Origin of the sequence: Lacticaseibacillus kribbianus (assembly GCF_020180945.1) — a bacterium.
GTDB lineage: Bacteria > Bacillota > Bacilli > Lactobacillales > Lactobacillaceae > Lacticaseibacillus > Lacticaseibacillus kribbianus.
In genome coordinates, this window is the sequence record NZ_JAIPUL010000004.1 from 57672 (window position 1) to 115342 (window position 57671).

At 64.3% G+C, this 57671-nt stretch carries 52 protein-coding genes and 1 pseudogene (2 of these 53 cut by a window edge); 44 read left to right on the forward strand and 9 right to left on the reverse strand.

The features are described 5' to 3' along the window. The 14 genes from LE416_RS11240 to alaS all read left to right on the forward strand — a co-directional run. Nucleotides 1–1318: the 3' portion of a DUF4091 domain-containing protein gene (locus tag LE416_RS11240; RefSeq protein WP_225048876.1), read on the forward strand. The gene continues 299 nt to the left of window position 1, outside the view; 1318 of the gene's 1617 nt are visible here — the last part of the coding sequence; its start codon lies off the left edge, out of view; its stop codon occupies nucleotides 1316–1318. 229 nt (nucleotides 1319–1547) lie between these two features. Continuing rightward, complete coding sequence (locus LE416_RS11245; protein ID WP_225048877.1) at nucleotides 1548–2303, forward strand: nucleoside phosphorylase; 756 nt, start codon at nucleotides 1548–1550, stop codon at nucleotides 2301–2303. A 92-nt stretch (nucleotides 2304–2395) separates the two neighbouring features. Beyond that, entirely contained in the window at nucleotides 2396–2656 is a 261-nt protein-coding gene (locus tag LE416_RS11250) for an IreB family regulatory phosphoprotein (RefSeq protein ID WP_225048878.1), read from the forward strand. Continuing rightward, nucleotides 2657–3082, forward strand: a complete 426-nt coding sequence (gene ruvX, locus LE416_RS11255; protein ID WP_225048879.1) for a Holliday junction resolvase RuvX — start codon at nucleotides 2657–2659, stop codon at nucleotides 3080–3082. A gap of 11 nt (nucleotides 3083–3093) precedes the next feature. Further along, entirely contained in the window at nucleotides 3094–3423 is a 330-nt protein-coding gene (locus LE416_RS11260) for a DUF1292 domain-containing protein (protein WP_225048881.1), read from the forward strand. Between the two features lie 418 nt (nucleotides 3424–3841). Beyond that, entirely contained in the window at nucleotides 3842–4354 is a 513-nt protein-coding gene (locus LE416_RS11265) for a hypothetical protein (RefSeq protein WP_225048883.1), read from the forward strand. Nucleotides 4355–4425: 71 nt separating this feature from the next. After that, nucleotides 4426–5076, forward strand: coding sequence for a metal-dependent transcriptional regulator (locus tag LE416_RS11270; RefSeq protein ID WP_225048884.1), 651 nt, complete (start codon nucleotides 4426–4428; stop codon nucleotides 5074–5076). A 9-nt stretch (nucleotides 5077–5085) separates the two neighbouring features. After that, nucleotides 5086–6561: a glucose-6-phosphate dehydrogenase gene (zwf, locus tag LE416_RS11275; RefSeq protein ID WP_225048885.1), complete on the forward strand. Its 1476-nt coding sequence runs from the start codon at nucleotides 5086–5088 to the stop codon at nucleotides 6559–6561. Between the two features lie 512 nt (nucleotides 6562–7073). Further along, nucleotides 7074–8171, forward strand: a complete 1098-nt coding sequence (dinB, locus tag LE416_RS11280; RefSeq protein WP_225048886.1) for a DNA polymerase IV — start codon at nucleotides 7074–7076, stop codon at nucleotides 8169–8171. Nucleotides 8172–8242: 71 nt separating this feature from the next. Next, the gene (locus tag LE416_RS11285; protein WP_225048887.1) at nucleotides 8243–9565 is read left to right on the forward strand and encodes a DRTGG domain-containing protein; all 1323 of its coding nucleotides are present in this window, start codon (nucleotides 8243–8245) and stop codon (nucleotides 9563–9565) included. Next, entirely contained in the window at nucleotides 9562–10518 is a 957-nt protein-coding gene (locus tag LE416_RS11290; protein ID WP_225048890.1) for a DHH family phosphoesterase, read from the forward strand. Before LE416_RS11285 ends, LE416_RS11290 begins: the two co-directional genes overlap by 4 nt. Further along, nucleotides 10511–11851 carry a DEAD/DEAH box helicase gene (locus LE416_RS11295; RefSeq protein ID WP_225048891.1) on the forward strand — a complete coding sequence of 447 codons (1341 nt, stop codon included), beginning with the start codon at nucleotides 10511–10513 and terminating at the stop codon, nucleotides 11849–11851. Before LE416_RS11290 ends, LE416_RS11295 begins: the two co-directional genes overlap by 8 nt. Before the next feature lie 74 nt (nucleotides 11852–11925). Continuing rightward, entirely contained in the window at nucleotides 11926–12834 is a 909-nt protein-coding gene (locus LE416_RS11300) for a hypothetical protein (protein WP_225048892.1), read from the forward strand. 340 nt (nucleotides 12835–13174) lie between these two features. Further along, complete coding sequence (alaS, locus tag LE416_RS11305; RefSeq protein WP_225048894.1) at nucleotides 13175–15817, forward strand: alanine--tRNA ligase; 2643 nt, start codon at nucleotides 13175–13177, stop codon at nucleotides 15815–15817. Between the two features lie 56 nt (nucleotides 15818–15873). Here the strand turns inward: alaS and LE416_RS11310 are convergent, their stop codons facing one another. Then, nucleotides 15874–16698, reverse strand: coding sequence for an alpha/beta hydrolase (locus tag LE416_RS11310; protein ID WP_225048896.1), 825 nt, complete (start codon nucleotides 16696–16698; stop codon nucleotides 15874–15876). A gap of 176 nt (nucleotides 16699–16874) precedes the next feature. On the opposite strand from LE416_RS11310, the gene LE416_RS11315 reads away from it, so the two are divergent. Further along, nucleotides 16875–17354, forward strand: coding sequence for a DUF2975 domain-containing protein (locus LE416_RS11315; RefSeq protein WP_225048898.1), 480 nt, complete (start codon nucleotides 16875–16877; stop codon nucleotides 17352–17354). A gap of 85 nt (nucleotides 17355–17439) precedes the next feature. Here the strand turns inward: LE416_RS11315 and spxB are convergent, their stop codons facing one another. Then, nucleotides 17440–19263, reverse strand: a complete 1824-nt coding sequence (spxB, locus tag LE416_RS11320) for a pyruvate oxidase (RefSeq protein WP_225048900.1) — start codon at nucleotides 19261–19263, stop codon at nucleotides 17440–17442. Between the two features lie 176 nt (nucleotides 19264–19439). On the opposite strand from spxB, the gene LE416_RS11325 reads away from it, so the two are divergent. From LE416_RS11325 to LE416_RS11350, 6 genes are all read left to right on the forward strand, one after another. Then, nucleotides 19440–20273 (forward strand): YitT family protein, encoded by an 834-nt coding sequence (locus LE416_RS11325; RefSeq protein WP_225048902.1) that lies wholly within the window; start codon nucleotides 19440–19442, stop codon nucleotides 20271–20273. 307 nt (nucleotides 20274–20580) lie between these two features. Beyond that, nucleotides 20581–22446 carry a 1,4-alpha-glucan branching protein GlgB gene (gene glgB / locus LE416_RS11330; protein ID WP_225048904.1) on the forward strand — a complete coding sequence of 622 codons (1866 nt, stop codon included), beginning with the start codon at nucleotides 20581–20583 and terminating at the stop codon, nucleotides 22444–22446. A gap of 972 nt (nucleotides 22447–23418) precedes the next feature. After that, nucleotides 23419–24561: a glucose-1-phosphate adenylyltransferase gene (locus LE416_RS11335; RefSeq protein ID WP_225048906.1), complete on the forward strand. Its 1143-nt coding sequence runs from the start codon at nucleotides 23419–23421 to the stop codon at nucleotides 24559–24561. Continuing rightward, complete coding sequence (gene glgD, locus LE416_RS11340; RefSeq protein ID WP_225048909.1) at nucleotides 24558–25727, forward strand: glucose-1-phosphate adenylyltransferase subunit GlgD; 1170 nt, start codon at nucleotides 24558–24560, stop codon at nucleotides 25725–25727. Before LE416_RS11335 ends, glgD begins: the two co-directional genes overlap by 4 nt. Continuing rightward, entirely contained in the window at nucleotides 25720–27159 is a 1440-nt protein-coding gene (gene glgA / locus LE416_RS11345) for a glycogen synthase GlgA (protein ID WP_225048910.1), read from the forward strand. Before glgD ends, glgA begins: the two co-directional genes overlap by 8 nt. Before the next feature lie 93 nt (nucleotides 27160–27252). Next, complete coding sequence (locus tag LE416_RS11350) at nucleotides 27253–29631, forward strand: glycogen/starch/alpha-glucan phosphorylase (protein ID WP_225048912.1); 2379 nt, start codon at nucleotides 27253–27255, stop codon at nucleotides 29629–29631. 274 nt (nucleotides 29632–29905) lie between these two features. Here LE416_RS11350 and LE416_RS11355 read toward each other — a convergent pair whose 3' ends face one another. Further along, on the reverse strand, nucleotides 29906–30259 hold the full coding sequence (locus LE416_RS11355) for an ArsR/SmtB family transcription factor (protein WP_225048914.1): 354 nt from the start codon (nucleotides 30257–30259) through the stop codon (nucleotides 29906–29908). Nucleotides 30260–30452: 193 nt separating this feature from the next. On the opposite strand from LE416_RS11355, the gene LE416_RS11360 reads away from it, so the two are divergent. Further along, nucleotides 30453–31388, forward strand: coding sequence for an FAD:protein FMN transferase (locus LE416_RS11360; protein WP_225048929.1), 936 nt, complete (start codon nucleotides 30453–30455; stop codon nucleotides 31386–31388). A gap of 99 nt (nucleotides 31389–31487) precedes the next feature. Here the strand turns inward: LE416_RS11360 and LE416_RS11365 are convergent. Together LE416_RS11365 and LE416_RS11370 are read right to left on the reverse strand one after the other, a co-directional pair. Then, nucleotides 31488–32188, reverse strand: a pseudogene (locus LE416_RS11365) (VIT1/CCC1 transporter family protein). 10 nt (nucleotides 32189–32198) lie between these two features. Next, complete coding sequence (locus LE416_RS11370) at nucleotides 32199–32864, reverse strand: VIT1/CCC1 transporter family protein (RefSeq protein ID WP_225048934.1); 666 nt, start codon at nucleotides 32862–32864, stop codon at nucleotides 32199–32201. Between the two features lie 252 nt (nucleotides 32865–33116). On the opposite strand from LE416_RS11370, the gene LE416_RS11375 reads away from it, so the two are divergent. From LE416_RS11375 to LE416_RS11455, 17 genes are all read left to right on the forward strand, one after another. Then, a complete protein-coding gene (locus tag LE416_RS11375; RefSeq protein ID WP_225048935.1) occupies nucleotides 33117–34013 on the forward strand; it encodes an ABC transporter ATP-binding protein in 897 nt (298 codons plus the stop codon). Next, nucleotides 34006–35235 carry an ABC transporter permease gene (locus tag LE416_RS11380; protein WP_225048936.1) on the forward strand — a complete coding sequence of 410 codons (1230 nt, stop codon included), beginning with the start codon at nucleotides 34006–34008 and terminating at the stop codon, nucleotides 35233–35235. The genes LE416_RS11375 and LE416_RS11380 overlap by 8 nt, the downstream gene beginning before the upstream one ends. A gap of 9 nt (nucleotides 35236–35244) precedes the next feature. Then, nucleotides 35245–35631, forward strand: coding sequence for a GntR family transcriptional regulator (locus LE416_RS11385; protein ID WP_225048944.1), 387 nt, complete (start codon nucleotides 35245–35247; stop codon nucleotides 35629–35631). Further along, nucleotides 35624–36493: an ATP-binding cassette domain-containing protein gene (locus LE416_RS11390; RefSeq protein WP_225048945.1), complete on the forward strand. Its 870-nt coding sequence runs from the start codon at nucleotides 35624–35626 to the stop codon at nucleotides 36491–36493. Before LE416_RS11385 ends, LE416_RS11390 begins: the two co-directional genes overlap by 8 nt. Then, nucleotides 36471–37085: a hypothetical protein gene (locus tag LE416_RS11395; protein WP_225048947.1), complete on the forward strand. Its 615-nt coding sequence runs from the start codon at nucleotides 36471–36473 to the stop codon at nucleotides 37083–37085. The genes LE416_RS11390 and LE416_RS11395 overlap by 23 nt, the downstream gene beginning before the upstream one ends. Nucleotides 37086–37364: 279 nt before the next feature. Beyond that, nucleotides 37365–38624, forward strand: a complete 1260-nt coding sequence (tyrS, locus tag LE416_RS11400) for a tyrosine--tRNA ligase (protein ID WP_225048949.1) — start codon at nucleotides 37365–37367, stop codon at nucleotides 38622–38624. A gap of 127 nt (nucleotides 38625–38751) precedes the next feature. Further along, entirely contained in the window at nucleotides 38752–39099 is a 348-nt protein-coding gene (locus LE416_RS11405) for a hypothetical protein (RefSeq protein ID WP_225048954.1), read from the forward strand. Between the two features lie 297 nt (nucleotides 39100–39396). Beyond that, the gene (locus LE416_RS11410; RefSeq protein WP_225048962.1) at nucleotides 39397–40602 is read left to right on the forward strand and encodes a C40 family peptidase; all 1206 of its coding nucleotides are present in this window, start codon (nucleotides 39397–39399) and stop codon (nucleotides 40600–40602) included. 104 nt (nucleotides 40603–40706) lie between these two features. After that, a complete protein-coding gene (locus LE416_RS11415; RefSeq protein ID WP_225048963.1) occupies nucleotides 40707–41285 on the forward strand; it encodes a guanylate kinase in 579 nt (192 codons plus the stop codon). 200 nt (nucleotides 41286–41485) lie between these two features. Next, the gene (locus tag LE416_RS11420) at nucleotides 41486–41920 is read left to right on the forward strand and encodes a Fur family transcriptional regulator (protein ID WP_225048964.1); all 435 of its coding nucleotides are present in this window, start codon (nucleotides 41486–41488) and stop codon (nucleotides 41918–41920) included. A 377-nt stretch (nucleotides 41921–42297) separates the two neighbouring features. After that, entirely contained in the window at nucleotides 42298–44271 is a 1974-nt protein-coding gene (gene nagE, locus LE416_RS11425; RefSeq protein ID WP_225048969.1) for an N-acetylglucosamine-specific PTS transporter subunit IIBC, read from the forward strand. A gap of 166 nt (nucleotides 44272–44437) precedes the next feature. Beyond that, the gene (locus LE416_RS11430) at nucleotides 44438–44980 is read left to right on the forward strand and encodes a hypothetical protein (protein ID WP_225048971.1); all 543 of its coding nucleotides are present in this window, start codon (nucleotides 44438–44440) and stop codon (nucleotides 44978–44980) included. A gap of 487 nt (nucleotides 44981–45467) precedes the next feature. Beyond that, entirely contained in the window at nucleotides 45468–46301 is an 834-nt protein-coding gene (locus tag LE416_RS11435) for a DUF6681 family protein (protein ID WP_225048972.1), read from the forward strand. Between the two features lie 232 nt (nucleotides 46302–46533). Next, nucleotides 46534–47271: an amino acid ABC transporter ATP-binding protein gene (locus LE416_RS11440; protein ID WP_274705069.1), complete on the forward strand. Its 738-nt coding sequence runs from the start codon at nucleotides 46534–46536 to the stop codon at nucleotides 47269–47271. Nucleotides 47272–47282: 11 nt separating this feature from the next. Continuing rightward, nucleotides 47283–48104: a transporter substrate-binding domain-containing protein gene (locus LE416_RS11445; protein WP_225048973.1), complete on the forward strand. Its 822-nt coding sequence runs from the start codon at nucleotides 47283–47285 to the stop codon at nucleotides 48102–48104. Continuing rightward, nucleotides 48104–48748: an amino acid ABC transporter permease gene (locus tag LE416_RS11450; RefSeq protein WP_225048975.1), complete on the forward strand. Its 645-nt coding sequence runs from the start codon at nucleotides 48104–48106 to the stop codon at nucleotides 48746–48748. The genes LE416_RS11445 and LE416_RS11450 overlap by 1 nt, the downstream gene beginning before the upstream one ends. Nucleotides 48749–48764: 16 nt before the next feature. Beyond that, complete coding sequence (locus LE416_RS11455) at nucleotides 48765–49424, forward strand: amino acid ABC transporter permease (protein ID WP_225048976.1); 660 nt, start codon at nucleotides 48765–48767, stop codon at nucleotides 49422–49424. A 93-nt stretch (nucleotides 49425–49517) separates the two neighbouring features. On the opposite strand, the gene LE416_RS11460 is transcribed toward LE416_RS11455, so the two are convergent. Further along, nucleotides 49518–49934, reverse strand: a complete 417-nt coding sequence (locus LE416_RS11460) for a GNAT family N-acetyltransferase (RefSeq protein ID WP_225048978.1) — start codon at nucleotides 49932–49934, stop codon at nucleotides 49518–49520. Beyond that, nucleotides 49931–51211: a GTPase HflX gene (hflX, locus tag LE416_RS11465; RefSeq protein ID WP_225048980.1), complete on the reverse strand. Its 1281-nt coding sequence runs from the start codon at nucleotides 51209–51211 to the stop codon at nucleotides 49931–49933. The genes LE416_RS11460 and hflX overlap by 4 nt, the downstream gene beginning before the upstream one ends. Before the next feature lie 311 nt (nucleotides 51212–51522). Between hflX and LE416_RS11470 the strand changes: the two genes are divergently transcribed. From LE416_RS11470 to LE416_RS11485, 4 genes are read left to right on the forward strand one after another with little or no spacing between them, the layout of a single operon-like run. After that, a complete protein-coding gene (locus LE416_RS11470) occupies nucleotides 51523–51711 on the forward strand; it encodes a hypothetical protein (protein ID WP_225048982.1) in 189 nt (62 codons plus the stop codon). 6 nt (nucleotides 51712–51717) lie between these two features. Further along, a complete protein-coding gene (locus LE416_RS11475; protein ID WP_225048985.1) occupies nucleotides 51718–52893 on the forward strand; it encodes an MATE family efflux transporter in 1176 nt (391 codons plus the stop codon). A 39-nt stretch (nucleotides 52894–52932) separates the two neighbouring features. Further along, nucleotides 52933–54054, forward strand: coding sequence for an AI-2E family transporter (locus tag LE416_RS11480; protein ID WP_225048987.1), 1122 nt, complete (start codon nucleotides 52933–52935; stop codon nucleotides 54052–54054). A 14-nt stretch (nucleotides 54055–54068) separates the two neighbouring features. Beyond that, entirely contained in the window at nucleotides 54069–54803 is a 735-nt protein-coding gene (locus LE416_RS11485) for a hypothetical protein (protein WP_225048990.1), read from the forward strand. A gap of 63 nt (nucleotides 54804–54866) precedes the next feature. Here the strand turns inward: LE416_RS11485 and LE416_RS11490 are convergent, their stop codons facing one another. Then, nucleotides 54867–55628, reverse strand: a complete 762-nt coding sequence (locus LE416_RS11490; RefSeq protein ID WP_225048991.1) for a zinc ribbon domain-containing protein — start codon at nucleotides 55626–55628, stop codon at nucleotides 54867–54869. Between the two features lie 101 nt (nucleotides 55629–55729). Here LE416_RS11490 and LE416_RS11495 point away from each other — a divergent pair, with 101 nt between their 5' ends. Beyond that, entirely contained in the window at nucleotides 55730–55972 is a 243-nt protein-coding gene (locus LE416_RS11495; RefSeq protein ID WP_225048992.1) for a YdeI/OmpD-associated family protein, read from the forward strand. Between the two features lie 147 nt (nucleotides 55973–56119). On the opposite strand, the gene LE416_RS11500 is transcribed toward LE416_RS11495, so the two are convergent. Next, nucleotides 56120–57671: the 3' portion of an APC family permease gene (locus tag LE416_RS11500; protein WP_225048999.1), read on the reverse strand. It continues 98 nt past the right edge of the window; the window shows 1552 of its 1650 coding nt (coding positions 99–1650); its start codon lies off the right edge, out of view — the gene reads right to left on this strand; its stop codon occupies nucleotides 56120–56122.

Sequence of the window (57671 nt, forward strand, 5' to 3'; positions counted from 1 at the left end):
CCAGCTGCGGGCATACCGCGGCCAGTGGCGCGCCGCCTGGCTGCGGCTCGACACCACCTACCTGCCCGCGGGGCAGCACCGGTGGCGCATCGCGGTGCGCACCGAAGACGCCGAGCCGCAGGCGCTGTGCGTGGACCTGACGGTGGTGGCGGCCCAGGCCAAGGCGCCCGTGCTTTGGCACACCGAGTGGTTCCACGTCGACGCGCTGGCCCACTACTACCACCTGACGCCGTACGAGCCGGCGCTGTGGGCGCGCATCCGCGAGTTCGTCGCCTTTGCGGTCGCACGCTGCGGGGTCAACACGCTTTTGACCCCGCTGATCACGCCGCCTTTGGACACGGCCGAGGGCACAAGGCGGCTGAACGTGCAGCTGGTGGCCGTGGCGGAGCCTGCGCCCGGCCGCTTCACCTTCGACTTCGCCGCCCTGCGCCGGTGGTGTGCGCTGTGCCGCGAGCTCGGGGTCGCAAACCTTGAGCTGCCGCCGCTGTTTTCGCAGTGGGGCGCCAAAAGCGCGGCTAACGTTCAGGTTGACGGGCGCTGGCGGTTCGGCTGGGCAACCCCGGCGACGGATCCGGATTACGTCGCGTTTTGGCACCAGCTGCTGCCGGCGGCCCGGGCAGTGTTCGCCGAGTACGGCTACGACAACGCGCATTTGTTCTACCACGTCTCCGACGAGCCCGGGCAGGACGCACGCGCCCAGTACGCCGCGGCGCGCGCCGGCGTGGCCGACCTGTTCACCGGCTGCACGGTGATGGACGCGGTGTCCGACCTCGGCCTGTACCAGGCGGGGTTGGTGCAGCTGCCGGTGGTGGCCGACGACGCGCTTGCGCCGTTTCTGGCCGCCGGGGTGCAGAAGATGTGGACGTACTACTGCTGCGCGCAGGGCGACCGCGTACCCAACCGCTTCTTTGCGCTGCCGAGCTTCCGCAACCGGGTGATGGGCGTGCTGCTTTACGTCACCGGCATCCAGGGCTTCCTGCACTGGGGCTACAACTTCTACAGCGCCGCTTTGAGCACCCACCCGATCGACCCGTACGCCGTCACCGACGCCGACGGGTTCTTCCCGGGCGGCGACCCGTTTCTGGTGTACCCGAGCCAAAACGGGCCGGTGTCGAGCATCCGAAACGAGGTGCAGATGATGGGCCTGGCCGACCTGGCGCTGCTGCAGCAGCTGGAAGCCAAGATCGGCCGCTCAGCGGTGCTGGCGCTGGTCGCGGCGACCGCCGGGGGCGCGCTGAGCTTCACGGACTTTCCGCAAAACGCGGTGTGGCTCGACCGGCTGCACGCGCTGGCGGCGACGCGGCTGGCCGACGCCTGAGCCACACCGTGAGTTGTCCACAGCCGGTCACAACGCGCGCACGGCGGCGGGTTATCCACCTGTGGGTAACCCGCCGTTTTTGCGTGGCTTTCGCCCGCAAGCCGGGGACAAGTGGATAATTGCTGGGGACAAGCGCGGGTTTGGGGGATAACTGGGCCTTAGTGGTGGACAACGCGGCGAAAAGTGGTAGACTTAAGCACAATTCGCACCGAGAAAGGTGGTTATCCACATGTCACTGCCCATCACCGACTACGACGCCGCCGTCGAGGCCGTCATCGCGCCCAACCGCGGCGAGGGCTTCGCCGTGCCGCCGCGGACGCTTTTGGCCTTCGTCAACGACGCCAACTTCGCCGCCTTCCTGGGCGCCCACCCGCACCGGCAGGTCGCCGAGTACGAGACCATCGCCAAGCACTACCGCGTCTACGCGCTGACGATTGAAGACGAAGAGATTGGCCTGTGCCAGGCGCCGCTCGGGGCGCCGGCGGCCGTGCAGCTGCTGGACTTTCTGATCGGCTACGGCGCCCGTACGGTGGTGGCGGTCGGCTCCTGTGGCGTGCTGGTTGACACGCCGGAGAACCAGCTGATGGTCGTGACCGCGGCCCTGCGCGACGAGGGCACGTCCTACCACTACCTGCCGCCGGCCGCAAGCGTCGCGACGGACGCCGCGCTTTCCGCCCACCTGCTGCGGGCGCTTGCCTCCGGGGCCAAGGCCGTTGCGACCTGGACCAACGACGCGTACTACCGCGAGACGCCAGGCAAAATCGCCCGGGCGCTGGCCGCGGGCTGTGAGGTCGTCGAGATGGAGTGCGCGGCCCTTTGCGCCTGTGCCGTTTTCCGCGGCGCGCGCTTCGGGCAGGTGCTCTTCACCGCTGACAGTCTGGCCGAGCTTGCGGCCTACGACGCGCGCGGTTTCGGTGTTGCGGCGCAGCTGCCGGCCCTCACCGCGGCCGGTGCGGCGCTGGTCCAGTGGCCGGCTGCGCGCTAGGCAAGGCGCCAACTGTTGCCGGCCGGCCGTTGTACTTTGGGCCCATTTCAAGTAAAATAGAAGGTGAACTGGACAGAATAGAGGTGTTAGGAATGAGCACATTGGATCAAACCGTCCACTTTGATTTTCCGGACAACAACCCGAAGAACGTCCGTGAGACGTTAGAGACCGTCTATCAGTCACTCGAGGAAAAAGGGTACAACCCGATCAACCAGATTGTGGGGTACCTGATCTCCGGCGACCCGGCGTACATTCCGCGGTACAAGGATGCGCGTGCGCAGATTCGCAAGTACGAGCGCGATGTCATCATCGAGGAGCTTGTTCGTAACGCGCTGGGCAAGGAGAAGGACTAGATGCGCTTAATGGGCTTGGATGTGGGCTCCAGAACCGTCGGCGTCGCCTTGAGCGACCCGTTCGGCTGGACCGCGCAGGGGCTTGAGATCATTCGAATCAACGAGGACAAGCAGAACTTCGGCCTCGATCGCGTCGCCGAGATCGTGGCGGAGTACGAGGTCACCGAGTTCGTCGTCGGCCTGCCCAAAAACATGAACAACACCCTGGGGCCGCGCGCGGAGAAGTCCAAGGCCTACGGGGCGATGCTTGAGGACCGCTTCAAGCTGCCCGTCGCCTTCACCGACGAGCGCCTGACCACGGTTGAGGCCTCGCGGATGCTGATTGAGGAAGCGGACGCGTCACGCAAACGCCAAAAGCAGGTCATCGACAAGCTTGCGGCGCAGATGATTTTGCAAAACTACCTGGACCGCAGAAGCCGGTCCTGACGGAGGATAACATGGCAGAAGAGAACAACGAGCACCTGCACCCGGGCGAAGACGAGCAACTGATCACCCTGATCGACGAGAAGGGCAACGAGGAACTGTACCAGGTCCTCTTCACCTTCGACTCCGAGGACTACGGCAAAAGCTACGTCCTGCTGTACCCGCAAGGCGCAAGCGAGGACGAGGAGCTTGAGATTCAGGCCTTCTCCTTCACGCCGGACGAGAACGGCGACGCCAGCCAGGGCGACCTCTTCCCAATCGAGGACGACGACGAATGGGCGATGGTCGAGGAGGTCCTGAACACCTTCCTGGCCGACGAGGACGAAGACGACACCGAAGACTAACCACAAGGGCCTTGCTCATCGAGCGGGGCCCTTTTTGAGAGAGGGCGGAGCCGCGCGGGTGTCGCGGGCCGCATAGCGTGGCACCGGCGCTTGGAGCGCACTTGGCTTCAAACGCCGGTGCAAGCTAGGCGCGCCCACGGTGCGCGGCGTAGCCCGTTTGGAAGAGAGGGAGGCGCAAGGCGTACTTAGCCGGTCGGCCAGCGTGAGCCTAGCGTTTGGGCCGGGCTTGGGCCCAGGCGCTAGGCTGAGCTGGACGCACCGGCGTTGCCTTGAGGAGCCCGTTTGAGAGAGGGCGGAACCGCGCGGGTTTTGCGGGCCGCTCAGCGTGCGCCGGTGGATGCCGATGAGGACCAGGCGGGAGTCACCGGTGTTGATTTTGACTGGCGTCACTTGGCCCGTCCGCGAAAGGAGTCCCACCATGTTCGACCTGCACCTCACCAATCCGTTTTGGCTTTATCAGGAGGACCCCACCAAGGACCTGTGCGCGCACGGCACGGTTGAGGTCACCATCGGCGACGCGCGAACCACGCAGGAGGCAACGGTGAGCGCCGCGGCGCTTGAGCTGTTGCGCTCGCTGCAGGACGGGCACGATCCGGTCGTGGCCGAGCTGCAGCTCCTGCCGTGCTGCGGCTTTAGCATGTACCCCACGGCCGACGATCAGGACGTGCTGATCATCGGCTGCCCCGAGGGCGTTGACTGGGGCGTCACGCTGGCGGGCGAGCGCGTCCTGCTGACCCCAGCGGACGGGCCGGCGGTGACGCTGCCCTGGACGACCTACGCCCGGGCGGTCTGCAACTTCGCAGATGAGGTGGCCGCATTTTACGCCGCGAGTGCTGAGAAGCGGCCGGCGCCGGACGATGAGGCGGCCTACGCGATTTTTTGGCGGCAGTGGCACCGGCTGCGGGCCGCGGCGTCAGTGCGGCTTGATTAAGGGTGTAATTTTTGTTCAAGTCGGGCATAATAAAGGCAGAGCGTCGACTGAGTTGAGAGGTGAGGAGAACAATGACACCGAATAAAGAAGATTATTTGAAAATGATTTTTGAGCTGGGCGGTGACACGGCCCTGATTTCCAACAAGCAGATTGTGGCGGGGCTGACCGTCAGCGCGGCTTCGGTGAGCGAAATGATCACCAAGCTGGTCGAGCAGCACTACGTCACCCACACGCCTTACCAGGGCATCAAGCTCACGGCCAGCGGCCAGCAGAAGGCCGCGATGCTGGTACGCAACCACCGGCTGTGGGAGGTCTTTCTGGTGTCGTCGCTCGGCTACCCCGTCGACGCGATCCACCAGGAGGCCGAAAAGCTCGAGCACGCGACGACCCCGGACATGGCCGACCGGCTGGCCAAAATGCTGGGCAAGCCGCAGTACTGCCCGCACGGCGGCGTGATTCCCGACGAGGACGGCCACTACCTCGACCAGAGCCGCGTGGCCCTGGCCAGCCTTGACGTCGGCGCGCACGGCCACATCGAGCGCGTGGTCGACGAGGCGGCGTTGATCGATTACATCTTCGCCCTCGGGCTGCACATCGAGGACCACTTCCGCATCGTCGCCAAGGACGCGCGCACCATTACGCTGCACTCGCGTGAAAAGGACGCGGACCTTTCCGTCGACCTTAGGCGGGCCTCGCACATTTTTGTCGAAGTACAGGAGTAGGAGCTAATTATGTCTGAAGAAACATCTGCAGTGATCATTTTGTTCGGGGGGTCAGGGGACCTCGCGCAGCGAAAACTTTACCCCGCGATGTTCGGCTTGTACAAGCGGGGCATCCTGGCCGCCCACTTTGCGGTGATCGGCACCGCGCGGCGGCCGTGGAGCAACGCGCACTACCGCGACATCGTGGTGGCGGCGGTGGCCGGCGACAACGACCACGACCAGGCCGTCGCCTTCTCGGAACATTTTTACTACCAGTCCCACGACGTCACCGACGCCGAGCACTACATCACGCTCAAGGAGCTGGCCGCGACGCTTGACGCCAAGTACCAGGCGGCGGGCAACCGGTTGTACTACATGGCGATGGCGCCGGCGTTTTTCGCCACCATCGCCAGCCACCTGAAGTCCGAGGCGCTGCTGACGACTGACGGGTTCAACCGCCTGGTGATCGAAAAGCCGTTCGGCCACGATTACGCAAGCGCCAAGGAACTGAACGATTCAATCACGGCGACCTTCAAGGAGGCGCAGATCTTCCGCATCGACCACTACCTGGGCAAGGAAATGGCCCAGGCCATCATGGGGCTGCGCTTCGGCAACCCGATCATCAAGGCGCTGTGGAACAAGGACTTCATCCAAGACATCCAGATCACGCTGGCCGAGGCCGTGGGCGTCGAGGAGCGGGCGGGGTACTACGAAACCGCCGGCGCCCTGCGCGACATGGTGCAAAACCACGTGATGCAGCTGGTGGCCTGCCTGACCATGGAGGAGCCGACCGAGCTGTCGGCGGCGGCCGTGCACAAGGTCAAGGCCGAGGCCTTCGCCGCGCTGCACCGCTACACCGAAGAAGAGGCCGCGGCCAACTTCGTGCGCGCCCAGTACACCCAGGCGACCATCGCCGGGTCCGACGTGCCGGGCTACCGTGAGGAGCCGGGCGTCGCTGCCGACTCGCTGACGGACACCTTCGTCGCCGGGCGCATCCTGACCGACCTGCCAGACCTCGCCGGCGTGCCGATCTACGTGCGCACCGGCAAGCGCCTGACCCGCAAGTCCACGCAGGTCACGGTGACCTTCAAGCCTGGCGCGGCGGGGATGTTCGGCGCTCAGCCGGCCGCGCACCTGACCATCTACATCGAGCCGACGCAGGGCATCACGCTTGAGCTCAACGGCAAGCAGCTGGGCGCGACCAACGCCCTGGTGCCGCAGAACCTGGACTTCCGCCACGACAAAAAGGCGGCCCAGGCCGCGCCCGAGGCCTACGAGCGCCTGATCGGCGACGCCCTGCACGGCGATCAGACCAACTTCAACCACTGGGTGGAGCTGGCCGCGACCTGGCGCTACATCGACGTGATCCTGGCCGCCTGGGCCAAGGACGACCAGATGCCGACCTACGCCGCCGGCACGATGGGGCCCAAGGCCGCGTTTGACCTGCTGCAAAGGGACGGCCACGACTGGTTCTGGCAGCCGACCCGCATCCAGATGGCAGACTGAGTCACCGAAAGCGAGACGCCGCGCAGTTGCGCGGGGCCTCGCTTTTTGTCCCAGAGCGGCGTGCGGCGGGTTTAGCCCACCGGCTAGCGTTAGGCCAGTGCTTGGGCCGCACTTTGGCCCGAGTACTGGCCTGAGCTGGACGAGTGGGCGTTGCCGCACGGAGCTCGAGGATGACCAGAACGGCGCAACGCGGACTTAGCCGGTCGGGTAGCGTAAGCCTGGTACTTGGGCCGCACTTTGGCCCGAGTGCCAGGCTTAGCTAGACGAACCGGCGGTGCGTTGCGGAGATCGACGATAACCCGAGCGGAGAACCGCGGGTTTAGCGGGACGGGTAGCCTAGCGGGTGCATTGGGGCGGTCTTGGCCCCGGTGACCGCGCGTAGCTAGCCGCGCCCGCGTTGCGGTTTGCAGCTCGACGAGACCAGAGCGGAGAACCGCGGACTTAGCGGGACGGGTAGCCTAGCTGGACGGGTGCGCCCGCCGCCGTCGTCGCCCCAGCGAAAGGAGGGCACCATGCTTGAACTGCCGATGAGAAACGACACGTCGCGCAAGATCATCCACGTCGACATGGATGCCTTTTATGCGTCCATCGAGGAGCGCGACAACCCGAGCCTCAAAAGCCGCGCGCTGGTGATCGCCCACGACCCGCGCCAAACCGGCGGCAAGGGCGTGGTGACCACCGCCAATTACGTCGCGCGCCAGTTCGGCGTGCACTCGGCGATGCCGGCCAACCAGGCGCTGCGGCTAGTCCCCAAGCGCCTGCTGACGTTCAAGGACCCGGACTTCACGACCTACCGCGCCGTGTCCGACCAGATTCACGGCCTTTTCCACCAAGTCACCGACCTGGTCGAGCCGGTCGCCTTGGACGAGGCGTACCTCGACGTGACCGCCAACCACCAGTTTCGCACCACCATCGCGCTGGGGCTGTGGCTACAAGACCAGATTCGCCGCGAAACCGGGTTGACCAGCTCAATTGGGCTCTCGTACAACAAGTTTTTGGCCAAGGAGGCCTCCGAGTACAACAAGCCGCAGGGGCGCACCATCATCCTGCCCGAGCAGGCGCAGGCGTTCCTGGACCGGCTGCCGATCGCGGCCTTCCGCGGCGTCGGGGCCAAGACGGCGCCGGTGCTTGAGGCGATGGGCATCGTCGACGGCCGCACGCTGCGCACCTTCAGCCAGGAGCAGCTGATCACGCGCTTTGGCAAAATGGGCCTGCTTCTGTACCAGCACGCGCGCGGGGTGGACAACCGCCCGGTGGTGGTCCGAGACGCCAAGTCGATCGGCAAGGAGCGCACCTACCAACCCTTTTTGGCCAGTGAAGACGCAGTTCAGCGCGAACTGGACCGCCTGGCGCAGATGGTCGCGCAATCGTTGGCCAAGCACCAGAAGCACGGCAAAACGGTGGTGCTCAAGGTGCGCGACGCGGACTTCAACACCCTGACCAAGCGCATGACGCAGGACGCCTACTTCAGCGGGGCGGAGGCGATTCTGGCCGCGGCCAAGCAGCTGTGGCAGGGGCTAGACCACCGGCCGGAGCGGGTGCGCCTGCTGGGCATCACGCTGACCGCGCTTGATCCCCAACAATATGAGAACATTGATTTAAAACTGTAGCAATACAGGCAGTGAAATGGCCGTCATCTGTGGTATACTCAAGAAAAGACTGTATAGATGGAGCGGAGACAATGGCGACTAAACATGAACAGATCCTGAATTACATCGCAAGCCTGGGCGTCGGCACCAAGATTTCGGTGCGCACCATCGCCAAGCACCAGAAGGTCAGCGAGGGCACGGCCTACCGGGCCATCAAGGAGGCCGAAAACACCGGGCTGGTGTCCACCATCGAGCGGGTCGGCACGATTCGCATTGAGCAAAAGCCGGTGAACAACATCGACTCCCTGACGTTCCGGGCGCTGCTCACGCTGATCGACGCCAAGGTGCTCGGTGGCTCCGCGGGCTTGGACAAGAAGCTGGATAAGTTCGTGATCGGCGCCATGACGCCCAGCGAGATGACCCGCTACATCACCAAGAACTCGCTGGTGATCCTGGGTAACCGCGAGGACGCCCAGCAGGCGGCCCTGCACAACGGCGCGGCAGTTCTGATCACCGGGGGCTTCATGACCTCAGACGCGGTGATCGCGCAGGCCAACGCGCTGTCTTTGCCGGTGCTTCAGACCAGCTACGACACCTTCACCGTCGCCACGATGCTCAACCGCGCGCTGTCCGACCAGGCGATCAAGCAGGACATCCTGACCGTCGCCGCCATCTACACGCCGCTTGAGGAGACCTGCACCGCCACGGCGCTCGACACGGTCGCCGACTTCACCCGCCTGCGCGCGTCCCGCGCGGACTTCGTGCTGCCGGTGGTCACCAACTCCGGGCGGCTGGTGGGGATGGTTACCCCGAAGCTGGTCGCCGGCAAGAAGGCGACGACGCCGCTTGAGCGCGTGATGGTCAAAAACCCGCAGACCGTGCGGCCGTACCTGAGCGTCACCACGGTCGGGCACACCATGCAGGGCAACGGGCTGAACGTGCTGCCGGTGGTCGACGATGACTGGCAGCTTTTGGGCATCGTCACCCGCGCCAGCGTGTTCGCGAGTCTTGCGGACCTCGGCTCCGACTCGGTGGGCACCACCATCGCCGATTCCGTGGCCGCGCAGCTGGTGGTTGCCAAGGTGCAGCCGGCGGTCGGCGCGCGCTTTGAGCTGCACACCACGCCGATGATGACCAACAAGCTCGGCACCCTGTCCTTCGGGGTGATGAACGAGGCGATCAACGCGGTGGTCACCCATTTTCTCAACGAGAACGGGCGGCGCAACGTGCTGATCGAGCAGCTGTCCCTGCACACGTTCCGGCCGATTCAGCTGGAGTCCACCGTGCAGATCACGCTGCGAACGCTTGAGATGACCCAGCACGAGGGGTCCTTCGACATTGAACTGCAGACGGACGGGCTGCCGGTGGCCAAGGCCATCGTCACCTGCCAGCTGCTGGAAAGGAATTCACGATGATCCAAGACGACATTTTGCAGGCAATCGACGCGGCCGACACCATCATCATCCACCGCCACGTCAACCCGGATCCGGACGCGCTGGGCAGCCAGGGCGGCCTGGCCGCGGCGATTCGCGCCGGCTACCCGGCCAAAAAGGTGCTGCTGGCCGGCGGGCCGGTGGGCAACCTGGCCTGGCTGAGCACCATGGATGAAGTCGAAGACGCCGATTACGCGGGTGCTCTGGTCATCGTGTGCGACACGGCCAACCAGCCGCGCGTCTCCGACCCGCGCTTCGGTGAAGGCGCCAAGCTGATCAAGATCGACCACCACCCCAACGACGACGCGTACGGCGACCTGCAGTGGGTGGTGCCTGAGGCCAGCTCGACCTCCGAGCTGCTCTTCGACCTGATCCAGGCAAGCGACCACCTGGTGCTCGACGCGGCGGCGGCGCGGCTTTTGTACGCCGGCATCGTCGGCGACACTGGGCGCTTCCTGTTCAACAACACCACACCCCACACCCTGGAGGTCGCCGCGGCCCTGATCAAGCAGGACTTCGACCCGACCGCCCTGAACAACCGCATGAACCAGATCACCCTGGCGCAGGCGAAGCTGCAGGGCTACGTCTTCAACCACCTGACCGTCACGCCGGACGGCGCCGCGTGGGTGGTGATTCCGCTCGCCACCGTGCAGGCGCTCGGCCTGACCGCCGACCAGGTGCACGCCGCCGTGGGCACCCCGGGTCGCCTGGACTCGGTCGTCGCCTGGGCGATGTTCGTCGAGCAGGACGACGCCCCGTACCGCGTCAACCTGCGCTCCAAGGGGCCGGTGATCAACGACCTGGCCCGCGCACACAACGGCGGCGGCCACCCGCTGGCCTCCGGCGCCAAGGCCCAAGACCTCGAGGAGGCCGCTCAGATTCAGACCGCGCTGTCCGCACTTGTCACCACCTATAAGGAGACCCTTAATGCCTGATTTTACCCAGTTCAACCTCAAACCCTTCCTGATGGCGGGGCTTGACGCCGCGCAGATCAAGGCGCCGACGCCGATTCAAGAGCAGGTGATTCCTGCCGTCTTGAAGGGCCAAAGCGTGATCGGCCAAAGCCAGACCGGCAGCGGCAAGACCCACGCGTTCCTGCTGCCTTTGCTCAACGGCATCGACACGACCAAGGACGCCGTGCAGGTCGTAATCACCGCCCCGTCGCGCGAGCTTGCGACCCAGCTGTACACCGTCGCCACGGCGCTGGCCGCCGCCAACCCGGAGCTGCGCGTCCAAAACTACGTCGGCGGCACCGACAAGACCCGCCAGATCGACAAGCTGAAAAACCAGCAGCCCCACGTCGCCATCGGCACGCCGGGGCGCCTGCTCGACCTGATCAAAGACGACGCGCTGGTCGCCCGCACCGCCCACGCCTTCGTGGTCGACGAGGCCGACATGACGCTTGACATGGGCTTTTTGGCCAGCGTCGACCAGATCGCCGGCGTGTTCGGCGCGGACCTGCAGATGCTGGTGTTCTCCGCGACCATTCCGGCCAAGCTCCAGCCGTTCTTGAAGAAGTACATGCAAAACCCGACGGTCATCGAGATCAAGCCCAAGACCGTGATCGCCGACACCGTCGAGAACCTGCTGGTGTCGACCAAGGGCCAGGACAAAAACGAGCTGATCTACAAGCTTTTGACCATGGGCGAGCCGTTCCTCGCGCTGGTGTTCGCCAACACCCAGGCCGCGGCCGACGCGATCCACCGCTACCTGGTCAACCAGGGCCTGAAGGTCGCCAAGATCCACGGCGGCATCAAGCCCCGCGAGCGCAAGCGCATCATGAAGGAGGTCGCGGACCTCAAGTTCCAGTTCGTCGTGGCCACCGACCTGGCGGCGCGCGGCATCGACATCGACGGCGTGTCCCTGGTGATCAACGCCGAGATCCCGAACGACTTGGAGTTCTTCATCCACCGCGTCGGGCGCACCGGGCGCAAGGGCCTGCCCGGCACCGCCATCACGCTGTACGCACCGGGCCAAGAGGCGCAGGTCGCCGAGCTCGAGCACATGGGCATCCACTTCACGCCGAAGAGCTTCAAGAACGGCGCTTTGGTCGATTCCTACGATCGCAACCGGCGCGCCGCGCGCAAGCCGAAGACCGAGGAACGCAGCCTCGCAATCCGCGGCCTGGCCAAGAAGGAAGCCAAAAAGAAGATGCCGGGCTACAAGAAGAAGATTCAAAAGGCCGTGGCCGAGGAGCGCCGGCGCAACAACAAGATCAAGAAGCGCGAGGAGCTGCGCGCCACGCGCAAGAAGAACAAGAAGAACTAGCTGTGACGGCGCGGCGAGAAGCCGCGTCGTTTTTGTTTGGGTAGCGGGCGGGGGCCCGCGGATGGGAGGACCACATGGCAGAGCTTGCACTACTGTTCCCGGAGTGGAACGCACTGGACGACAAGGCGCGGCAGTTCGCGGCCGCGCAGCTCGGGCGCTACTTTTTGAGCCCGCTTCTGGCGGTCGACGCGATCGAGCCGGTGACGGTCGCCACCTTCGGCCAGACGCTGCACACCTTCGACTTCCTGATTGCCGGCGAGTGGCTGCGCTTCGTGCCGGGGGCGGCCGGGGTGCCGCTCGGCGTCACCTGGCCCTTGCCCGAGCCGATGCAGGCGGTGGGGCGGGCGCTTGGGCTCAACCAGGCGGCCGCGGAGAACCACCTGAGCCCGGCCGGCCGCTTCGACCTGCCGCCGATGCTGGTCGCCCGCACGCCGATCGAAAGCGCCCTTGAGGTGATCGGGCAGCTGGACTTCATCACCGGCAAGTTTCGCGGCAACCTTTTGGCCTACACCAAGCTCGCCGGCTCGGTCCAGTCGCTGCTCACGCCAGGGCCGGACGGCAGCCTGCCGCCGGTGATCGAGACGGATCAGCTCAGGCTGCGCCAGGCGAGCGCCACGGCCTACCAGGTCGCGCTCAAGCACGACTGGGACCTGCCGCAGCTGCAGCACCGGCTCGGCGGGTTTGGCTTCGCCCTGGCCAACGAGCGCGAGTACGAGTACCTGATGGGCGGCGGCTTCCCGCAGCTTTTCGCCTGGGGCAACCAGCTGCCGGGTGAGCTGAACTTCGTGCCCAATCGCTTCGGGCTGACCGTGCCGTTGCGCCGGCCGGGCAGCGAGCTGATCGCGGAGGGCTGGGCCAAAAGCCGCGCGCTGGCCGGCCAACCGACGGGGCAGGGCCGCCTGGCGCTGTCGCCGTTCTACCGCGCCACGCCCGGGCCCTTCGCCAAGACGATGTACCGCAAAATCGTGCGCATCGCGCTGTGAGGGCCTGGCGGCGGGTGTCCGGCACGAACCGGTCCCGCTTCGGGGCGCCACCGCTGCACGGCGGGTGAGCGTTGACTTAACCCGGGCGCCTGAGGTCTATTGACACGCCCGCCGACACAACGTAGAATTAACGCGTTAGGATATGCGATGTGAGCGGCTTCCCATCCAGAAAATGGGGCAGCGCTGAGAGCCCCGTGGCCCGCTTGTCTCGTGCTCCCTGATAGACAATTTCACAACGTAATTAAGTGGTAAACGATGAACATCGTTGCAAACAAGGTGGTACCGCGCGCAAGCGTCCTTGGATTGCAGCGGTGTCTTTTTATTTACCGGAGGAGGACACATGAAACAACTGAGCAGTGCCGAGATTCGGCAGATGTTCCTGGATTTTTTCAAGGAGAAGGGGCACGACGTTGAGCCAAGCGCCAGCCTGATTCCGGTCGACGATCCCACCCTGCTGTGGATCAACTCCGGCGTCGCGACGCTGAAGAAGTACTTCGACGGCAGCGTGGTGCCGACTAACCCGCGCATCACCAACGCGCAGAAGTCGATTCGCACCAACGACATCGAAAACGTCGGCAAAACGGCGCGGCACCTGACCTTTTTTGAGATGCTCGGCAACTTCTCCGTCGGCGATTACTTCAAGCCCGAGGTGATTCCGTGGGCCTGGGAGTTTTTGACCTCTCCGAAGTGGCTGGCGCTTGACCCGGCCAAGCTGTACGTCACCGTGTACCCGAAGGACCTCGAGGCCAAGCGCATCTGGCACGAGGTCGTCGGCCTGCCGGAAAGCAAGATCTTCGAGGTCGAGGACAACTTCTGGGACATCGGTGAAGGCCCGTCCGGCCCGGACTCCGAGATCTTCTACGACCGCGGCCAGGCCTTCAACAACGTGGCCGAAGACGACCCGGAGAACTACCCGGGCGGCGAAAACGAGCGCTACCTGGAGATCTGGAACATCGTCTTCTCCGAGTTCAACCACCTGCCGGACGGCCGCTTCGTCGAGCAGCCGCACAAGAACATCGATACCGGCATGGGCCTGGAGCGCCTGGTCTCCGTGATTCAAAACACCAAGACCAACTTCGAAACCGATCTGTTCATGCCGATCATCAAGGCGACCGAGAAGATGAGCGCGGGGCGGACTTACGGCGCCGACGCCAAGGACGACGTGTCGTTCAAGATCATCGCCGACCACGCCCGCACGGTCACCTTCGCGATCGGGGACGGCGCGCTGCCGTCCAACGAGGGCCGCGGCTACGTGCTGCGCCGCCTGATTCGCCGCGCCATCGTCAACGGCAAGAAGTTGGGCATCGACCACGCCTTTTTGTTCGAGCTGGTGCCGGTGGTCGGGGAGATCATGAACAGCTACTACCCGGAGATCCTGAAGAACCAGGCCTTCATCCAAAAGGTGATTCACTCCGAGGAGGACCGCTTCCGCGAAACGCTGGACGCCGGGATCGCGCTTCTGGATGCGACCATCGCCGACCTGCGCGCTGCGGGCAAGACGCAGATTCCAGGCGCGACGGCCTTCAAGCTGTTCGACACGTTCGGCTTCCCGGTCGAGATGACCGCCGAGATCGCGACGGACGAGGGCTTTGACGTCGACATGGCAGGCTTCAAGGCGGACATGGAGGCCCAACGTGCCCGCGCCCGGGCGGCCCGCGGCGATGCCCAGTCGATGGGCAGCCAGGACAAGGTGCTGATGGCCATCAAGCTGCCGAGCAAGTTCACCGGCTGGACCGACCTTGAGGACCAGGCGACGCTGTCCGACATCATCGTCGACGACACCGAGGTCAAGCGCATTGAGGCCGGCACCGCGCGGCTGCTGTTCGACCAGACGCCGTTTTACGCCGAGATGGGCGGCCAGGTGGCCGACCACGGTGTCATCGTGGACGAAAACGGCGCGGTCGTCGCCAAGGTCGTCGACGTGCAGCACGCCCCGAACGGCCAGAACCTGCACACCGTGACGGTTGAAAACACGCTGGAGGTCGGCGCGACGTACACCCTGAAGGTCGACGTCGAGCGCCGCAAGAAGGTGTCGATGAACCACACCGCCACCCACCTGCTGGATCAGGCGCTGCGCGAGGTGCTCGGCGAGCACACGCACCAGGCCGGGTCGTTGGTCGAGCCCGACTACCTGCGTTTTGACTTCACCAACTTCGGTCAGGTGACGCCGGAGCAGCTGCGCCAGGTTGAGCTGCGCGTCAACGAGCAGATCTGGCGTCAGCTCCCGATCACCTGGGAGGAGATGCCGATCGAGGAGGCCAAGAAGCAGGGGGCCATCGCGATGTTCGGCGACAAGTACGGGGACGTGGTCCGCGTCGTCACCATCGGCGATTACAACCGCGAGTTCGACGGCGGCACGCACCCGGTCAACACCGCGGCGCTCGGCCTGTTCAAGATCACCGGCGAAACCGGGATCGGCGCCGGCACCCGGCGCATCGAGGCCGTGACCTCCAAGGAGGCCTACGACTTCCTGACCAAGCAGCAGGACCTGCTCGCTTCAACGGCAGCGGACCTGAAGCTCGACCAGGTGACGGCGGTGCCGCACAAGGTTGAGGCCCTTCAGGCCGACCTGAAGGCCAGCCAGAAGGTCGTCGCCGGACTGCAGGCCAAGCTTGCGGCCCAGGCCTCGGCCAACCTGTTCGACACGGCCGAAACCGTCGGCAAGTTCACCCTGATCGCCAAGGCGGTCAAGGTCGCCGGCATGAACGAGCTGCGCCAGCTCGGCGACACCTGGCGCGACAAGGCGGCATCGGACGTGCTGGTCCTGGCCACCGCCAACGACGGCAAGGTCAGCCTGCTGGTCGGTGCCAGCCCTGAGGCGATCAAGGCCGGCGTCAAGGCCGGTAACCTGATCAAGACCATCGCCCCGGCCATCGGTGGCGGCGGCGGCGGTCGTCCGGACATGGCCCAGGCCGGCGGCAAGAAGCCGGCGGGCATCCAAGACGCCCTGACGCTTGCCAAGGACACCCTGAAGGCTTTGTAACCGCAACGCCAAAAGAAGCACCCGCATTTTGCGGGTGCTTCTTTGTTGTTGCGCGTCTAGTGCCACAGGAAGCGGTTGACGGTCTTGGCGACGCGGTGGTTGAGGCGCAGCATGCTGTGCTGTGCGTCCCAGCCGATGAATTCCTGCTCGCGGTAGGAGCGGGCCTGCCTGCCCAGCAGGTAGCCCAGCGAGCGCGAGCTGGCGTTGAGAATCTTGCCGTCGGAGTGGGAGCCGTCGTTCAGGTTGCCGTAAAGGTTCAGGATGTCGACCTGATCTTTAGGAAAAACGTGCCGCAGGTTGATCGCGTCCTGGTACGGCGGGGCGATCCAGTGCGGCCGCCCGTCCGGCAGCAGGTGGTTGGGGTGCTGACCGCGGTGCTGGCCGGGGATGCCGTCGAAGTTGCCGGCGATCGCCGCGTACTTTTGCAGCTGGGGCAGGCGGCGGTCCTGGCCGTAGCGCAGCTCGTAGAACAGGACCGCGGCGTTACCCAGCGAGTGGGCGACGATGTTGAACTTCTGCATCCCGTACTTGCGCTGCAGCGCAACCAGGACGTTGTGCAGCCAGTTGGTGATGCGGTCGTAGCGCAGCGTGCGGTTGTCCTGGAACACGATCTTGACCAGCGGGCGGCGGGTGGCGCGCGGCCAGCGCCCGCTCAGGCTGACGCGTCCGCGGGGTGAAACGGTGGCGGTGATAACGCTGTGCGCCTGGTCCTCGACCTCGGCCTCGTGCATGAGGTAGTCCATCGAGCGCGGGCCGCCGCGGTGGCCGTGCAGGTACAGCGTCGCCGGCGCGCGGTGCTCGGGCACCGCCTCGATTGGGCGGGCCTGACCGAACAGGCCGAAGCTCAGCAGCACACCGATCAGAATGAATTTCCACTTCATTGGTCTACCACCGTCCCTTCACCTTTAATTCTAGCACCGGGCCGGCGCAAACGCGGTGACAGCGGCCTAACAGAGTTGTCACCTGGGGCTTAACCGAAGCTTAAGCAACGCGGGTTCGCCGCCCGGCTATAATGAAGGCAACACCGGCTTCGGTCGGATACGAGGGAGCGATGGGGATGAGGTTCAGAACATTGGTACTGCGCGTGATGCTGGTGGCGGCCGCGGCGGTGGTCGCGCTGTTGGCCTTCGGGCTTTTGACGCGCTATCCGCAGCCGTTGATTGCCGAATTCCATGCGCCGCTGTTCGCCTGGGCCTTCACGTTGGGGCTCTGGGCCGCGGTCTTGGCGTTCGAAACCGCCGCGGTGCTGGCCTGGCGGCTGCTCGACAGCGTGGCCGCCGCCCAGGCGTTCAGCGTCGCGGCGGTGCGCGGGCTGGCGCGGCTGAAGTGGGCGGTCGGCGGCATCTCGGCGGGGCTTGCGCTGACGCTGCCGCAGATTTACCAGGTCGCGGATGCGGCGGACGCGCCGGGGTTAATGCTGATCGGGCTGGCCGTGGTCGCGCTGCCGCTGATGGTGGCGACGTTCCTCGCCGTCCTGGGGCGGCTGTGGACCATGGCCCTGACCTACAAGCAGGCGGCCGGGCGCGCCGCGGCTTAGGCACAGGACACGGCGTGAGGCATAACGCAAATAAGGCGCGGTACCGGCAGCTGATGCCGGTACCGCGCCTTGTTAGTGTCTTGCGTTACAGTTCCACGTTGTACTCCGCGAAGAAGTCAGCCAGCGGCCGCAGCGCCTGGCCGTCGTACTCGGCGAAGAAGGCGGCGAGGTCCTTCGGGCGGCTCAGCGCGTGGTTGGCGTTGTAGTTGGCGCTGACGGTTTCGGTCAGCTTGCCGTCCGCAATGGTCAGCTCGAGCTCCTCCACCGGCAGGCCGCGCTTGTCGGTGATCTTCGCGTCGATCAGGAACGGCTGGCCGGCCGCGGTGGCCTCAAGCGCCGCCTTGAACGCGGCCTCAAGCTCCGAGCTCTTGGTCACGGTGACGCTCTTGACGCCCATGGCGCGGGCGATCGCCGCGAAGTCCTGGTCCTCGATGAAAATTCCGGAGTGAGTGCGCATGTCGATGTCGTCTTGCTCGGACTTGATGAAGTTCAGGCTGGCGTTGCTGGTGACGATGTTGATGATCGGCAGCTGGTACTTTTTCTGCGTGATCAGGTCCTGCATCACCATCGAAAACGCGCCGTCGCCGGAGATGCTGAAGACCTGGCGCTCCGGGAAGCTCAGCTTGCCGGCAATCGCGCCGGGCAGGCCGTAGCCCATGGTGGCGAACAAAGCGGAGATGGTCCACTTGTTCTGCGGGGTGAGGTCCAGAAAGCGGAAGGCGTTGATGATGTTGTCGCCGACGTCGATGGCAAACACCGCGTCCGGGTCCTTGACCTTGTTGATCTCGCGGTAGATCGCCTCGAACTCCAGCGGGTCGCTCGGGCGCTCGCTCAGGGTCTTGAGGTAGGCGCGCCAGTTGTGGTTGGCGGCCACCGCGGCCTTGAAGTACGGGCTCGGGGCGACTTCAGCGCTTCGGTCAAGCGCCTTTTCGACGAAGGTGGTGGCGTCGGACCACACGCCGTAGTCGAGGAAGTGGTGGCGGCCGAACTGCGCCTCGTCGATGTCAATCTGGACGAACTTGAACTCGTGGGTGCGGTACACCAGGTTGGCGAACGGAAAGTCGGCGCCCAGTGCGATCACGAGGTCGGACACGGCGAAAATTTCGTCGGCCGCCTTCATCGCCGCGCGGTTGGCGTAGCCGAGGTTGCCCTCGTAGTCGTCCGGCACCAGCCCCTTGGCCAGCCCGGTCAACACCAGCGGAATCTGCAGCTTGCGGGACAGCTCGACCAGCTTCTCGCCGCCCGCGCCGATGCCGCGCCCGACGTGGATCACCGGCCGCTTGGCGGCCTTGATCAGCTCAAGGACGTGGTCGACCTCCTCGTCCGTGGCGGCCGGGAGCGGCCGCTTCTTGCGGTCGGTCGGCGACACGCTGGAGTACGGGGTGTCTGGAATTGGCTTGTAGCCGAAGTCGTTGGGGATCACCACCACCGCCACGCCCTGGTGCTTGTAGGCCTCGCGGATCGCCTTGTCCACCACGTACGGCAGGCTTTCCGGTGTCATGACCAGCCGGTTGTACACCGCGACGTCCTCGAAAATCGGGTTTTCGGCGAATTCCTGGAAGTAGTTGTAGTTCATGTTGGTGCTCGGCACCTGACCGATCAGGGCCAGCACCGGGGCGTGGTCCTCGCGCGCGTCGTACAGCCCGGTCAGCAGGTTGGTCGCGCCGGGGCCGGCGGAACCAAAGGCGACGGCAACCTTGCCGGTCAGCTTGGCATCGGCGCTGGCGGCCAGGGCGCCGACCTGCTCGTGGCGGATCTGGATGTACTTCAGGCGGTCGCGCTCGGCGTCAAGCGCCGCCATCGTTGAGTTGAACGAGCCGCCGGGGTACCCGTAGACGTGGTCGACGCCCCAGGACTCGATGACACGTAGCATTGCAACGCTTGCGGGAACAGTAGTGGTGGTGGTCATGTGGATTCGCTCCTTTTATGTTGTGGTCAATTAGCACGTCTAAAATGTATCACACAATGAAATCGGTTGCAACACTTTTGATGCAGAATCACGGGAAGCGACGGGCACGGCTGGTACAGTTCGCGCGAAAAGCTATGGTATAATCTAACTATAATGTTAAGGAAAAGGGGTGCCCAATGTCAAAACATCTCACCCGACCGTGGCTGCGCGGTCTGCTGATGCTCGTCGCCCTCGAGCTGATCGCCGTGGCCATCAACCTGTTCTACGCCCCGCACGGCGTCGCCCCCGGCGGCGCGACCGGGATTGCCATCCTGGTGCAGGAGGGCTTCGGCGTCAGCGTCGGCCTCACCACCCTGGCCGTCAACCTGGTGATGCTGGTCCTCGCCTGGTTCCTGCTGGACCGCGCCACCACCCGCCGCATCCTGTTCGGCAGCCTCGCGCTGCCGGCGCTGTTGGCGCTCACCCCGCAGCTGATGGTGGTGAAAGACCGACTGCTGGCCGTGATCATGGGCTCGGTGATCTTCGCCATCGGCGTGGCGATCAACTACCGGCTCGATGCCTCCAGCGGCGGGACCACGGTGCCGCCGATGATCTTTCAGAAATACTTCAAGATGAAGCCGGCGGTCGGCCTGTTTCTGGTCGACATGGTGGTCTGCCTGTTCAACATCCCGGTGTCGGGCTTTGAGGCCTTCGTGCTGGCGACCTTCGCCGTCGGGCTGACAAGCGTGGTGATGAACTACGTCGAAACCGGCTTCGACCGCAAGAAGGCCGTGTACGTGATGAGTAACGTCGCGCTGCCGGCGATTGAATCGGCCCTGGCCGTCAGCGACCACGGCCTGACCATCCACCAGGTGATCGGCGGCCACTCTGGTGAGCCGCGCGAGATGCTGATGGTAGTGGTCGAGCAGGGCGACTACCAGCGCCTGATCGACCGCATCCACGCCCTGGACCCCGCGGCCTTCATCCTGGTCACCGAGGCCACCGAGGTGCACGGCGGCAGCCTGACCTGAGCCACCAACCGAATAGACCTGCAGCGCCACCGCAAACGCGGGGGCGCTTTTTTGCGCGCCGAGCGTCAGGACTGCGCCGCGGGGGCGAATGTGACAAGTCACGAGCTGATTGCTGGCGTTTTTGCCGTGAGGCCCGCACACTGAAAAGGTGGTGTGCGCCGCCACCTAGACACATGGTGACTAGACCGGTGCCACTTTCAGACACGCTGTCATCAAGTTATCGATTACACCAGTTAAAAGATTTAATTTCGCGCGAGCGGTGGTATAATCGCAATGTAAGCGGTAACAATTATGAGGGGTGAGGACATTGGCGGAATCGTTAATCGACTGGGCATACCTATTTGACCGCGGGGAGGATTTTCAAAGCTACCGGCGCTTCGGCGCGCACGAGCAGTCGCCGGGCCGCTGGCATTTTCTCGTGTGGGCCCCCAACGCCGCGGGCGTAGCGATTGTGGGCGATTTTTCCGACTGGGCGCCGCGGGCGCTGGCGCCGCTTGCGGCCACCGGCTGCTGGGAGGGGACGCTTGAGGCGGCGGCCGGGCAGCTGTACAAGGTGCAGGTCACTGGCGCCGACGGGACGGTGACCAACAAGATCGACCCGTTCGGCTTCGCCTTCGAGAAGAAGCCGGGCACCGCGGCCATCCTGACCGACCTGCCCGCCTTTGACTGGCAGGACCAGGCCTGGCAGGCGGCCGCGCGCCGGCACGCCAGCCGCGCCAAACCGGTGAACATCTACGAGCTGCACCTGGGGTCGTTCAAGCGCCATGAGGACGGCGGGTACCTGACCTACCGCGAGGCGATTCGCGAGGTCATCCCCTATGTCCGCCGGATGGGCTACACGCACCTCGAGCTGATGCCCCTGATGGAGCACCCGCTTGACGCGTCCTGGGGCTACCAGCTGATGGGCTACTTCGCGCCGACCAGCCGCTTCGGCACGCCCGCCGACTTTTTGGCTTTCGTCGACGCGGCGCACCGCGCGGGGCTCGGCGTGATCATGGACTGGGTGCCGGGGCATTTTATCCGCAACGCCGACGCGCTGGCGACCTTCGACGGCACGCCGACCTTCGAGTACCAGGACCCGCACCGCGCCGACAACGTGCGCTGGGGCACCTGGAACTTCGACCTGGGTAAAACGCAGGTGCAAAGCTTCCTGATCTCAAGTGCGCTGTTTTGGCTTCAGCACTGCCACCTCGACGGCCTGCGGGTCGACGCGGTGTCCAACATGCTGTACATGGACTACGACGCCGGCAAGGAGCAGGACCGCAACCGCGACGGCGGGCGCGAGAACCTCGAGGGGCGGGCGTTTCTCGAGCGGCTCAACGGCGTGGTCGCCAAAGCTTCGCCCGAGGCCTGGATGATCGCCGAGGAGAGCTCCGCGTACCCCAAGGTGACCGCACCGCTTGAGGACGGCGGCCTCGGCTTTTCGGCCAAGTGGAACATGGGGTGGATGAACGACACGCTGCGCTACTTCGCGATGGATCCCTACGCGCGCCGCGACCACATCAACCTGCTGACGTTTTCCTTCGTCTACATGCACGATGAGCGCTTCATCCTGCCGTTCTCCCACGACGAGGTGGTCCACGGCAAGAAGTCTTTGATGCACAAGATGCCGGGCGACCGCTACAACCAGTTCGCCAACCTGCGCGTGATGTTCGTGTGGCTGATGACGCACCCGGGCAAAAAGCTCCTGTTCATGGGCAGCGAATGGGGCCAGTTCCTCGAGTGGCGCGACTGGAGCGAACTTGAGTGGCGCGACCTCGCCGACCCGCTCAACGCCGCGATGCAGGTGTTCACCCGCACGCTGAATAAGCTGTACGCCAAGACGCCGGCGCTTTGGCTCGACGACAAGACGGATGCCGGCATCACCGTCACCATCGGCGACCGCCAGGATGTGCTGAGCTTCATCCGCCACGGGGCGCGCCCCGAAGACGACGTGATCGTGGTGATGAACCTGCTGCCGGAGGAGCGCCAGCACTTCGCGGTGCCGGTGCCGCGCGCCGGCATCTACACGGTGCTTTTGAACACCGAAAGCCAGCACTTCGGCGGCACCTGGGTCCGCCTGCAGCGCACCCTGCACAGCCGCGACAAACCGGCCAACGGTCAGCCGGCCACGGTCGACGTGGTGCTCCCGGCGATGGGCGCGCTGCTGATCGCGCCGAAGCCCGCGCCGTGAGCGGTGCCCGCGACGCGCATGAATCCGGCGTGAGCTAGCTGACGAGGTCATGGCATTAGCCGTGCATTGGTAAGCTCTAGCGCAGGTCTCGAGAGTCGCCGGCACGAACGGCCATTGGAATCGGGTATGTTCCTCAAGTATCTGTTCTGATGGAAATGAATTATTGATACCTTTGACGCTCATATTTGAAGTATGCAGTCGTGGTCAATGTACCACGGGATAGGGCGGAGGCACGAACGCGCCACTGCTGGAGGCGGAGGGCCGAGGCGAGCCAGCGTGAAATTGCTGTTAGTCGGCTGGTCTTGCCGACTTACAGCAAGGGCGGGTCTGGAGACCGGAACGGGCTCCAGGGAGCCCCACGCGTTCCGCCGCCTCGGCCTGTAGCCGGAAGCAATGGCCCGTTCGCGCCGGAGCCCGGCTTTGAACGCCAAATCTAGCCGTTCCGCAAGCGCGCCTCGGCTCACGCTCTAAACGCGCTCCAAAGCGCAACGCGGGTGCGGCTGGCTACGCTAAGTCACTCGGGCCAAAGTGCGGCCCAAGCGCCTTAGCTAGGCCAACCGACCCGCTAAGCCCGCGCTTTTCCACGCTCTAAACGCGTTTCCCGAGGCGACGCGGGCGCGCTCAGCTAGGCTTGGACACTGGGCCAAGTACGGGCCCAATGCCCAAGCCTACGCTGAACGTCCCGCTAAGCCCGCCTCGGCTCACGCTCTAAACGCGCTCCAAAGCGCAACGCGGGTGCGGCTGGCTACGCTAAGTCACTCGGGCCAAAGTGCGGCCCAAGCGCCTTAGCTAGGCCAGCCGACCCGCTAAGCCCGCGCTTTTCCACGCTCTAAACGCGTTCCCCGAGGCGACGCGGGCGCGCTCAGCTAGGCTTGGACACTGGGCCAAGTACGGGCCCAATGCCCAAGCCTACGCTGAACGTCCCGCTAAGCCCGCCTCGGCTCACGCTCTATTCGAAATGGAGGGACCAACATGGTTACAGAGATGTTAGGGATGATCTTGGCCGGGGGACAGGGAACCCGGTTGGGAAAGTTGACCAAAACCACCGCCAAGCCTTCGGTGCCGTTCGGTGGGCGCTACCGCATCATCGATTTCACCCTGAGCAACCTCAGCAATTCCGGCGTCAACACCGTCGGCGTCATCACCCAGTACCAGCCCCTCGAGCTGAACCGCCACGTGCAAAACGGCGCGGCCTGGGGGCTCAACGAGCGCGGCGCCGGTGTCACGATCCTTCAGCCGTACGCGTCAAGCGAGGGCGAGAAGTTCTTCGAGGGCACGGCCCACGCGATTTACCAGAACATGGCCTACATCGACTCCTACAACCCGCAGTACGTGCTGGTGCTGTCGGGCGACCACATCTACAAGATGGACTACGAGCGCATGCTTCGCGCCCACAAGGCCAAGAAGGCGACGCTGACCGTCGCCGTGATGCCGGTGGCGATGAAGGAGGCCAGCCGCTTTGGCATCATGAACACCGACGACACCAACCGCATCATCGCCTTTGAGGAGAAGCCGGAAGAGCCCAAGTCCAACCTCGCCTCGATGGGCATCTACATCTTCGACTGGGCGCCGCTCAAGAAGTACCTGACGGAAAGCTACGCGACCGACGGCAAGATGGAGGACTTCGGTAAGGACGTGATTCCGGCCTACCTGGCGCACAACGAGCCGACTTACGCCTACGCGTTCCACGGCTACTGGAAGGATGTCGGCACGATCCAGTCGCTGTGGGAGGCCAACATGGAGTTCCTCGCGCCGAACAACGCGCTGAACATCGCCAACCGCAACTGGCGCATCTACTCGCAGACCGAGGCGCTGCCGCCGATGTTTCTGACCAAAACGGCGAAGGTCACCCGGGCGATGATCACCGACGGCTCCTACGTCGCGGGCACGATCGACCACAGCATCCTGAGCCAGAACGTGAAGGTCGGCGAGGGCTCCGTGGTCAAGGACTCGATGGTGATGCCTAACGTCGTGATCGGCAAAAACGTGGTGATCGACCACGCCATCATCGGTGAGAACGCGCTGGTCGGCGACAACGGGGAGATCATCGGCACCAAGGACGACATCGCCGTGGTGGGGTACGGCGAAGTGGTAGGAAGGAAGGAGAAAGCATGAGACAAGGAGAAATGGCCGCCGTCATCGACCTGAACGAGGACGTGCACACGCTGCTGCCGCTGACCGCGCACCGCCCGATCGGCACGCTGCCGTTCGCCGGGCGCTACCGCCTGATTGATTTTCCCTTGTCGGCGATCACCAACGCCGACATCCACAGCGTCGGGCTGTTCATGCCCGAGTCCGAGCGCTCCGTGCAGGACCACATCAGAAGCGGCGCGGCGTGGAACCTGGACCTGATCCAGGGCGGGGTGTTCCTGTTCCCGTACGTCGCGACGCGCGACTACACGGACGTGGCGCTGCGCCGGCGCTACTACGAGAACTACACCCAGTTCCTGCGCCGTTCCGGCTCCCAGTACACGGTGGTGATGGGGGCGGCCAACATCGCCAACATCGACCTCAACGCGATTCTGGCCTACCACAAGGCCGGCGACGCGGAGATCACCGCGGTGTACAAGAACGTGCCCAAGGCGACGGTGACACCCAACGACTGGACGCTGACCTTGTCGGAGCAGGGCATCGCCACCTCGGTGATCCAGGCCTCGGAGCGCCACGACGGGGATGAGGTCAGCACGGTGCCGAGCTTCATGGACATCTACCTGCTGCCGACCATCGACCTGATCGACCTGCTGGACGCCGCGGCCCAGACCACCGAGTTCCGCCGCCTGCCGCAGCTTTTGCGCGAGGCGGTGCTGGCCGGCAACGCCAACGCCTTCGAGTACACCGGCTACCTGGCGCGCATCAACTCGATTCAGCGCTACTTCGACGCCAACATGGACATGCTGACGGAGGCCAACTACCAGTCGCTTTTGTTCTCGAGCATCCCGATCCTGACCAAGAGCAAAAACGAGGTGCCGAGCTTCTTTGCCAAGGACTCCGTGGTGGAAAACGGGGTGCTGGGCACCGGCGCCTACGTGGAGGGGGTCGTGTCCGACTCCGTGGTCTTCCGCAACGTCGTGGTGCACCAGGGCGCGACGGTTGAAAACAGCATCCTGATGCAGGGCAGCAAGATCTCGACGGGCTCCAAGGTCAGCTATGCGATCCTCGACAAGGGTGTCGTGATCGGGCCGAACCTGACCATCGCCGGCACGCCGGACCACCCGATTGTGATCGAGAAGAACCGCACCGTGTTTCGCGCCAGTGAAGTGGAGGAACTCGCCCATGCCTAAAGTCTTATTCGCCGCGGCGGAAGGGGCGCCGTTCTACAAAACCGGGGGGCTGGGCGACGTCGCCTACGCGCTGCCCCAGGCGCTTTCGAAGCTCGGCGTCGACATCCGCGTCGTGCTGCCGTACTACCCCAAGCTTTTTCCCGCCCGCTACCTCAAGGCCCTGCGCCCGCTGACGCAGTTCTCGCTGAACTTCGGCGGCCACGAGAAGTACGTCGGCGTCCGCACCCTGACCCTGGGGGCGGTGACCTACTACCTGATTGACAACGAGGAGTTCTTCGGGCGCGACGGTCTGTACGGCTACTGGGACGACGGCGGCCGCTTCGGGTTCTTCCAGATGGCGATCATCGAGATGATGCAGGTGATCGACTTCATCCCGGACGTCCTGCACGTCAACGACTGGCACACCGCCTTCATTCCGGTGCTGTTGCACGACAAGTACGCCTGGATCACGCCGTACCAGCAGATCCGCACCCAGTTGACCATCCACAACCTGCAGTTCCAGGGGTGGTTCCCGGAAAGCGTGCTGGACACCGTGTTTGGCATCGGCCGCCAGTTCTTCAACGACGACGGTTTTGCCCAGGACGGCCAGGTCAACTTCATGAAGGGCGGCATCAACTTCGCTGACCTCGTGTCCACCGTCAGCCCAAGCTACGCCCAGGAGATCCAGACGCCGGAGTTCGGTGAGCACCTGGACGGGACGCTTCGGCGCCAGGCCCACAAGCTGGTCGGCATCCTCAACGGCATCGACACCACGCTGTACGACCCGGAGACCGATACGCACCTGGCCGCGCCGTTTGACGCGCGCGACCTGAGCGGTAAGGCGCAGGACAAGGCGGCGCTGCAGCAGGCGGTCGGCCTGCCCAAGCGCGCCGTGCCGGTGTTTGGCATCGTCTCGCGCCTGACGCAGCAAAAGGGCATGGGGATGCTGGTGTCCGCGCTTGAGCGCATCCTGCCCGGCGCCGACATCCAGGTTGTGATGCTCGGCACCGGCGACGCCGATTTGGAGGCGGGTTTTGCCCACTTGCACGAGCGCTTCGCCGGCAAGGTCGCCGCGATCACGCGCTTTGACGAGGGGCTGGCGCAGCAGATTTACGGCGGCGCGGATTTCTTCGTCATGCCGAGCGCCTTTGAGCCCAGCGGCCTGGCGCAGATGATGGCGATGCGCTACGGGACCCTGCCGATCGTGCACGAAACCGGCGGCCTGCGCGACTCGGTGCAGCCGTACGACGCGACCACCGGAGCGGGGACCGGCTTCACGTTCTGGGACTTCACCCCGCAGGTGCTCGCCGACACGCTGATGCGCGCGGCGCTGATCGCCCAAAACGAGCCGCAGGTGTACCAGGCGCTGCAGCAGCACGCCATGGCCCAGGACTTCGCCTGGACCAACGCCGCCAAGCGCTACCTCGACGGCTACCAGCGCCTGCACGCGTGACAGCCAAAAGGCGGGGGCGCCCCCGCCTTTTGTGCAGTCGGGTCTGTTGCACAACCGGACTGCGCCAGGCGCGGCCCAGAAGGAGGAAATTGGATGGTCATCACCACTGCCCAATTCATTAAGGATTACCGAACGGAGGCGCTGCGCTGGTTCGCAGACGACCTCGAGAACCTGTCTGCGCTTCAGCAGTACCAGGCGCTGGCCCTGGTCGTGAAGGGCTACGCGGCCCAGAACTGGGCCAAGTCCAAGGCCCACGCGGATGCGACGCAGCAAAAGCAGGTCTATTACTTTTCAATTGAGTTCATGCCCGGGCGGCTTTTGGCCTCGAACCTCCTGAACCTCGGCATCAAGGACGTCGTGGACGCCGGGCTGGCGAAGCTTGGCATCGAATCGGGCCCGGTGTACGCCGCCGAGCGCGACCCGGGGCTTGGCAACGGTGGGCTGGGTCGGCTGGCCTCCGCGTTCCTGGACGCGATGGCCAGCACCGGCATGGCCGGCAACGGCAACGGCATCCGCTACCGCTACGGCCTGTTCGAGCAGCGCTTCGTCGACGGCTACCAGGTCGAGGTCCCGGACGACTGGCTGCGCGACGGCTACCCGTGGGAGACGCGCAAGGAGAACCGCGCCGTGATCGTCAAGTTCGGTGGGCAGGCCGAGCTGGTGCCCGATCAAGGCCGGCTGGCCGTGGTGTACCACGACACCGACGACGTGCTGGCGGTGCCCTACGACACGGCGATGATCGGCTACCACACCGGCACGGTGAACACCATGCGGCTGTGGTCGGCCGAGCCGACCCCGGAGCGCGCGCACAGCCTGGCGGAAACAGCGAGGGCCAACGCGATCACCGAGTTCCTGTACCCCGACGACTCGGACACCAGCGGCCGTGAGCTGCGGCTGCGCCAGGAGTACTTTTTCGTCTCGGCGGGGCTTCAGAGCATCATCACGCACTTCAAGCGCACCCACGGCGACATCCGGCTTCTGCCCGACTTCGTGGCGGTGCACATCAACGACACCCACCCGGCCATGGCGGTGCTCGAGCTGATGCGGCTGTTGCTCGACGAGGAGAGGCTGGCCTGGGAGCAGGCCTGGCAGATCACCGTGGCGACGATGAGCTACACCAACCACACCCTGATGGCCGAGGCGCTTGAGACCTGGCCGCTCGGACTGTTCCAGGACCTGCTGCCGCGCCTCGCGCAGCTGGCCGTGGAGGTCGACCGCCGCTTCCGCGCGCGCTACACGGCGCGCTACGGCTCCGTGACGGTGGACCGCGCCGCGCCCATTCAAAACGGGCAGCTGCACATGGCCAACCTGGCCGTCATCGGCAGCCACGCGGTCAACGGCGTCGCCAAGATCCACTCCGAGCTGCTCAAGACCAGCGTGCTAGCCGATCTCTACCAGATTTTCCCGTCGCGCTTCAGCAACAAGACCAACGGCATCACGCCGCGCCGCTGGGTGCAGCTGGGAGACGTGCCGCTGGCCACGCTGCTCGACGACACGATCGGCGCGACCTGGCGCCGCTCGCCGCAGGCCCTGCTGGCGCTGAACAAGTACAGCCAAGACCCCGACTTCCTGCGCCGGCTGACGGCGGCCAAGCGGGTCAACAAGGTCCGCCTGGCCGGCATCATCAAGGACACGCTGAACCTGACCGTCTCGCCCGACGCGATGTTTGACGTGCAGGTCAAGCGCCTGCACGCCTACAAGCGCCAGCTGCTGCACGTGTTCGGTATCCTCGAGCACTACCTCGCGATCAAAAACGGGGAGAAGCGGCCACCGCGCGTCCACATTTTCGGCGCCAAGGCCGCCCCGAGCTACCGCTACGCCAAGGCGGTGATCCGCCTGATCAACGCGGTCGCGGCTTTGGTGAACGAGGATCCGGACTGCCAGGACCAGCTGGCCGTCGCCTTTTTGCCCAACTACGGCGTCAGCCTGGCCGAGGCGATCATCCCGGCCGCCGACGTCTCCGAGCAGATCTCGTTGGCCGGGACCGAGGCCTCCGGCACCTCCAACATGAAGCTGATGGCCACCGGCGCCCTGACGCTGGCAACGCTCGACGGCGCCAACATCGAGATCCGCGACGCCGCCGGCAAGGACGCGATGGTGGTGTTCGGCCTGACCGAGCAGGAGGCCACGGCGATGCGACCGGAGTACAGCGCCCGCGAGCGCTACGAGCAGGACCCGGTGCTGCACCGCATCGTGGACATGCTGACCGACGGCTCGATTCCCAACATCGAGTCCGAGGGCAAGGAGATTCGCGCCGAGCTGCTGGATTACAACGATACCTACTTCGTGCTGGCCGACTTCGCCGACTACCTGGCTGCCAACCGCCGCCTAGACGCGCTGTGGGCGCACCCTGAGGAATGGGCGCGCCTGGCCTTGGCCAACATCGCCGCCTCGGGCAAGTTCTCCGCCGACCTGACCGTCCAGCGCTACGGCCGCGAAATCTGGCGCGTGCTGCCGGAGCATCCGGTGTAACCTGTCAGTTAGACGGCTCGGGGCCGGATTCCGGCCCGGCGGCGCCACTGCTTCCGCCTTCGAGCCGAGGCGGCGGAACGCGTGCGGCTCCCGCAAGCCCAAAGTGCGGTCTTGCGACCCGCCGGTGCAGTAAACCGGCACAAACCGCCGGTTAACAGCAATCTCACGCTGGCTCGCCTCGGCCCGAAGCCTCCAGCAGGGGCGCGGCCGGGCCTTCGCCCTAGACACAAAATCGCCGCCTGGCATGAGCCAAGCGGCGATTTTGATCATGGGTCTAGTGGAAGGCGGTCAGGGCGACCTCGCGCTGGTGGCGCAGCGCGGCGGTGATCCGCTCCAGGCGGGTGATGGTGTCGTCGAGCGTCAGGTAGTAGTAGACGATGTTACCAACCTGACGCGAGTCGACCATGCCGATCTCGTGCAGGGTCTTGAGGTGATGCGACGTGGCTGGTTGCGACAGGCCAATCGCATCCGCCAGGTCGTTGACCTTGATGCCGTGCTCCGGCGTCACGGTGCTCAAGATCATGATCAGCTTCTGGCGGCTGGCGTTGGCCAGCGCGTTGAGGTGGTTCACATCCGATTTGAACTCCTTCAATGCTTCCGTTTGTGCTTGCGTGTAGGTGGTAGTCACAGTGGGTCCTCCTTGACGGCGTATTCTCAACCGTTAGTTTACTCTTTTTTAAAAATTAATGTGACTATTTTGCGAATTATTTTTTCTTTGCGGCGGCGGTTGTTAACGATTACACTGGAAGTGGGCGAAAGCGCCACCAAAATCCGAACGCGACGCAGTTTTTCCCGTCGCTCGCGAAAAGGAGCAGTTCATTATGACCAATTCAATTGACTTCCACGCCCTGGGCGCGGACAACACCCTGACCATCTTCGGCGGCGGGTCCGCCGACACGTTGACCAAGAGCTCGGCCCTGGTCGACGCGTACGCCAAGCTGCTGTCGTTCTACAAGGCCGACTCCATCATCGGCCAGATCAATCAGGCCGCGGGCCAAGCGCCGGTGCACGTGCCGGTGCGGGCGGTGTTCAACCTGATCGCCCGCGCGGTGGCCTGGAGCAAGCGCAAGATGGGCTACAACGCGCTGATCGGCCCGGCCGTCGCGCTGTGGCGCATCGGCTTTGACGACGCGCGGGTGCCGAGCGCGGCGGAGCAGGCCGAGGTCCTCGCCCTGACGGACCCGGAGCTCGTGTACCTGGACCCCGAGGCCCAGACCGTTTTCCTCCAAAAGGCCGGCATGGCGATTGACCTCGGCGGCATCGCCAAGGGCTTCATCATCGACGAGCTCGCGCGCCTGTGGGAGCAGGAGGGCGTGACCGGCGGGCGCATCGACCTGGCCGGCAACTGCCGCTTGGTCGGCAACAGCGACGCCGGCGTGCCGCTGTGGCAGGTGCCGATCACCGACCCGCGCGAGCCCAACCGCCCGGCCATCGCGACGCTGACCACCGCGCCGTGCGCCGTGGTGACGACCGGCATCTACTTCCGCCACTTCGACCAAAACGGCCACGTCTACCATCACCTGATCGACCCGACCACCGGCGCGCCGGTTGAGTCCAGCATGGCGTCGATCACCGTGGTGGCCGACACCGCGGAAAAGGCCGACGTGCTGTCCTCCATCGGCTTTTACGCCGGGCTGCCGCAGGGCTACGACGAGATCGAGGATAACGGGGCCGAGGCCGTCTTCATCACCAAGGACACCCAGCTGTACAAGACCGCCGGCCTGCGCGAGACGCTGATGCCGACGATGGGGGCCTAGCTCCTGCCCAAAAGCGTGAACTTGACCAAAAAAAACGCGTTGCCCGCCATCGATTCGTCGGTGGTGGGCAACGCGTTTTTCGTAAAAATAAGTTGTGGTTCACATGATCTGACCGATGCCGTAGTGGATGATCATGGTGATGATGCCGATGACGACGTTGCGAATCATCGCGGTCTTGACCAGACCGTCGCCGAGCTTGGCGGACAAAAAGCCGGTCAAGGCGACGCTGGCGATCACGGCCAGGATGGTGCCGGGCCACTGCCAGGCGACCGGCAGGAAGGTCATCGCGACCAGCGGGAAGATGCCGCCGGAGGCCGCGGCGACCAGCGACGAGAACGCGGCGTCCCAGGGGTTCATGTAGTGGCCGGACTGCAGGCTGTACTTGACGGCGATCACGGTGCCCAGCGCGTCGTCTTGCATCAGCTGCGCCGCGATCTTGGCGGCGGTGGCCGGGGTCACGCCGCGGGCAACGTAGTGATCGACCACGGCCTGGACCTCGCCGGCGTAATCCGTTTCAGCAGGGCGGCCTCCGCCTTCACGACGGCCTCCTCGGTGTCTTTTTGCGAGCTGACGCTGGCGTACTCGCCCGACGCCATGGAAAAGGCGCAGGCCAGCAGGTCGGCGAGCCCGGCGATGAAAATGGTGAAGTGGTTGGTGGTGGCGGCGGCGACGGAAAACAGCACGCCGACGACGGTCAGGATGCCGTCGTTGGCGCCCAGCACCCCGGCGCGCAGGGTGTTGGCGCGCTCGGCCATCGTCTGCTTGGCCTTCACCTTGGGTTTCACAGTCAAAGTTTTCATCATGCGCCTCCTAAGCGAACAGCGAGCCGACGAAGTAGGTGACGGCCATGGTCAGGATGCCGGCGACCACGTTGCGCAGCATCGCCCGGTAGCGGTTGGCGTTGCCCAGCGCCGCGGCCGTGTAGCCGGTCATCGACAGCGCGACGATTACGGCGAGAATCGTGCCGAGGATGCGGCCGCTCGCCGGCAGCCAGGAGATCGCGGCCATGGGCAGAAGCGAGCCGGTGGGGAAGGCGATCATGGACGCCATCGCGGCCGCCACGGCGCTGGTTTTCTCGTGGGGGTCAAAGCCGTAGCGCTCGCGCGTCGCGACGTTGATGCGGTCGGTCGCCAGCATCTCGCGGGTCGCCTGGGCGGCCAGGTCCGCCGAGATGCCGGTGGCCTCGTACTTCTGCTGGATGAAGGCGACCTCGCCCGCGTAGTCGGTGTCAAGCGCGCGGCTCTCCTTGATCAGGGCGTTCTTCTCGGCGTCGCGCTGCGCGTTGACCGAGACGTACTCGCCCATGGCCATCGACACGGTGCCGGCCAGCATCCCCGACAGCCCCGCGAGCAGAATCGCGTGCGTCGAGGTGTTGGCGCCCGCCACCCCGATGACGATCCCCGCGACGGACAGGATGCCGTCGTTGGCGCCCATCACACTGGCGCGCATGACATTGATCTTCTCAGCTAAGTTCATATTCGGCCTCCACAATGGAATCGTTCTAAATTCAAAATCAATTGTAACGCGCACTTCCGGCCGCTGCAAGCGAGTCGGCCGTTAAGGCGGCACGAAAAAAGGTCGGCGACACTACGCGGGCACGCGATGCGGCGAATTTGTAAAATTAGCCGCACCTAACATATCGTGACGCCGGCGAAAGGGCTTGCAGAACCGCCCACTGCTGCCTATACTGTGTATGTCAAACATATACAGTAAGGACGGAGGGACACCATGCTCGAACTCACAGACGTCACCAAGCGCTTCGGCCAGGCCACGGCCGTCTCGCACCTCGGCTTCACCGTCGCCCCGGGCGAGATCCTGGGGCTGATCGGCCAAAACGGCGCGGGCAAAACCACCACGTTTCGCATGATCCTGGGTTTTCTACGCCCGACCGCCGGCACCATCACCTGGGCGGGCCGCCCAATCGGGGAGCTGCCACGCACGGCGCTGGGCTACCTGCCCGAGGAGCGCGGCCTGTACCCCAAGCAGACGGTGCAGGAGCAGGTGCTGTTTTTCGCCGCGCTGCACGGGATGCGGCGCGCCGCCGCGATGGCCGAGCTGCGCCGGCTGATGGCCGCCTTTGCGGTCAAGGGGAAGCTGACCGACAAGCTGCAGACGCTGTCCAAGGGCAACCAGCAGAAGGTGCAGCTGATCGCGGCGATCATCCACCGGCCGCGCCTGCTGATTCTCGACGAGCCGTTCTCCGGGCTCGACCCGGTCAACGCCGACCTTTTGATCCAGGGGGTGCGCGCGCTGCAGGCCACGGGGTGCGCGATCATCTTCTCCAGCCACGACATGCACAACGTGACCGCGCTGTCGGACAAGGTGCTGATGCTCCGCAACGGCGCGCAGGTGCTGACCGGCACGCAGGCGGAGATTGAAGCCCAGTTCGGCCGCACCCACCTGACCATCGAGTCGCCGCTGACGCAGCAACAGCTCGCGGCGTTCCCGGGCGTCTTAAAGGTGGTGCCGGACGGCGGTGGGTTCGCCGTCACGCTGGCCGAAGAGGCGGCGGGCAAGGCGATTTTTGAGGCGGCGACCCAGGACGGCTACATCCCGCGCTTTGCGCAGGAGGCGCCGAGCCTCGAGGCGATTTTCAAGCAGAAAGCGGGTGGCGATCATGTCTAGCGCATGGGTGGTACTGAAGCAGACCTACCTCAAGAACGTCAAGAGCGCGGGCTGGCTGAGCCTGGTGCTCGCGCCGCTGGTGGCGGCGCTTGCGGTGGCGGGCATCGCGTACTTTCTGGTCGGCTCAAGCAAGCCGGCCAAAGTCGCCGTGGTCGGCCCGGCCGAGGCGCGGCAGGCCTTCGTTCAGGCGACGACCAAGGATCAGCGCTACGTGGCCGTGGCGTCGGCCGCCGCGGCCGAGCAGGCGACGGCGCGCGGAGACTACGACGGCGTCCTGACGCTTCACGGCGGCCGGGCGACGTTGGTGCAGCGCAAGGGCGGCGAGTCGGTCGACCAGACGCTGGTGGCCGCACAGCTGCGCCAGCTGGCGACCGGTCAGGCCGCCGCGAAGCTGGGACTGTCGGCCAAGCAGGTCGCCACGCTCCTGGCCACCCCGCAGCTGACGGTCAAGACGGCCAAGGCCAAGGGGGCGGCGCTTGAGACCGACGCTGGCGACACCGAGGGCGGCAGCAACGTCTTGGCGATCGGGATGGGCTTTTTGCTCTACCTGTTTTTGATGACCTACGGCAGCATCATCGCCCAGGAGATTGCCACGGAGAAGAGCTCGCGCATCGAGGAGTCGATCCTCTCGGCCATCACCGCCGGCCAGCAGTTCGTGGGCAAAATTCTGGGCATCGCCGCGCTGCTTTTGACGCAGCTGGCGGTCTACGCCGTGGCCGGTGGTGCGGCCTTTGCACTGCACCCCGAGTGGTGGCGGCAGCTCGCACCGTACCTGAACGGCAGCCAGTCGACTTTGACCATCGCCGCTTTGCTCGCCGGGTTCCTGCTCGGGGTGCTTCAGTACAGCCTGCTGGCGGCGGCCACCGGCGCCTTGGTGTCGTCGGTCGAGCAGGCCGGCATGGCGCTGATGCCGGTGATGATGCTCGCGATGGTCGGCTACATGGCCAGCATCATGGTGCCCAACGGCCAGACCACGGCGATGGCGGTCCTGAGCTACGTGCCGTTCACCGCGCCGATGGTGATGCCGGTGCGCGTCGCCGCCGGGCAGGTGGGCCTGACCCAGGCGCTGGTTGCGGGCGGCGTCAACCTGGCGTTTTTGGTCCTGCTTTTCTGGGGGACCATGGCGCTTTACCGCGTGTCCGTTCTGGTGTACGACCAGCGCGGGCTGCGGGCGGCGCTGTCGCGGGCCATCGGGCTGTTGCGCACGTCACGCGCAGAGTAGGAGGCAAGCATGGACATTACGATTTCCAATCAGGCCGGCTCGCCCATTTACGAGCAGATCGAAGACCAGATCAAGGCGGCCATCCTGACCGGCGCGGTGGCGGCGGGCACGCAGCTGCCGTCGATCCGGGCGCTGGCGCGGGACCTGCACATCAGCGTGATCACCACGACCCGCGCCTACCGGGAGCTTGAGGCGGCCGGCTTCATCGATACGGTGCCGGGCAAGGGGGCCTTCGTGCGCGCCCAGGACCCGGCGTTGATTCACGAGCAGGGGCTCGCGCGCGTCGAGGCGCACCTGCAGGCGGCCATCGACGATGCGGCGCTGGCGCGGGTGCCGGCGGCGACCTTGCACGAGATGCTTGACGACTTACTGAAAGCGGGGGACGACCATGACTGATCTGATTGCGGTGCAAGGACTTGAGGTGGTGCGGCGCGACTTTGCGCTGAGGCCTTTCGACCTGCGGCTGCCGGCCGGCTACATCATGGGGCTGGTCGGGGCCAACGGTGCGGGCAAAACGACGCTGCTCAAGGCGCTCCTGGGCCTGGTGCCGGCAAGCGCCGGCAGGATTGCGGTGCTGGGGCGGCCGGTGGCGGACCCGAGCGCCCGCGCGGCCATCGGCGTGGTGCTGGACCAGACACTGTTCGGCGAGACGTGGCTTGCGCCCGAGATCGGCCGGGCCTACGCCGCCGGTTACCCGGGCTTCGACCTGCCCGGCTTCATGCGCCGGCTGGACCGGCTGGCGGTGCCGCTGAAGACGCGCTTTCAGCGCATGTCGCGCGGCACCAAGGTCAAGCTGCAGCTGGCCGCGGCGATGAGCCACGGCGCCAAGCTGCTTTTGCTCGACGAGCCGACCGCGGGGCTTGACGCCGCGACGCGCGCCGACCTGATGAGTGAGCTGCAGGACTTCATCGCAGGCGGCGACGCGAGTGTGCTGATCTCGACGCACATCACGGCGGACATCGAAGACATCGTCGACTACCTGGCCTACCTGAATCACGGGCAGCTGCGCTTCGCCGGCGAGCGCGATGAATTTCTCGCCGCGTACCGCCAGGTGGCGGGCGGCTCGGCCAGTCTGACGCCTGAAGTGCGCGAGGCGGCGCTTGGGCTGAGCGAGACCGCCGTGGGGTGGACGGCGGTGCTGCCGGTCGATGCGGCGGAGGCGCTTGAGGGCGTCACGTGCGCGCCGGTCGGGCTGGACGCGCTGATGGTGGCGCTGGAACGCGGAGGACAAGCGAATGAAAACAGTGTTGAAAATTAGCTGGATGAGCATGGGCATGGGCTGGACCGGGTGGCTGCTGTGGGGGGCGATGCTCGTGGTGGCACTGACCATTCAGCCGATGTTCGCGGCGATGAGCGGCGGCATCTTCGGTGGGACGGCGATCATCGCCTTCATGCCCTTGATCGTCAACGGCCAGCACGGCCTCAAGGCGCTGCTCGCGCTGTTCCCGCTGGCTCGCCGCACCGTGGTGGCCGGGCTTTACGCCTTCGGGCTGCTGGCCGGCGGCGTGTGCGTGCTGATGCAGGCCGCCCTGATTGGGCTGGGGCAGCTGCGCTTCGCCGAACCCGTGCTGCCGGGCAAGTCGGTGTGGCTGGTGGTCTGGCTGCTGGTGACCTTCTGGCTGCTGCTGCTCGGGCTGGGGCTGCCGGCGGTGATTCGCCTGGGCGACCGTTGGCCGGTGGCCGGGCTGTTCGTGCCGATCGGGCTGATCTTCGTGCTGGGCATCGTCCTCCTGATGGTGGTGCAACTGGCGGGCGCCTTAGCGATGGGCCTGACCACGCTTGCGGCCGCGGTGCTGTGCGCCGCCTCCTTCCCGCTCAGCGTGCGGTGGTATCAGCGCTTGCATTTGTGAGCCGGCGTGATAGACTGGAGCTAATAGCCAAAAGAGTTCCAGTAGGGGCCCTGCGCGGTTTCAGAAAGTCGGCGATTGATGCGAGCCGGCCCGCGCCTGGTCCTGAATTACACCTCTTGCAGTCCTGGCGATTCGGGCGATGCCGTTACCCATTCAAAGTGATGACACAGTCATAATTTGGGTGGTACCGCGGTGATAATCGTCCCTGATCAATTCGTTGATTAGGGGCGATTTTTTTGCCCACCGGCACTTTTTTGGCACAACTAGGGAGGAAACAACATGACCGAAAACATTCTCGACGAGCTCGCCTGGCGCGGCGCGCTCAACCAGATGACCGATGAGGAAGGTCTGCGCAAGCTGACCGAAGACAAGCACGTCGGCATCTACGCCGGCACCGACCCGACCGGCGACTCGCTGCACGTCGGGCACCTGATTCCGTTCATGATTCTCAAGCGCTTCCAGCTGATGGGGCACAAGCCGGTGATCCTGATCGGCGGCGGCACGGGCTCGATCGGCGATCCGTCCGGGCGCAACTCCGAGCGGGTGCTTCAGACCATGGAGACCATCGAGCACAACAAAAAGGCGCTGACGGCGCAGATGGAGCGGATGTTTGGCACCGAGAACTTCCGCATCGTCGACAACTACAGCTGGCTGTCCAAGATGTCCATGCTGGACTTCCTGCGCGACTACGGGAAGATTTTCCCCGTCAACCAGATGCTGGCCAAGGAGGTCGTCGCGTCCCGGCTTGAAAACGGCATCTCCTTCACCGAGTTCACCTACCAGATCCTGCAGGCCGTCGACTTCCTGCACCTGCTGCAGCACGAGGACGTGCAGGTGCAGCTCGGCGGTGCCGACCAGTGGGGCAACATCACCGCCGGCATCGACCTGATCCACAAGGTCGAGGGCTCGGACGCCAAGGCGTACGGCCTGACCAACCCGCTGATGCTCAAGGCCGACGGCACCAAATTCGGCAAGTCCGCCGGCGGCGCCGTCTGGCTGGACCCGGAGAAAACCAGCCCGTACGAGTTCTACCAGTTCTGGTTCAACCAGGACGACGCGGACGTCGAGCGCTTCTTGAAGTTCTTCACCTTCCTGAGCCGCGATGAGATCGCGCAGCTGGTCGAGGCGACCAAGACCCACCCCGAACGCCGCGAGGCCCAGCGCCGCCTGGCCCAGGAGGTCACGGCCTTCGTGCACGGCCAGCAGGCGGTCAAAGAGGCCGAGGCGATCTCCGCCGCGCTGTTCTCCGGTGACGTGCAGGACCTGACCGCCGCCGAGATCAAGCAGGGCTTCAAGCAGTTCCCGAGCGCCACGGCGCCGCGCACCCCGGAGAACATCGTGACCTGGCTGGTCGACACCACCAAGATTGAGGCCAGCCGCCGCCAGGCCAGAGAGGACGTCCAAAACGGCGCAATCTCGATCAACGGCGAAAAGCAGCGCGACGTCGACTTCGTGGTCGACCCGAGCGCCCACTTCGACGGCCAGTACGTGATCGTTCGCCGCGGCAAGAAGAAGTACTTCCTGGTGCACATCCAGTAGGTTCTCGCACCCAGCGACCCGCCGCCGCGCGGGGCACTTGTCACAACCGGTGACAGCGGCCGTTATTGGCTGGCAGCGTTATTCCCGCGATGTTATACTGAACGAAACGACTGTGGGGGGTGGCGTGATGCCATACAGTGTGATCGGAGCCAGTTATCAGAATCAGTCCCTGGCGGTGTTTTACGCGGGGCTGGACCAGGAGCCGCTTTTGAGCTTCGAGGCGGCGACGCAAAAGGCACTGCACCTGCTGACCGGCGAGCTGGCCGCAAGCCCCTTGCCGGACCTGCACGCGCTGACCGACGAGATCTTCACGGTGCTGGCTCAGTCGCCGGCGGACCTCGGGGCTTTGGCCGATGCGACCGGGCCGCAGCTGTCAGTGTCGTGGTTCGCGGACGATCATTTCGTCATCGCGGTGATGGATGAGACCGAGACCTACCAGCTCCACGTCGAGGTGGTGCCGGTTCAGGGCAGCTGATCTGGTCGAGGCGTTCGCCGCGCATTTTCCCGAACTCGGGGGGTGTGCGGCGGACGCCTTTTTTGTGTGGTCACACCGTGCTTGCAGAAACCACGGTCACATTATTCAAAACCAAATCATTTATTGTGACGGGAAAGCGTGTTCATGAGACGGCCGGTGGCGGCGGGCACCCCGCGTCGTGACAGGGTGAAACCCCGCTGGCACGCATTCGACTCGGTTTGTTAACTCCGTTGTAACAACCCTGTAATGTTCACTTGCTATACTGCATAACAGTGAGTAAGAGGAGTGTGTGAACACATGAAGTTATCGAAGTCATTAACCCTGATCGCCCTGGCCGGCCTGATCGTCGCCGGCAGTTTCAGCACCGGTGCCACGGTCCAAGCCGACAGCGTCTCCGATGCCAAGTCCGCCCTGACCAGCAAGAAGGGCGAAGGCGCCAAGCTTCTGGCCGACCTGCAAAAGGCCGAGGCCAACGTCGCCAAGATTGACAACCAGGTTTCAGACAAGACCATCGCCATCGACAAGGCCAAGGCCAGCGTTGCCGCCACTGCCAAGGTGATCGCCGGCTACGACACCAAGATTGACAAGCAGACCCAAGAGGTTGCAAGTCGCAAGGCCGTCCTGAAGAAGCAGCTGATTTCCCTGCAGAAGAAGGTCGGCGACTCCGCCACCGGTAACATCTACCTGGACTTCCTGCTCAACGCCCACGACCTGTCCGACCTCGTGTCCCGCGGCATGACCGTCAACAAGCTCAACCAGGCCAACAAGGACGCGCTGGACGCGGTCAAGGAAGCCAAGGCCAAGGTTGCCGCGCTCAAGGCCGACCAGGTCGCCAAGAAGACCGAGCTGATCGCCACCGAAAACCAGCTGGTGACCGACAAGCAGGACCTGATCAAGCTTCAGGCCACGGCTAAGAAGCAATCCGCCGCGCTTGACAAGAAGCTGGCGGACAACAAGGACGAAATCGCCGCGCTTCAGACCAAGCTGAACACCGCCCAGGCCCAGGCCGCCGTGCTTCGCGCGGCCGCAGCCAAGGCGGCCACCACCGCCCGCACAACGTCGACGGTCGCGAAGGCCACCGTCACCACTACGGTCAAAAAGGCCGCAACACCGGCCGCGCCGGCCGCCAACGTCACCGGCTCCCACAGCACCGGCAGCTACGGCAGCATGGTTTCCGCCGCGCTGGGTATGACCGGTCACCCGTACGTGTACGGTGGGGCGTCTCCTGCCGGCTTCGACTGCTCCGGGCTCACGATGTGGGCCGCCGCCCAGGTTGGCATCTCCCTGCCGCACAACGCGCAGGCGCAGTCCGGCTACGGCTCTGAGGTCTCCCTCAGCGCCCTGCAGCCCGGCGACCTCCTGTTCTTCGGCTCCCGTGGTTCCGTCTACCACGTCGCCCTTTACATCGGCGGCGGCCAGTACGTCCACGCGCCGCGTCCGGGCGAACCAGTTCTGGTCGCACCGATCACCGGCTTCACGCCAAGCTTCGCGCGTCGCCTGTAGCATCAACTCACACACTCACAAGTGAACGCCTGCCTGGCAGGCGTTTTTATTTTCCCCGTCGCATGCTACAATCGACACAACGCTAAAGATTCGAGGATGGGATTGTGCAACAGAAACTGATCGTCATCACCGGCGCCACCGGCACGGGCAAGACCACGGTGAGCCGCTACCTGCAGGCCACCTACAACATTCGCCGGGTGATGACACACACGACGCGCCCCATGCGCGTCGGCGAGGTCGATGGGGTGGATTACCACTTCGAGACCCCGGAGAGCTTCGCCAAAAACCACTACATCGAGCACGTCACGTACGCGGGCTACCAGTACGGCAGCTCCTTTGAGTCGCTGGACGAGGCCTGGCGCCGCGCCAACTTCGCCAGCATCGTGCTGGACACGGCCGGGGCGATCACCTACGCCAAAACGCTGGGGGCCAGGATTGCAGTGCTGTACCTGACCATCGAGGATCCCGCGGTGCTCAAAGCCCGCCTGCTTGCGCGCGGCGACGACCCGAAGATGATCGCGGCCCGGCTGCAAAGCCCGGAGTACAGCCGCGATCTGCGCCTGCCAAAGGCGCTGGCGCCGTATGCCCACGTGATCGTCAACGACGACTGGCAGGCCGCCTGCGTCCAGATTGACCGCTTCATGAAGCAGCTGGCGGCAAGCGCCGCGGGGCTCACCGAGTAGACACGAGCTGTCTTCCTGGCACGTGTTTCTTCTATATGAAGCGACGAATACAGGACGCCGAGTTGGGCGTGTGGCGTGCAGGCACAGCCGCGCTGCGCGCACCGCGCAAACTGGTGCGCGGCCGCGCCAGCGGTTGAAGGCGGCCGGCGCGCGTGCTACAATGCTAGTAATCGGAACGGTTCCGATTAAGGAGGGCAACGATGTCGGCAAGTCTGATCGCAATCGAGAGAATTAAGGCCAGCGGGATGCGCATGACCAAGCAGCGCCGCGACCTGGTGGATTACCTGGCGGCCCACGCCGACAGCTACGTCACCGTGACCCAGGTGGACAAGCACATGCGCGGCCAGTACCCGGGGCTATCGCACGACACCATCTACCGCAACGTCAAGGAGTTCGAGCAGCTCGGAATCCTTGAGACCGACGTGCAGGGCGAACAGGCCACCGTGAAGCTGCAGTGCGACTTCCAGCACCCGCACCACCACCACTTCATCTGCCAGCGCTGCCACCGGGTCCAGGAGATTCAGATGTGCCCCCTGGGGTACTTCGAGACGCAGCTGAAGGGCGCCAAGATTGAAAGCCACAACTTCGAGCTGTACGGGCTTTGCGCGGACTGCGCCAAGCTGGCGGCGAAGTGATTGCCTTCCCGGTCGGAGCACCGGGAATTTTTTTTACACTTTTTTGCTTCCAATCCCGGCACGACGGGCGTTGTGCCGGTTTTAGGGGCGAATTGATTCGTTCTGGGACGAATTTATGTCGCTAAAATACGAATCAAATGTTCAACCAACCAATATTTTTTATTCTGCGAATTTCGGCGCGGCTGAACTGATTCCAAAAAGGCCAGGAGCCGGCGGCAGCAAGGCTTCCATGAAAGGAACATGTACCCCACACGAAACAATATTGGTGTATACCACTTGTGAGGGGGTCGCACAGCGCTTTCATCCTTGGCATACTTCAGACTGAATTAAATTATGTCGCTAGCCGCATGGGCTAGGAAATTTTTGGAGGGGCTTATATGAAATCATATATGCAAAACCTTGGGCGTTCGCTCCAGCTGCCAGTCGCCGTACTGCCAGCCGCGGCGCTCTTGGTCGGGATTGCGAACTACTGGCTCTCATTCGGACCCAATGTGATCGCCACGTTCCTGTTGCAAGGCGGGTTGGCCGTTCTCGGCCAGCTGCCGATCCTGTTCGCCGTTGGGGTCGCGCTTGGGATGTCTGAAGGCAAGGACGGCGCCGCCGCCTTCGCCGGGCTGGTGGCCTTCGAGGTGCCGGTCAACGTGCTCAAGCCAGACGTGATCGCCACTTTGACCGGCGTGAAGGTCGAGGCCGTTGATCCGGCCTTTGGTCAGATCACCAACGTCTTCATCGGGATCATGGCCGGGCTGATTGCAGCGGCACTGTTCAACCGCTTCCACAAGGTGAAGCTGCCGATGGCGCTGTCGTTCTTCAGCGGCAAGCGCGCCGTGCCGATCATGGCGGCCTTCGTCATGATGGGGGTCACCGCCGTTCTGTTCTTCGTTTGGCCACCGGTTTACACCGCGCTGGTTGCCTTTGGTAAGTCCATCGTCAACCTCGGGGCAATCGGCGCCGGGTTTTACGGGTTCTTCAACCGCCTGCTGATCCCAACGGGTCTGCACCAGGCGCTGAACTCCGTGTTCTGGTTCGACGTTGCCGGCATCAACGACATCGGGAACTTCCTGGCCTCTAAGGGTGTCAAGGGTGTCACCGGGATGTTCCAGGCCGGCTTCTTCCCAGTCATGATGTTCGGGCTTCCAGCCGGTGCGTTCGCCATCTACAAGAACGCCCGTCCTGAGCGCAAAAAGGAAATCGGTTCCCTGATCCTTGCCGGCGCCTTCGCCAGCTTCTTCACCGGTGTGACCGAACCCCTTGAATTCTCCTTCATGTTCGTCGCATGGCCGCTGTACGTCATCCACGCGATCTTCACCGGCCTCTCTTTGGCCTTTGCCGCTATCATGCACTGGACAGCCGGCTTCGCCTTTGCCGCCGGGCTGGTTGACTTCGTGCTGAGCTTCAAGAACCCGATCGCCAACATGCCTTACATGCTGGTCCTTCAGGGGCTTGTGCTCGCCGTGATCTACTACTTCGGCTTCGACTTCGCCATCAAGAAGTTCAACCTCATGACCCCAGGTCGTGAGGCCGTCACCGCAACGGAGGACGCGCCTAAGGTTGCGACCGACGCCAGCGATGACAAGTACACCGTTCAGGCCAAGCAGATCTACGCCGCACTCGGCGGCGCCGATAACCTGAACGTGGTCGACAACTGCACGACGCGCCTGCGCCTGAAGCTGGCCGACACCAGCAAGATCGACCAGGCGGCCATCAAGGCCACCGGCGTCCCGGGCATCAACGTCCTGGACAAGAGCAACCTGCAGATCATCGTCGGCACCGAGGTTCAGTTCGTCGCTGACGCCCTGGCTGAACTCAAAAACAGCAACGCCCCGGTAGCCACGGTCGCACCTGCGGCCGCTGCCGCACCGGCCGCCGCTGCTTCCTCCGAACCAGGCGTTGAGGTTGATTTCCACAGTGTGGCCAACGGCCGCTACCTGGAGCTCAACCAGCTGAGCGACCCAACCTTCGCCCAGAAGATGCTGGGCGACGGCTTCGCCATCGACCCGACGGACGGCAAGATTGTTTCGCCGGTTGACGGCACCATCGAGACCGTTTTCCCAACCAAGCACGCCATCGGCTTCAAGACCGCGGGCGGCCTGGAAGTCCTGCTGCACATGGGGCTGGACACCGTTGAACTCAAGGGTGCGCCGTTCGATGTCAAGGTCAAGGAAGGCCAGACGGTCAAGCACGGCGACGTGGTTGCCGACGTCGACCTTGACGCCATCAAGGCTGCCGGCAAGCAGACCCCGATGATTGTCATCATCACCAACATGCCAACCGTTGGCCTGCTGAAGTATTACGCCGTCAAGGATCCGGTGGCAGAAGACGCCGAGGTTCTGACCGCAACCACCAAGTAACCACCGCACTGCCGCGCCCGCCCTATCAATGGGGTGGGCGTTTTTGCGTTGCGCATTGTTTAACTTTCATAAACTTCGCCGATTCGTCCCGTTTTGTCCACACAACTAGGCTACAATATAAGGCAAACGGATGGGGCAATGCGCACCATCTCGAAAGGAGTCTCCCATGGCCTATCGCACGCCGCCGCTGCTATCCCCAGCGGCCATTGTTTCCATCATCATCCTGATCAGCGGCTACAGCCTGATTAATAATGCGGTCAACCCGACCAGCACGCCGAAGTCGCCCGCGGCGCAGAGCTCGCTGGCCTCGAAGCTCAAGGCCAAAAACGGCAGCGTCTCGAGCACGTCCAGCAGCGCAAGCGAGAGCACCCCGGCCGCGCCTGCCAAGGCCGACGACAGCGCGAAGACGACGGGCGACTCTACGGACGCGTCCAGCAGCACCAGCAGCAGCTCGAGCAGCAAGAAGACGACCACCGAGCCGAACACGGGCGACACGCAAACCGGCACCGGCACCACGACGGGCACAGGGGATGCGCAGACCGGCACCGGGGACACCGGAACGACCGGGACCACCGGAACCACCGGAACGACCGACGGTGACACCACGACCGGGGACGGCACTGGGAACACCACCGGGGATGCGACGGACAGTGGCGCCACCGCGGACAGCGCAAGCTCCGGCAGCGCCAGCTCGGGGTCGACGAAGTAGGGCACGTGCTGAGCACCCTGCTGAGGCAAAAAGCGCCTCACCACCCAACCTTACGCTAGCTGACCGGCTAGGCCCGCACTGGCTTCGCCCTCTGGTTGAAACGGGCTGCGCGGCGCACCGGCGAGTCGTCCAGCTAAGGCCGGCACTCGGGCCAAAGCCCGGCCCAAGCACCAGCCTTACGCTGGTCGCTCGCCTAAGAGCGCGCCGCTTCGCCCTCTGACTGAAACGGGCTGCGCGGCGCACCGGTGAGTCGTCCAGCTAAGGCCGGCACTCGGGCCAAAGCCCGGCCCAAGCACCAGCCTTACGCTGGCCGCTCGCCTAAGAGCGCGCCGCTTCGCCTTCTGAGCGAAACGGGCTACGCCAGTGCAACGCCGGTGCAGCTAGCTGAGGCCGGGCGCCGAGGCAAGATGCGCCTCACCGCCCAGTCTTACGCTAGCTGACCGGCTAGGCCCGCACTGGCTTCGCCCTCTGAAAGGAAAGGATTCCCATGCTCACTGTTCTTGATCTGGTCAACCGCGCGCTGAGTTACTTCAACATTCAGGACAAGGCGAAGGGGAAGGCCTTCACCATCGTCGCGTTCGGCGCCAATTTTTACCTGCTGTACCAGGCGCTTCGGCACCTGCGCTACGTGAACTACCGCGCCGGCGGGGTGCTGTTCCTGCTGGCCTTCCTGGTGCTTCTGTACTTCATCGTGCTGAATTTCTTCTATTACTTCACCGACAAGCAGGTGAAGTGGGACGTCTCGCCGCGGGTGGAAAAGCTGCTCGGCGGCAACCCGCAGGCGGCCAAGGCGGCGGAGGCCGCGCTGACGCAGTCGACCACGCTCGGGGCGTCCAACGGGCTGTTCCAGGAGGAGCGGCTGCTGCCGGTGGCGGTGGTGGTCGACCAACCCAAGCTCGACGCCCTGGTGCAGCAGCTGCGGACGACCGGTGCCCTGACCGAGAACTACCAGGGGCTGGACGCGCACGCGATCGAACGGGTGGTGACCCGCACGCACCGGCCGGTGGCGGCGATCGGCGGGCCGTTCGAGCTGCCGTACTTCGCCCTAGTCCAAAGCGGCAAGCAGCTGGTGATCCAGGGCGGGCTCAACGCGCTGGCGCCGGTGACGCTCGGCACCATCACCCGGGTGGGGCTGATGCCGACCAGTGCCGCCATCAAGGACTACCAGCTGGCCCTGGCGCATGTGTTCCTGACCGGCGGCGAGGTGATGCAACCGGGCCGCCACGGCCTGATTCGAAAGGACACGCCTTATACCATTACCGCCCAGATTGCCTATACCGTTCGCCCGGAAGCCAAGCCCGGCGACACCAACGAAAACTAAATTTGCGGCCGCGCGAAAAAACCGGTAAGATTATTTTAATGATTTTATCGGCTGACGCGCGGCTTTTTTGTGCCGTCGGGTGAGGCGGATTACTTGCCATCGCGAATTTCGCTAAGGTATGATGGTAGTGGTCTAGGTAAAATCCCGTCGGCGGCAGCCGGAAACTGGTTAACGTTTCCTGCCGGCGACGCGTCGACCGTTCACATTCACAGGCAGATAAGGAGGCGATTCGATGTCAATGATCGAGTTTCACGACGTCGAGAAGTACTACGGGAAGTTTCACGCACTCAAGGACATCAATCTGACCATCGACCGCGGTGAAGTGGTCACGCTGATCGGACCGTCGGGATCGGGCAAGAGCACGCTGTTGCGGACTATCAATGGGCTGGAGCGAATCACTGAGGGCAAACTGATTGTCAATGATTTTGACCTCGCCGAGAAGAACACCAACATGGACAAGATTCGCAAGAACGTCGGCATGGTGTTCCAGCACTTCAACCTTTACGCGAACAAAACCGTTATCGATAACATTACCCTCGGCCCGCGGCTGGTCCTGAAGCGCGACCGCGCCACCGTCGAGAAGGAGGCGCTGGACCTGCTCGACATGGTCGGGCTCAAGGACCAGGCCAAGAAGTACCCGGCGGCCCTGTCCGGCGGCCAGAAGCAGCGCGTGGCGATCGCCCGCAGCCTGGCGATGAAGCCGCGCGCCATTCTGTTCGACGAGCCGACATCCGCGCTTGACCCCGAGATGATCGGGGATGTGCTGGACGTCATGCAAAAAATCGCCAAGCAGGGCATGACCATGGTCGTGGTGACCCACGAAATGGGCTTTGCCAAGCGCGTGGGCGATCGCATCATTTTCATGGCGGAGGGCCAGATCCTCGAAGACGCCACGGACGTCGCCGGCTTCTTCGACCACCCGAAGGACCCGCGCGCCCAGGAGTTCATCAGCAAAATTTTCAACCACTAGGAGGGACGCCGATGCATAAGCTAAAATTATGGCTCACGGTCGCCGTGCTCTGCGTGGTGGCCGGCGTGGCCGCCGGCTGCGGTCGAAGTGTCGCCGACCAGGATGCGCTGGCCCACGCCAAGAAGACCAACACCATCGTCTGGGGCGTGAAGGCCGACACCCGCCTGTTCGGGCTGATGAACACCAAGACCGGCAAGATCCAGGGCTTCGAGGTCGACATGGCCAACGCCTTGACCAAGCAGGTGCTGGGCAAGTCGGCCAAGGCGACGCTGGTGCAGGTCACCTCGGATACCCGGGTGCCGATGCTCAAAGGCGGCAACCTCGACGCGGTGATTGCGACGATGACCATCACCCCGGAGCGGCAGAAGGTGCTGGACTTCACGGACTCGTACTTCAAGGCCGGCCAGTCGCTGCTGGTCAAAAAGGGCAGCAAAATCAAGTCGATCAAGGACCTGACCGCCGGCACCAAGGTGATCGGCGTTCAGGGCTCCAACTCGGTGGACAACGTCAAAAAGGCTGCCCCGGCGACGACGGTGCTGCAGCTGGCCGACTACGCGCAGGCCTTCACCGCGCTGAAGTCGGGCCAGGGCGACGCGCTGAGCACCGACAACGGCATCCTGTACGGGATGTCGCAGCAGGACCCGGACTACGTGGTGGTCGGCGGCACCTTCACCAAGGAGCCGTACGGCATCGCGCTGAACAAGGGCCAGACCAACCTGCGCAAGGCCCTGAACAAGGCGCTGCAGGAGCTGCGCGCCGACGGGACCTACGAGAAGCTGATCAACAAGTGGTTCTCGGACATTCCGGGCTTTGACATCAAGGAGGTGGCGTAATGCTGAGCATTCTGACCAACAACTACGGCACCCTGATGTCCGGACTCGGCTACACGCTGCTGTCCAGCCTGATTGCGCTGGTGTTCTCCCTGATCATCGGCACGGTGTTCGCTTTGATGGAGATCTCGCCGCACAAGTGGCTGCGGGTGATCGGCAAGCTCTACGTCGAGGTGATCCGCAACATTCCGCTTTTGATCATCACGATGGGCTTTTACGTCATCGTGCCCAAGTACCTGCTGCCGGTCGACGGCTTCACCGCCGGGACCATCGGGCTGACCATCTACACCAGCGCCTTCATCGCCGAGACGGTGCGCGCCGGCATCCAGTCGGTCGCCGTTGGGCAGATGGAGGGCGCGCGGTCCGTGGGGCTGACCTACACGCAGGCGATGTCCCAGATTGTTTTCCCCCAGGCGATCAAGATCGTGATCCCGCCGCTGGGCAACCAGTTCATCAACCTGGTCAAGAACTCGTCGATTCTGGCCTTCGTCGCTGGCTTCGACCTGATGTACCAGGGCAAAATCATCGCCAACGCGACGTTCAACACCTTCGACACCTACCTGGTGGTCGGACTGCTGTACCTGATCTTGACGATGCCGCTGTCCTACCTGATGCGTCACTTGGAAAAGAAATGGGTCACCGCCTAGGAAAGGAGGAAGTGCCATGCAAAGCTTCATCGATGCTTATTCGCAAGTCAACCTGCACTACCTCCTGGAGGGGCTGTGGGTCACCGTCGAGGTCTCCGTCACGTCGATCCTGTTCAGCTTCCTGATTGGGACGCTTCTGGGCATCGCCCGCTACATCAACGTGCGCATCTTCTCGGCCGCCGTCGGGTTCGTGATCGACCTGATCCGCAACCTGCCGCTGCTGTTGATCCTGTTTTTCACCTACTTCGCGCTGCCGAACATCGGCATTCGCCTCGGGGTGATCCCGGCGTCCATCGTCGCGATGACAATCTTCGAGTCCGCGATGCTGGCTGAGATCGTGCGATCGGGGATCAACGCGGTGCCGGTCGGCCAGATGGAGGCCGCCCGCAGCAACGGGCTGTCCTACGTGCAGGCGATGGTTCACATCATCCTGCCCCAGGCCTTCAAGGCGATGATTCCGCCGATCGTCTCGCAGTTCATCTCGCTGGTCAAAGACACCAGTCTGGCAACCATCATCCTGCTGCCGGAGCTGACCTACCACGCGCAGATCATCTACGGCCAAGACGTCAACTACACCATTCCGATGTTCGTCGCGCTGGCCGTGCTGTACTTCGTGGTCAACTACGCGCTGTCCCTCGGCGCGCGGCTGATCAACCGCCGGCTGAACCACGCGTGACGCCGTGCACTGCCCCTGGCCGCCTGGCCGGGGGCTTTTTTGCTGGAATTCAGCCATCAAAAAAACGCCTCGCATGTGCGAGGCGTTCTGCGTTCAGTGGCGCGCGTCCTTCACGAACGCGAGCTCCGCGGCCTGGTCCGCCGCCGTGAAGTCGGCGGCCAGGTAGAACTGGCGCGTGACCGGAGTGTCATCGGCGAGCAGCACCACCTGGCCCGGCCGCGGCTCTGCGGCCCGAAGCCTAGCCAGGAGCGTCGAGCCGATGCCCTGGCGCTGCCACGCCGGCGCCACCAGCAGGTCCTGCACGTAGAGAATCGTGCGGTGGTCGGTGACGGCGCGCACTAGGCCGCACAGGGTGTCGCCTGCGGTCGCCCACAGCGTGGTTGAGTTCGTCAGGGCGGCCAGGGTGTTGGCCGAATCCGCCAGGTAGGCGGTCCAGCCGACGCTTGCGTACAAGTCGAGCACGGCCGCATCGGTCGCCGCGGCCGGTCGTGTTGTCTGGTAGGTGATCACTGGGCGTCCTCAAGCAGGTACGGCCGCAGCTGGCCGGCCTGAATCGGGTTGACCACCGTCTTGATCTTGGTGCCGTCTGCGGTGTAGTCGGTCGCGATCACGCCGGTTTCGCGGTTGATGAAGTCGACCAGGCTGCCCTTGGCGAAGGGAATCAGGTAGGTGTTGGTCTCGTTGTCGGCGAACACCTTGCCCTCGATCAGCTCGACCAGCTTGTTGAGCGACTTGGCATCACGGGCGGAGTAGACGAACTGGTTGCCGTTGACCTCCGGGTACACGGTGTCTTCGCGCAGGTCGGCCTTGTTGAAGGCGTAGATCATCGGGATGTTTTCGATGCCGATGCTTTGCAGTGTCTTCTCGGTGACGGCCATCATGTCCGGGTAGTGCGGGTCGGAGTAGTCGACCACTTGGATCAACAGGTCGGCGTTGGCCGCCTCGGCCAGGGTCGCCTTGAAGGAGTCGACCAGCTTGTGCGGGAGCTTCGAGACGAAGCCGACCGTGTCGGACAACAGGAACTTGCGGTGATCCGGCAGGGTGATCTGGCGCACCGAGGTGTCGAGCGTCGCGAACAGCATGTCCTTTTCGAAGACCTGCTTGGTTTCCGGGTGGTCGGAAAACAGGTCGAGCAGGCCGTTCATCGTGGTGGACTTGCCGGCGTTGGTGTAGCCGACCAAAGCGACCACCGGCAGCTCGTTTTCAAGCCGCTTCTGGCGCCGAACCTCCTCGCCGATGTCGGCGTCCTTGAGCTCCTGGCGCAGGCGGGCGATGCGCTTGTTCAGCACTCGCTTGTCCATCTCGAGCTTGGATTCCCCGGCGCCGCGGTTGGCCAGGCCACCGCCGCCCTGCTGGTCCAGCTTGTTGGCGCTCGGGTGCAGGCGCGGCAGGGCGTACTGCAGCTGGGCGATCTCGACTTGGGTCTTGGCGGTCTTGCTCTGGGCGCGGTTGGCGAAGATCTCGAGGATCAGCTGGGTGCGGTCGATCACGTGCAGCTTGGTGACCTTCTCGATGTTGCGCAGCTGCGACGGGGACAGCTCGTCGTTGACCAGGATGGTGGTCGCGTCGAGCGCGCGGGCGAGCTCGGCGATCTCCTCGACCTTGCCGGTGCCGAAGTAAAAGCCCGCGGTGGAGCGGTCGAGGTTCTGGCGCGACTCGCCGACGACTTCGTAGTTGTTGGCGCGGGCGAGCTCGGCGAGCTCCTGCATCGTGTAGTCGAAGTTCTCCTGGCCGCGCGAGATGCCGGTGGTGATTACTTTTTCTTGTGGTTGTTGTGTTTCAGTCATACAGTTCTCCTTTGGTGGTGGCGCCTCTGCGGCTTTTTGGGCACAAAAAAAGGAAGCCCAGAAGCTTCCTCTATTGACCGGACTGGTCCCGTAGATTCGACTCGCTGCAGTGGCGCGCTAGGCGCAAATTATCCAATTGTCTGGGTGGCCACTGTCTTCAAACGCATCGCGAATCGACTCCTTTCTCTTTCGTAAGCTAGTGTAACACACTTGAGGCGACAGGCCAAACGAAAGCGGGGCGGCGGGGATTGTAATTTTTGTCGTTTCGGGTACGATGGACTAAGTCGCAAGGGCTTTCAACGGAGGACATCGTGAGTAAATTCAGGCAACTGCTTCAGCGTTTTTTTTCGGGCGAGACGTTCGGCTACCGGGAGGTGTTCGGGCTGCTCGGGCCGGTCGTGGTCGACCAGTTCTTTCTGGTGTCGTTCAACTTCCTGAACACCGCCATGATCGCAAGCTCCGGCGCGGCGGCCATCAGCGCCGTCAACATGGTCGGCTAGGTCAACGTGTTTCTGATCTCGATTTTCGTGTCGGTCGGCCTCGGCGGCACGGTGATGATTGCCCAGTACTTCGGCGCCAATCGCGTCAAGGACCTCGGCCACGTGGTCAACGGCACCGTTTACGGCGCGGTGGCGACCGGCATCGTGCTGGCGCTGGTGTTCGGGCTGCTGCACAACGGCATCCTAAGCGCGCTGTTCGGCGCGGCGAGCCCGGCGGTGATGAGAAACGCCCGGCTGTACATGCTCGGCGTGCTTTGCAGCTACCCGTTCGAGGCGATGGTCGAGGGCACCAACGGCAGCCTGCGCGGCATCGGCCGCACCAAGAACTCGCTGCAGCTGTCTTTGGCGATGAACGTGATGTACCTGCTGTTCAACCTGGTCACCATCACCTGGCTGCACATGGGCGTGGTCGGCATGATCATCGCGCTGAACCTGTCGCGCTGGCTGGCGGCGGGCCTGGCCGTGTGGATGCTGGCGTCGCACCGCGACCTGTTCGCCTTGACCTGGCGGGTGATGCGGCGCGTGGACTGGCGGATGCTGCGCAAGGTGCTGACGGTCTGCGTGCCCTTTGCGGCCGAGGGCGTCTTCTTCAACGGCGGCAAGATCCTGATCCAGATGATGATCGTGATGCTGGGCACCCAGGCCATCGTCACCAACGCGATCACCAGCTCCTGGACCCAGATGTCCGAGATCATCCCAAGCGCCCTGGGCACGGCGCTGGTGCCGATCGTCGGCCAGTGCGTCGGCCGGCGCAACCTGAAAGACGCGCGCAAAATCACCAAGTCCTTCGTCGGCCTGGGGATGCTGGCGTTCGTGGTGGGGGACGCGCTGCTGCTCGCGCTGTTCAAGCCCGGCATCCGGCTGTTCTCGCCGAGCGCCGCGATCCTGCCGGTGATCTTCCTGTCTTACTGCATCTTCGTCGGCATGCACCTGCTGTTTTGGACCGTCAGCTTCGTTTTGCCTAACGCGCTGCGGGCGGCGGGGGACGGCAAGTTCACCACCATCGTCTCTCTGGCCTCCATGTGGGCCTTTCGCGTGGTCGGCGTCTACGTCTTCGCGGTGCGCATGGGCTTCGGCGTGCCCGGCGTCTGCGCCATCATGGGCCTGGAGTGGGGCGTGCGCGGCGTGATCTTCATCCGCCGCTTCGCCGGCGACAAGTGGTACCAAAACAAGCTGGTCTGAGTCTGGTATAATACCCCAAAACAACCAAAGGAGTCTCCTATGAAAGTTACCCGCAAGCAGCTCGTCCAACTCACCGTGGGGGCGGCGGTGTTCCTGCTCATCATCCTGTATTCGGCCCAGCTGTGGGCCGGCCTCAAGGCACTTCTCGCCACCGCGACGCCCCTGGTGATCGGCGCCGCTTTGGCCTACTGCATGAACCTGATTGTGGTGCGGCTGGAGCGCGTGCTCTGGCCCCACGCCCAGGGGCTGGGCCGGCGGCTGCGGCGGCCGGTCGCCATCGTCTCCGCCATCGTGCTGACCGTGGTGATCCTGGCCGGGGTCTTGCGCTTAGTCGTGCCGCAGTTCGTCGCGGCGGTCGACGGCTTTTTCACTAGCCTGCCGCAGACCTTGACCAAGCTCAACGACTGGCTGACCAAGTCCGACCAGGCGACCGCGCTGACCAAGAAGCTGGCGAGTGCGGACATCGACTGGTCGAGCCTCCAGCAAAAAGCCACGCGCTACCTGTCCGCCGGCGTGTCCGGCCTGTTCTCCGGCTCGCTGTCTTTGGTGAGCTCGGTGGCCGGCGGCGTGGTCAATTTCATTCTGGCCTTCACCTTCGCCATCTACCTGGTCGCGGGCAAGGAGGGCATCGGCAGCCGGCTGAACCGCGTCGGCGACGCATTTTTGCCGGCCAAGTTCATGGCCAAGCTGCGCTACGTGCTGCACGAGGCGGACCTGATGTTCTCGCGCTTCATCGTCGGGCAGGTGACCGAGGCCTTCATCCTCGGCACGCTGTGCACCCTGGGGATGCTGCTGTTTCGCTTCCCCAACGCGGGCTCGATCGGCGCGTTCATCGGCATGACGGCGCTGATTCCGATGCTCGGCGCGTACATCGGCGGGGCGATCGGCTTCGTGCTGATCGTCGTGGTCAGCCCGCTCAAGGCGGTGCTGTTTCTGGTCTACCTGGTCTGCCTGCAGCAGCTTGAGGGCAACCTGATCTACCCGCGCGTGGTCGGCGGCTCGATCGGCCTACCGGGCATCCTGGTGCTGGCCGCGGTGACCGTCGGCTCCGGCATCGGTGGGGTGCTCGGGATGCTGCTCGGCGTGCCGCTGGCCGCCACCGCCTACCGCCTGATCCGCAACGCGACCTGGCGCAAGGAAGGCCGCCCGCTCAGCGAGTGAGCGCGGAAGAAGGGATGACTGAGATGACAACCTGGCACGATGAGATTCTAACCCTGACCGCTCCCGGCGCCACCGTACGGGTGCAGGCCGGCGCCCAGCCGCCACTGCCCGGCGCGGTCAGCCTCTACCTGACCGGCGCGCAGGTGGTCGGCGTTGACCAGTTAGTTGAGGCGGCGACGCGCACGCTGACGATTGAACCCGCCGAGCTCGAGCCGCGCTACCTGGCCGCGGCCATCGCAGCGGCGGTGGGTGGCCCCAAGCTGGCGTACACCGCCCAGCCGGTACCCGGCAACATGAAGCGCCCGGCCGCCGCGCTGCTTTCGGCACTGCTGCCCGCGCTCACCGTGCTCGGGGTCACGCTTGCGCCGGCCAAGAAGCGCCCGGCCAAGGCCGCACACCGCTGGTCCAAGGCGGTCGCCGACGTCGCGTTCACGACGACCTTCGCCGGCACCCAGGCCACCGTGTACTGGCAGCGGCGCAACGAGATGCGCCTGCTTGCCGGTTCGCGCATGAAGCCCGAACCCGAGATGAACGCCGACGGCAGCCTGGGTTTTTCCGCACGCTTTGCCGCCCAGCTGCGCGGCGAGCACCAGACGGCGATCGGCCCGGACTTTGTGACCACAGCGGACATCATCCTCAAGAGCACCAACGAGGTCGGGCTGTTCCTGTACTTTGGCACCACCAACTCGTGGCTGCAGTTCAAGGATGCGGCCGGGCGCACGCTGGACGACTGGACGGTCGTGAAGTAACTGCGCGCTAAAAAACGTCGTGCCGCTCCCGGTTGTGGGGGTGGCACGACGTATTTTTAGTCGTCAGGCCTTGATCTTTGGCTTGCGCACCAGGAACAGGATGCCGAAGCCGGCGAACAGCACGCCGATGATGATCATCGTCCACGCGGTGGTCTGGATGCGTGAGTTGGTGTACTTGTAGCTGAACACCAGCGCGACCGTGTTGGCTGGGCCCATGGTCGGGGCGATGGCGACAGTGCGGGTGCCGTCCTCGTAGTTGGCGAGCTTGACGACCTTGTCGTTCAGGTGGTCGCGCAGCTCGACGCCCGTGATCTGGCGCGGCGCGGCACCGGCCTGCTTGGTGATCGCCTTGACCAGCGCGCTGCGGTTGATGTGGTAGGAGATGTCGCCCTGGTAGCGCTCGCCCTGCGACTCGTAGGTGTAGCGCACCGGGGAGCCGCCGCTTTCGCCGACGTCGAGGCTGGGGCAGGCGGCCTCGTACTCGCCGTCGAACAGGCCGATGCCGGTGTGGCCGAACCATGCCATCGACAGGCCGAGCACCACCAGAATGGTCAGCCCGATGCGCCGAATCAGCAGGATGCGGCGGGCCTCCTTTTGCTCGTAGCGCTGCTGCTCGGTGAGTGGCGCTTCCGGCTGCGGTGCCGCGGTGGCCTGTGGCTGTGCGGTCGGGGTCGGCTGCTGGGCAGTGGCCTGCGGCTGTGGTGCCGGCTGTGGTTGCGGTGTCGGCTGCGGCGCCGGGGTGTCCTGCGGCACCGGCGCGCCGCAGTGACGGCAGAACTTCGCGCCGCGGTCGAGGGGCTGGCCGCATTGGGTACAGTATTGCATGAGTGCCTCCAAAGAAAATGTGATAAAGTTAGTCTACCATACCGGCCGCGCACTGACCGCGCCAATCGCCGTGTGCAGCCACTTTTTTGAGGAGGATCACCATGCCAAGCAAACCACTGGCCGATTACGAGGCCGACATTCCCAAGGTCGCGGCGGCGCTCGCCGCCTGGCCGGCCGACCAGGCCTTCTTCGCCGCGCTGACGCCGGGTTACCAGCGCGAGTGGGCGCGCTATCTGTTCGGCGTCGCCAGCCCCGCCACCGGGGAGGCCCACCTGCAGAAGATGCGTGAGGTGTTCGCCGCGGGCTTCAAGTCCAAGCGCGCGTACGACGCGCGCAAGCGCTGATCCAGCTCGGGATCCCGAGTCACCGCCCACGCTCGCGGACCTGAGGCAGTCGAAACGGCGCGACCACGCAAAAGGCGCGCGAGCGATGGCCCACGCGCCTGTTTGATGAGATGACCTGTGCGGCCCGTGCCGCGCAGGTTTTTTTGGCTAGAAGTCCGAGCTGACCACGCCGTTGCGGCCGTCCTTGGTGAAGTAGGCGATCAGCCACACCAGGATGGCGTCGACGATGATGATGAAGACGCCGCGCAGGCCGACGCTCAGGTGCACCAGCAGGTTGGTGTACATCCCGTAGCTGACCAGGCCGACCAGTCCGATCACCATCAGGATGGCCAGCGCCCACCAGGTGCCGGGGCCGAACGCGTTGCCGTGCTGCTGGCGCTTGGCGATCCAAGGCATTGAGAAGCCCAGGGCGACCATGCCGATCGGCACCAGAATGTTCAGCGTCAGCATCAGCGCGAAGGTGTTCTCATCGGCGTCGGTCGGGAAGAAGCCGAGAACCGCCAGCAGGAAGGTGACCACCAGCATCCAGGTGCCGACGGCCAGGCCGAGCTTGTCGTTTTTGATGTAGGTGTACTCAGGCTTGGGGAAGCGGCCCGGGTTCTTGCGGACCATCATGTACGCCCAGAACAGGAACATGGTGGACAAAGGCGACACGATGCCGTTGAGGTTCAGCAGCCAGTTGAAAATGTCGTTGATCTTCGGCAGCATGCCACCCAGCGCCATGATCACGGCGCAGAGGATGGTGGTCAGCCAGTAGCCGTTGATCGGCAGGCCGTCGGAGTTCTTCTTGGTCAGCTGGCGCGGCATGAAGCGCTTGGCCACGTCGGACAGGAAGACGCGAGTCGACGCGTCCAGGATGACGGCCAGCTGCGCGAGCATGTAGATGCCCTGGACGACGGCGAACAGGTACATCAGGGCGTTGCCCATGCCGAACTGCTGCCCGATGGCCTGGAAGGCGTAGTAGGAGCCGTTCATCTTCAGGTCGTTCGGCAGGTGGTGGGCGTTAAAGTACACGCCCAAGGAGAAGGTGCCGAGCAGCGTGAGGAACATCGTCATGATGGCGATCATCTTCAGCGCCTTCGGGAAATCCTTCGCCGGGTTTTTCATGTCGGCGGTGTAAGGCGCCGCAAGCTCCGAGCCGTTCATCGCAAAGACGAACAGGCCGAACGTCGACAGGAAGGACAACGAGAAGAAGTGCTTGGGCATGAACGCGCTGAACTTGAACGGGTGGGTGGCGATCGGGTTGCCGTGCGCCAGGCCCGCGAAGGTCATCACGACGAACAGCACGGTCATGATGAACATCGCGCCGCCGCCGATGGTGGACATCCACTCAAGCGACTTGTTCTTGAAGAAGTGCTGGATCCAGATGAACAAGACGAAGACCACGGCGGTGAAAACGCCGAACCACGCGTTGCCCATGTGGCTTTGAATGTCGCCGTTGCCGTTGGTGATCCAGCCGAAGCTGATGACCACGGAGTTGGCGACGTCGACGACGTACGGCAGGCCGGTGATCCAGTAGAACCACGCGGCGTAGTAACCGACGGTGTCGCCGTTGACCTGGCGCATCCAGCTTGTGATGCCGCCGCCTTGCTCGGAGAAGGTCGAGCCCATGTGTGCGACGATCAGGTTGTAGGGAATGACATAGAAGAAGGTCATCAGGACCCAGGACGTCACGGCGACGAGCCCCTGGTTCTGGAAG

Bases quoted from the DNA above. Each gene is read 5' to 3' on its own strand.
- LE416_RS11245 (WP_225048877.1), top strand. From the start codon at position 1,548: ATGTCACTGCCCATCACCGACTACGACGCCGCCGTCGAGGCCGTCATC.
- LE416_RS11395 (WP_225048947.1), top strand. From the start codon at position 36,471: ATGAAAACAGTGTTGAAAATTAGCTGGATGAGCATGGGCATGGGCTGG.
- LE416_RS11495 (WP_225048992.1), top strand. From the start codon at position 55,730: ATGCCAAGCAAACCACTGGCCGATTACGAGGCCGACATTCCCAAGGTC.
- LE416_RS11455 (WP_225048976.1), top strand. From the start codon at position 48,765: ATGCAAAGCTTCATCGATGCTTATTCGCAAGTCAACCTGCACTACCTC.
- LE416_RS11370 (WP_225048934.1), bottom strand. From the start codon at position 32,864: ATGAACTTAGCTGAGAAGATCAATGTCATGCGCGCCAGTGTGATGGGC.
- LE416_RS11430 (WP_225048971.1), top strand. From the start codon at position 44,438: ATGGCCTATCGCACGCCGCCGCTGCTATCCCCAGCGGCCATTGTTTCC.
- LE416_RS11360 (WP_225048929.1), top strand. From the start codon at position 30,453: ATGACCAATTCAATTGACTTCCACGCCCTGGGCGCGGACAACACCCTG.
- LE416_RS11325 (WP_225048902.1), top strand. From the start codon at position 19,440: ATGTCAAAACATCTCACCCGACCGTGGCTGCGCGGTCTGCTGATGCTC.
- LE416_RS11485 (WP_225048990.1), top strand. From the start codon at position 54,069: ATGACTGAGATGACAACCTGGCACGATGAGATTCTAACCCTGACCGCT.
- LE416_RS11385 (WP_225048944.1), top strand. From the start codon at position 35,245: ATGGACATTACGATTTCCAATCAGGCCGGCTCGCCCATTTACGAGCAG.
- LE416_RS11295 (WP_225048891.1), top strand. From the start codon at position 10,511: ATGCCTGATTTTACCCAGTTCAACCTCAAACCCTTCCTGATGGCGGGG.
- LE416_RS11490 (WP_225048991.1), bottom strand. From the start codon at position 55,628: ATGCAATACTGTACCCAATGCGGCCAGCCCCTCGACCGCGGCGCGAAG.
- hflX (WP_225048980.1), bottom strand. From the start codon at position 51,211: ATGACTGAAACACAACAACCACAAGAAAAAGTAATCACCACCGGCATC.
- LE416_RS11390 (WP_225048945.1), top strand. From the start codon at position 35,624: ATGACTGATCTGATTGCGGTGCAAGGACTTGAGGTGGTGCGGCGCGAC.
- LE416_RS11270 (WP_225048884.1), top strand. From the start codon at position 4,426: ATGACACCGAATAAAGAAGATTATTTGAAAATGATTTTTGAGCTGGGC.
- LE416_RS11335 (WP_225048906.1), top strand. From the start codon at position 23,419: ATGGTTACAGAGATGTTAGGGATGATCTTGGCCGGGGGACAGGGAACC.
- LE416_RS11480 (WP_225048987.1), top strand. From the start codon at position 52,933: ATGAAAGTTACCCGCAAGCAGCTCGTCCAACTCACCGTGGGGGCGGCG.
- LE416_RS11375 (WP_225048935.1), top strand. From the start codon at position 33,117: ATGCTCGAACTCACAGACGTCACCAAGCGCTTCGGCCAGGCCACGGCC.
- LE416_RS11310 (WP_225048896.1), bottom strand. From the start codon at position 16,698: ATGAAGTGGAAATTCATTCTGATCGGTGTGCTGCTGAGCTTCGGCCTG.
- tyrS (WP_225048949.1), top strand. From the start codon at position 37,365: ATGACCGAAAACATTCTCGACGAGCTCGCCTGGCGCGGCGCGCTCAAC.
- LE416_RS11250 (WP_225048878.1), top strand. From the start codon at position 2,396: ATGAGCACATTGGATCAAACCGTCCACTTTGATTTTCCGGACAACAAC.
- LE416_RS11260 (WP_225048881.1), top strand. From the start codon at position 3,094: ATGGCAGAAGAGAACAACGAGCACCTGCACCCGGGCGAAGACGAGCAA.
- dinB (WP_225048886.1), top strand. From the start codon at position 7,074: ATGCTTGAACTGCCGATGAGAAACGACACGTCGCGCAAGATCATCCAC.
- spxB (WP_225048900.1), bottom strand. From the start codon at position 19,263: ATGACCACCACCACTACTGTTCCCGCAAGCGTTGCAATGCTACGTGTC.
- LE416_RS11285 (WP_225048887.1), top strand. From the start codon at position 8,243: ATGGCGACTAAACATGAACAGATCCTGAATTACATCGCAAGCCTGGGC.
- LE416_RS11420 (WP_225048964.1), top strand. From the start codon at position 41,486: ATGTCGGCAAGTCTGATCGCAATCGAGAGAATTAAGGCCAGCGGGATG.
- zwf (WP_225048885.1), top strand. From the start codon at position 5,086: ATGTCTGAAGAAACATCTGCAGTGATCATTTTGTTCGGGGGGTCAGGG.
- glgA (WP_225048910.1), top strand. From the start codon at position 25,720: ATGCCTAAAGTCTTATTCGCCGCGGCGGAAGGGGCGCCGTTCTACAAA.
- nagE (WP_225048969.1), top strand. From the start codon at position 42,298: ATGAAATCATATATGCAAAACCTTGGGCGTTCGCTCCAGCTGCCAGTC.
- LE416_RS11380 (WP_225048936.1), top strand. From the start codon at position 34,006: ATGTCTAGCGCATGGGTGGTACTGAAGCAGACCTACCTCAAGAACGTC.
- LE416_RS11440 (WP_274705069.1), top strand. From the start codon at position 46,534: ATGTCAATGATCGAGTTTCACGACGTCGAGAAGTACTACGGGAAGTTT.
- LE416_RS11405 (WP_225048954.1), top strand. From the start codon at position 38,752: ATGCCATACAGTGTGATCGGAGCCAGTTATCAGAATCAGTCCCTGGCG.
- LE416_RS11435 (WP_225048972.1), top strand. From the start codon at position 45,468: ATGCTCACTGTTCTTGATCTGGTCAACCGCGCGCTGAGTTACTTCAAC.
- LE416_RS11290 (WP_225048890.1), top strand. From the start codon at position 9,562: ATGATCCAAGACGACATTTTGCAGGCAATCGACGCGGCCGACACCATC.
- glgD (WP_225048909.1), top strand. From the start codon at position 24,558: ATGAGACAAGGAGAAATGGCCGCCGTCATCGACCTGAACGAGGACGTG.
- alaS (WP_225048894.1), top strand. From the start codon at position 13,175: ATGAAACAACTGAGCAGTGCCGAGATTCGGCAGATGTTCCTGGATTTT.
- LE416_RS11315 (WP_225048898.1), top strand. From the start codon at position 16,875: ATGAGGTTCAGAACATTGGTACTGCGCGTGATGCTGGTGGCGGCCGCG.
- LE416_RS11450 (WP_225048975.1), top strand. From the start codon at position 48,104: ATGCTGAGCATTCTGACCAACAACTACGGCACCCTGATGTCCGGACTC.
- LE416_RS11265 (WP_225048883.1), top strand. From the start codon at position 3,842: ATGTTCGACCTGCACCTCACCAATCCGTTTTGGCTTTATCAGGAGGAC.
- LE416_RS11410 (WP_225048962.1), top strand. From the start codon at position 39,397: ATGAAGTTATCGAAGTCATTAACCCTGATCGCCCTGGCCGGCCTGATC.
- LE416_RS11300 (WP_225048892.1), top strand. From the start codon at position 11,926: ATGGCAGAGCTTGCACTACTGTTCCCGGAGTGGAACGCACTGGACGAC.
- LE416_RS11445 (WP_225048973.1), top strand. From the start codon at position 47,283: ATGCATAAGCTAAAATTATGGCTCACGGTCGCCGTGCTCTGCGTGGTG.
- LE416_RS11350 (WP_225048912.1), top strand. From the start codon at position 27,253: ATGGTCATCACCACTGCCCAATTCATTAAGGATTACCGAACGGAGGCG.
- ruvX (WP_225048879.1), top strand. From the start codon at position 2,657: ATGCGCTTAATGGGCTTGGATGTGGGCTCCAGAACCGTCGGCGTCGCC.